Source organism: Aeromonas sp. TS_SC_11, assembly GCF_057318915.1.
On record NZ_CM170470.1, the window covers coordinates 1,097,501 to 1,154,671 of the forward strand.

Sequence of the window (57,171 nt, forward strand, 5' to 3'; positions counted from 1 at the left end):
TCCATGCAAACTCCGAATACCAGTAAGTAATATCCGGGAGACACACGGCGGGTGCTAACGTCCGTCGTGAAGAGGGAAACAACCCAGACCGCCGGCTAAGGTCCCAAAGTTCTGGTTAAGTGGGAAACGATGTGGGAAGGCTCAGACAGCTAGGATGTTGGCTTAGAAGCAGCCATCATTTAAAGAAAGCGTAATAGCTCACTAGTCGAGTCGGCCTGCGCGGAAGATGTAACGGGGCTCAAACCAGGCACCGAAGCCGCGGATTCATACTTATGTATGAGTGGTAGGGGAGCGTTCTGTAAGTCTGCGAAGGTGTATCGAGAGGTATGCTGGAGATATCAGAAGTGCGAATGCTGACGTAAGTAACGATAAAGGGGGTGAAAAGCCTCCTCGCCGGAAGACCAAGGGTTCCTGTCCAACGTTAATCGGGGCAGGGTGAGTCGACCCCTAAGGTGAGGCCGAAAGGCGTAATCGATGGGAAGCAGGTTAATATTCCTGCACGACTTGTAATTGCGATGGGGGGACGGAGAAGGCTAGGTGGGCCAGGCGACGGTTGTCCTGGTGAAAGTGCGTAGGTGGTGTTTCTAGGCAAATCCGGAGACACAACACTGAGACACGAGACGAAGCCACTACGGTGGTGAAGCCATTGATGCCCTGCTTCCAGGAAAAGCCTCTAAGCTTCAGATTACAAGTCATCGTACCCCAAACCGACACAGGTGGTCGGGTAGAGAATACCAAGGCGCTTGAGAGAACTCGGGTGAAGGAACTAGGCAAAATAGAACCGTAACTTCGGGAGAAGGTTCGCTCTTGACAGTGAAGTCCCTTGCGGATGGAGCAGTTGGGAGTCGCAGTGACCAGATGGCTGGGACTGTTTATCAAAAACACAGCACTCTGCAAACACGAAAGTGGACGTATAGGGTGTGACACCTGCCCGGTGCCGGAAGGTTAATTGATGGGGTTAGCGCAAGCGAAGCTCTTGATCGAAGCCCCGGTAAACGGCGGCCGTAACTATAACGGTCCTAAGGTAGCGAAATTCCTTGTCGGGTAAGTTCCGACCTGCACGAATGGTGTAACCATGGCCATGCTGTCTCCACCCGAGACTCAGTGAAATCGAATTCGCCGTGAAGATGCGGTGTACCCGCGGCTAGACGGAAAGACCCCGTGAACCTTTACTACAGCTTGGCACTGAACATTGAACCTACATGTGTAGGATAGGTGGGAGGCTTTGAAGGCGTGACGCCAGTTGCGCTGGAGCCGTCCTTGAAATACCACCCTTGTATGTTTGATGTTCTAACGCAGGGCCCTGAATCGGGCTCGCGGACAGTGCCTGGTGGGTAGTTTGACTGGGGCGGTCTCCTCCCAAAGAGTAACGGAGGAGCACGAAGGTTGGCTAATCCTGGTCGGACATCAGGAGGTTAGTGCAATGGCATAAGCCAGCTTAACTGCGAGACGGACAGGTCGAGCAGGTACGAAAGTAGGTCATAGTGATCCGGTGGTTCTGAATGGAAGGGCCATCGCTCAACGGATAAAAGGTACTCCGGGGATAACAGGCTGATACCGCCCAAGAGTTCATATCGACGGCGGTGTTTGGCACCTCGATGTCGGCTCATCACATCCTGGGGCTGAAGTCGGTCCCAAGGGTATGGCTGTTCGCCATTTAAAGTGGTACGCGAGCTGGGTTCAGAACGTCGTGAGACAGTTCGGTCCCTATCTGCCGTGGGCGTTGGATGATTGAAGGGAGTTGCTCCTAGTACGAGAGGACCGGAGTGAACGAACCTCTGGTGTTCGGGTTGTCACGCCAGTGGCACTGCCCGGTAGCTAAGTTCGGAATCGATAACCGCTGAAAGCATCTAAGCGGGAAGCGAGCCCTGAGATGAGTCATCCCTGACCCCTTGAGGGTCCTAAAGGGCCGTTGGAGACCACAACGTTGATAGGTGGGGTGTGTAAGCGCGGCGACGTGTTGAGCTAACCCATACTAATTACCCGTGAGGCTTAACCATACAACACCCAAGAAGTGTTCTAAGGCTTGTAGCAAATTGAAGAACTACTACCTAATTCAGTGATAGCGAAGCCAATAGGCAAATCGTTATTCACGTCAGCTTTCTGGATTGAAGAATTTGCCTGGCGGCCATAGCGCCGTGGAACCACCTGATCCCATGCCGAACTCAGAAGTGAAACGCGGTAGCGCCGATGGTAGTGTGGCATTCGCCATGCGAGAGTAGGACACTGCCAGGCTTCAATTAAGCAATCACAGCGATGTGGTTGGTCGTGTGACAACGTAAGGTTGTTGCGGACGAGAGATTTAGATAACGCACGCAGTGCGGTCTTTACCGGTTAGTGTGCTGATATGGCTCAGTTGGTAGAGCGCATCCTTGGTAAGGATGAGGTCCCCAGTTCGACTCTGGGTATCAGCACCAGTAAATATTAAAGCCTCCCAATCGGGAGGCTTTTTTGCATCTGCGTTTCTCAGTTTACTGAGATTTTTCTGGCATCCAGATAGAGACGGGTCTGATCCGAGGCCCCTATTTCGGTCAATCCTGCCTTCATTCCGGTCAATTCCTTTTATTGTTGCCGTTTGCCAATAGTGTCAGCTTCATATGTATTCAACGTGAATGCTGTTCTATTAAATTGATCCGAGCTAAGTTGTCGATTGGAAAGGTAATAGGTGTCAGAAAAAGGATGAAAAACATGCTGATAAAGAATGTGTGTCTGACTGACAGGGAGGGGTTGTGGCAAATCCTCTGTCAGGATGGGTTGATCCGGGCCATCGAGCCCATGAGCACTCATATTCTGTCTGCCCGGGAGCTGGATGGGGAAGCAGGCCTGGCTATTGCACCTTTTATCGAGCCTCATATTCACCTCGACACTACCCAGACTGCTGGGGAGCCGAGCTGGAATCTGTCCGGTACCCTGTTCGAGGGGATAGAGCGCTGGGCCGAGCGCAAGGCGCTGCTGACTCATGAAGATGTGAAGCAGCGGACCATCCAGACCCTGAAATGGCAGATCGCCAACGGCATCCAGTTTGTCCGCACCCATGTGGATGTCTCCGACCCCAATCTGGTGGCCCTGAAAGCCATACTGGAGGTGCGGGAGGAGATGAAGGAGTGGGTCGAGCTGCAGATCGTCGCCTTCCCGCAGGAGGGGATCCTCTCTTATCCCAACGGTAAGGCCTTGCTGGAAGAGGCGCTCAGGCTGGGAGCCGATGTGATTGGCGCCATACCCCATTTCGAGTTCACCCGGGAATACGGGGTCGAAAGTCTGCATTACATCTTCGATCTCGCCGAGAAGTATCAGGTTCTGGTGGATGTTCATTGTGACGAGATCGATGACGAGCAGTCCCGCTTTATCGAGACCCTGGCGACCCTGGCTTACGAGCGCGGCATGGGCCATAGGGTGACCGCCAGCCATACCACAGCCATGCACTCCTACAACGGGGCCTATGCTTCCCGCCTGTTCCGGCTGCTCAAGATGGCGGACATCAACTTCGTCGCGAATCCGTTGGTGAACATCCACCTGCAGGGACGGTTCGATACCTATCCCAAGCGTCGTGGCATTACCCGGGTGAAGGAGATGCTGGAGGCCAACATCAATGTCTGCTTCGGCCACGATGATGTGTTCGATCCCTGGTATCCCATGGGCACCGCCAACATGCTGCAGGTGCTGCACATGGGGCTGCATGTGTGCCAGATCATGGGTTATGAGCAGATCAACGACAGTTTGAAACTGATCAGCAGCCATAGCGCCCGTACCCTGAATGTGCAGGATCGCTACGGCATCGAGGTGGGCAAGCCGGCCAATCTGCTGATCCTGCCCGCCGAGAATGGCTTTGATGCAGTGCGCCGTCAGGTGCCGGTGCGCTACTCCATTCGCCATGGTCGGGTGATTGCCGAGACCAGGCCAGCCCAGACCTCACTCCATCTGGATCGGGTCGAGCCGGTCGATTTTCGCCGCTAAGACGGCACTGCTGTGTCGATTAATTGCCTGTCTGTCCTCTGCTGTGGATATTTTGCATAATGTCGGCCTGATATTACGGAGTCTGCCCCATGCAAACCTGGTTATTTGTTGCAGCCGGTGGTGCCATCGGTGCCTGCCTGCGCTTTGGTATATCCGAGCTGATGGCGTTATTGCTGGGTCGCCATTTCCCCTACGGCACCCTGGTGGTCAATGTGGTGGGCTCTTTCATCATGGGTATCGCCTTTGCCCTCATCAGTCACGGTCATGTGGTGGAACACCCTATGAAGCCATTGTTGATGGTGGGGATCCTCGGGGCCCTGACTACCTTCTCTTCCTTTGCCCTCGATACGGTGGTGCTGGCCCAACATGGGGCCTATCTGAAAGCGCTGCTCAATATCGGTCTCAATCTCTTCCTCTGTCTGGCCATGGTGTTGCTGGGGATGCAGTTGGTCGCCAGCCGGGTTTAAGGTGTCCGCACGCCATTGGCTCTGGTAAACTGGCGACCATTCTTTGCTCTATGGGTGTTTAAGGGATGTCAGAACAGACTACGACAACGCATTTTGGCTTTAAAACCGTGGCCGCGACCGAGAAGGAAACTCTGGTTGCCGGCGTCTTCCATTCGGTGGCAGCCAAGTATGATCTGATGAACGATCTGATGTCTTTCGGCATCCACCGCCTGTGGAAGCGCTTCACCATCGATTGTTCCGGTGTGCGCAAGGGCCAGAAGGTGCTGGATCTGGCCGGTGGTACCGGTGATCTGACCGCCAAGTTCTCCCGCATCGTCGGCGAGACAGGTCAGGTGGTGCTGGCAGATATCAATGACTCCATGCTCAAGGTTGGCCGCGACAAGCTGCGCAACTTGGGGGTGGCGAACAACGTCTCTTACGTGCAGGCCAACGCCGAGGCGCTGCCCTTCCCGGACAATCACTTCGATGTCATCACCATCGGCTTCGGCCTTCGCAATGTGACCGACAAGGACAAGGCGCTGGCCTCCATGCTCCGTGTGCTCAAGCCGGGTGGCCGTCTGCTGGTGCTGGAGTTTTCCAAGCCGGCCAGCGAGGTGATCGCCAAGCTCTACGATCTCTACTCCTTCAAGTTGTTGCCAAAAATGGGCGAACTTGTCGCGAATGACGGTGAAAGCTACAAGTATCTGGCGGAATCCATCCGCATGCACCCGGACCAGCAGACCCTGAAGGGGATGATGGAAAATGTCGGTTTCGAGCAGGTTGAGTTCTACAACCTGACCCAGGGTGTGGTTGCCCTGCACCGCGGTTACAAGTTTTAAGGTTGCCTATGCCGATGGATGCCATGGTCACTGCCGTGATCGAAACCAGCCTCAATCAGCTGCTGACGTTCGACAAGCAGAGCCTGGAGCGGTTGCGCAAGCTGACGGGCAAGGTGCTCAAGCTGGAATTGCGTGAGCTCAAACCGCTCTGGTTCGTCTTCTCCGATCGCCGGCTCGATGTGCTGGCTCAGCATGAGGGTGAGGCCGATGCCGTGCTCAGCCTGTCGCTGACCGCCCTCGGTCTGCTGAAAGACCCGTCCGCTCTTACCCGTTATATCCGCGAGGAGAAGCTCGACCTGAGCGGCGATCCCCAGCTGGTGCAGGCGTTCAGCGTCTTGCTTGGCGAGCTGGATATCGACTGGGAAGAGGAGCTGTCGCGCTATACCGGCGACGTGCTGGCTCACACCCTGTTCAGCGGTGCCCGTCAGGCGCGCCGCGTGCTGGGGCGCGAGCTGTGCCGCTCCCAGCGTCAGTTGGCCGAATACCTGACCGAAGAGATCCGCCTCGCTCCCGGTCCGCTGGAGGTGGCGAGCTTCAACGATGACGTCGAGGTCCTGGCCCAGCAGCTCAAGGCCGTCGAGCTGCGACTGGCACGCTTCGAACAGCAGGTGGCCTGATGACCCCGAAGGAGTTCAAGCGCCTCTATCGCATCATCACCATACTGCTGGAGCAGGGCATAGATGAACTTGTACCTGCCCGCTATCAACCCTGGCCGGGTCGTCTGGCTCGTCGCAGCCTGTTCTGGCTCAAGAAAAAGCAGCCCGATCTTAGCCGGGGCGCCCGCATTCGCCTCGCCTTCGAGGCTCTCGGCCCCATCTTCATCAAGTTCGGTCAGATGCTGTCGACCCGGCGCGATCTTCTGCCGCCGGATATCGCCGAAGAGCTGGCCATGTTGCAGGACAGGGTTCCCCCCTTCTGCGGTCAGGCGGCCCGTCTCAAGATCGAGGAGAGCCTGGGTTGCCCCGTCGAAACGCTGTTCGACGATTTCGACGAGACACCGCTGGCCTCGGCCTCCATCGCCCAGGTCCATACCGGTCGATTGAAGGAGAATGGCCGCGAGATCGTCATCAAGGTGATCCGCCCGGATATAGAGCCGGTCATCGAGGCCGACCTGCGTCTGATGCAGACCCTGGCTCGTCTGGTGGCCCGTTTCGTACCCCAGAGCACGCGCCTGCGCCCCATCGAGGTGGTGGAAGAGTATCGCAAGACCATACTCGACGAATTGAACCTGATGCGAGAAGCGGCCAATGCCATCCAGCTGCGCCGCAACTTCACCGGTTCCGATGCGCTCTACGTGCCCGAGGTGTTCACCGAACACTGCCGTGAGCATGTGCTGGTGATGGAGCGCATCTACGGTATACCGGTTTCCGACATTCCTGCATTGGAAGCCAACGGCACCAACATGAAGCTGTTGGCCGAGCGGGGTGTGGAAGTCTTCTTCACCCAGGTGTTCCGTGACAGTTTCTTCCACGCCGACATGCACCCGGGCAACATTTTCGTCTCCTATGAGCATCCCGACAATCCGCTCTGGATCGGCATAGACTGCGGCATCGTCGGCACCCTGAATCGGGAAGACAAGCGCTACCTGGCCGAGAACTTCCTCGCCTTCTTCAACCGTGACTATCGCCGGGTGGCGGAGCTGCATGTGGAGTCTGGCTGGGTACCACCCGATACCAAGGTGGATGAATTCGAATTTGCCATTCGCACCGTGCTGGAACCCATTTTCGAGAAGCCGCTGTCCGAGATTTCGTTCGGCCACGTGCTGCTCAACCTGTTCAATACAGCCCGTCGCTTCAACATGGCGGTGCAGCCGCAACTGGTGCTGCTGCAAAAGACCCTGCTTTATGTGGAGGGGCTGGGTCGTCAACTCTATCCCCAGCTGGACCTGTGGCAGACTGCCAAGCCTTATCTGGAAAACTGGATGCAGGAGCAGGTCGGGCCGAAAGCAGTGTGGAATGCCATCAAGGAGAAGGCGCCGTTTTGGGCGGAGAAGCTGCCGGAGCTGCCCGAGCTGGTCTACGAGACACTGCGCCAGACCCGTCACCAGCAGCGCCACTTCGACCAGATGTTTGCCGATTTTCGCCGCCACAGCCGGCGGCAGGGGCAAGCACGCTACCTCTTAGGGGTTGGAGCCAGCCTGCTGTTGGTGGGTGTATTCTTGCTGACCCAAAAACAACACATTGAATGGGGACAAATCAGCCTGGCTGGTGCCGGATTATGCTGGTTGCTGGGGTGGTTCAAGGCCCGTTCACACTAATTGCCTGCTTGCACACCTCAAGTGCCAGTTTGGAAAGATTGCGTGCTGGTATCAGTATCGTGCTCGTCAATAACACACTCGCGCCCCTTGGCGCCAATTTTGGAGAAATATCATGGGTGGTATCAGTATTTGGCAATTGTTGATCATCGCGGCCATCGTAGTCTTGCTGTTCGGCACCAAGAAATTGCGCGGGATCGGTGGTGATCTGGGCGCGGCCGTCAAAGGCTTTAAGAAAGCCATGTCTGATGAACCCGAGGCCAAGCCGGCCGAGAAGGATGCAGATTTCGATCCGAAACAGCTGAACGATGCGGCCACCAGAGCCGAGGCCGCCAAGCAGAAAGACAAAGATCAGGCTTAAGCCATGTTCGATATCGGTTTCTGGGAGCTGGTTGTCATCGGCATCGTCGCCCTAGTGGTGCTCGGTCCCGAGCGGCTGCCCGTGGCGATCCGTACCGCCAGCCACTGGATCAGACTGATCCGCAGCACTGCCAACTCGGTCAAGTCCGAGCTGGAGCAGGAGCTGAGGTTGCAAGAGCTGCACAACGACCTGAAGAAGGCCGAACAGTTGCAGATGAGCAACCTGAGCCCCGAGTTGCAGGAGTCTATCGAGCAGTTGAAGGCGGCGGCACAATCGGTGACCCGTCCCTATGAACAGCAAAATACCATCCATCCTGCCCCGGCTGCTGCCGAGGTGAAGGCTGAACCTGCACAACCTGCACAACCTGCCGCGGCCATGACTCATGATGAGGCGCCCATGGTGACAACCGTTCAGAGCACGGATGTCCTTGCTGACAAAAAAGAGGAGGTGAAGCCATGAGTCAGGCCGAACAACCTCTGATCAGTCATCTGATCGAACTGAGAACCCGGTTGCTGCATGCCATTTCGGCCATCCTGCTGGTGTTTGTCTGTCTGGTTTACTTTTCCAACAATATCTACGACTTCGTAGCCCAGCCGCTGCTCAGCCAGTTGCCGGCAGGCACCAGCATGATTGCGACGGATGTGGCGACCCCCTTCCTGACACCCATCAAGCTGACTCTGGTGGTCTCCTTCTTTGTGGCGATCCCCTATCTGCTTTACCAGGCCTGGGCCTTCATCGCCCCTGGTTTGTACAAGCATGAGCGGCGTCTCATCATGCCGCTGGTCGTCTCCACCGCAGTGCTGTTTTACAGCGGAATGGCGTTTGCCTACTACGTGGTGTTCCCGCTGGTGTTCGGCTTCTTCACCAGTACGGCGCCCGCCGGAGTGACGGTGGCGACCGACATCGCCAGCTATCTGGACTTCGTGCTGACCCTGTTCTTCGCGTTCGGGGTGGCGTTCGAGATACCTGTGGCTACCATACTGCTGTGCTGGACAGGAGTGACCACTCCCAAGAGCCTGCGGGAGAAGCGTCCTTACGTCATCGTCGGGGTATTTGTGGTCGGCATGTTGTTGACGCCACCCGATGTCTTCTCCCAGACCCTGCTCGCCATTCCCATGTGGGCCTTGTGGGAGATAGGTCTATTCTTCGCCCGTTTCTATGTGAAGAAAGAGGATGAGGAGCAACAGGAACAAACGGAAGAGGGGAGCTGAGGCTCCCTTCCTCTTTTCATGCCCCCGTTCGAGGCGTATGGTGATGCCCCATCGAGTAGATGGTTTTCAAATACCTGATATGTCTTCCTTTTGTTCGGAACATCTCATCCCATGATCGACATTGGTCTCAACCTCACCAGCAGCCAGTTTGCCGGTGAACAGCCTGAACTGGTGGAACGCGCCCGTGCCGCCGGGGTGGAGGCACTGATCCTGACCGGTACCGATCTGGCCGGTAGCCGCGAAAGCGCTGACCTGGCTGCGCTGTGGCCGGGTTACTGTTTCTCCACCGCCGGTGTGCATCCTCACGATGCCAAAAGCGTCGATAATGCGACCCTCCCCACCTTGCGCGAGCTGGCGACACTGCCGCAGGTGGTCGCCATCGGCGAGTGTGGCCTCGACTACAACCGCGATTTCTCCCCCCGTCCGGTGCAGGATGCGGTATTCGACGCCCAGCTGGCACTGGCGGCCGAGCTCGGGATGCCGGTGTTTCTGCACTGTCGCGATGCGCACACCCGTTTTATCGAGATCCTGCGTCCCTGGCTGCCCAGATTGCCGGGGGCCGTGCTGCACTGCTTCACCGGTTCCGACGAGGAGCTGGACGAGTGTCTGGCGCTGGGACTGCATATCGGGGTGACTGGCTGGCTCTGCGACGAGCGCCGTGGTCAGCTGCTGCGGGAACAGGTGGCGCGCATTCCGGCCGGCCGGCTGATGATAGAGACAGACGCCCCCTATCTGGTACCGCGGGATTTGAAACCCAGACCCAAACGCAACGAACCCGCTTATTTGCCGCATATCGCCAAGGTGGTGGCGGCCTGCCGTGGTGAAGCGCCCGAGGCCTTGCTGGCCCATACCCGGGCCACCTCCGCCGCGTTCTTCCAACTTCCTCTTCAGGAGTGATTCATGGCTACAACTCTTCCGGGCGCCTTTCCGGGTCGCCGCCTGCGCCGGGTGCGCAAACATGATTTCAGCCGTCGTCTGGTGCGCGAGAACGTACTGACCGCTAACGATCTCATCTATCCCGTGTTCGTGCTGGAGGGGGAGAACCGTCGTGAGGCCGTCACCTCCATGCCGGGGGTGGATCGTCTGTCCATCGACCTGCTGCTGGCGGAAGCCGAAGAGCTGGTCGCCCTCGGCGTGCCCGCCATTGCGCTCTTCCCGGTGACCCCGATGGAGAGCAAGAGCCTGTTGGCGGAAGAGGCCTACAGTCCGGACGGTCTGGCCCAGCGGGCGACCCGCGCCCTCAAGGCTCGTTTCCCCGAGCTGGGGGTCATCACCGACGTGGCACTCGACCCCTTCACCACCCATGGTCAGGACGGCATCATCGATGATGAAGGCTATGTGCTGAACGACATCACCACGGAAATTCTGGTGAAGCAGGCGCTCTCCCACGCGGCCGCTGGGGCCGATATCGTTGCGCCGTCCGACATGATGGATGGCCGCATCGGCGCGATTCGCGCCGCGCTGGAAGCGAACGGCTTCATCAATGTCCAGATCATGGCCTACTCCGCCAAGTATGCCTCCTGCTACTACGGCCCGTTCCGCGATGCGGTGGGCTCTGCCGGCAACCTCGGCAAGAGCAACAAGGCCACCTATCAGATGGATCCGGCCAACAGCAACGAAGCCCTGCACGAAGTGGCGCTGGATATTCAGGAAGGGGCTGACAGCGTCATGGTCAAGCCGGGCATGCCCTACTTGGACGTGATCCGTCAGGTGAAGGATCAGTTCGGCGTGCCGACTTTTGCTTATCAGGTGAGCGGCGAGTACGCCATGCACATGGCGGCGATCCAGAACGGCTGGCTGAAGGAGAAGGAGAGCATCATGGAGTCCCTGCTCTGCTTCAAGCGAGCCGGTGCCGATGGCATTCTCACCTACTTCGCCAAACGGGTTGCCCAGTGGCTGCAGGAAGACGCCAGACGCTGATGTCCGCCATCTCATTTCCCTCACAATGCCGGCCCCTGGGCCGGCATTGTCGTCTCTGACTGCCTGATCGCTGCTTTAATGAGCATGTTTTCGCGAAAAGTGGGCAACTTACCCGGTTCACGGCGGCAAAGGCTTGATTAATGAGGTTCCTGCCTACATCTTAGGTAGTCCAAGCAGGCTTCTGGACGGCAGGGGCTGTAAGAGAATTTAGAGGTACCGCAGGATGAACAACCCTTTGCTGACAATGGACTCGCTGCCCCCCTTCAGCCAGATCCAGCCCGAACAGGTGCAAGCTGCCGTGACGCAGGCCATCGCCGATTGCAAACAGAAGATCACCGATGTGCTGGCCCAGCGCGATTCCCATACCTGGGACAGCCTGATTGCCCCGCTGGAAGAGGTGAATGACCGCCTGGCACGAGTCTGGTCGCCGGTCAGCCATCTCAACTCCGTCCTCAACAGCGAAGCGCTGCGCGCGGCCCACGACGCCTGCCTGCCGCTGCTGTCCGAATTCCAGACCTATGTCGGTCAACATGAAGGCCTCTATCAGGCTTATCTGGCCCTCTTTGAGAGCGATGATTTCCCTCGCCTCGATGGTGCCCAGCGCAAGGAGATCCAGAATACCCTGCGCGATTTTCGTCTGTCCGGTATCGGTCTGCCCGCCGAGGCGCAGCAGCGCTACGGTGAAATCCAGGCCCGCCTCTCCGAGCTCGCCTCCCGCTTCAGCAACAACGTGCTGGATGCGACCCAGGGCTGGACCAAGCTGGTGAGTGACGAGGCCGAACTGGCCGGTCTGCCACAAAGCGTACTGGCTGCCGCCCGTCAGCTGGCGGAGCAGAAGGGTCAGCAGGGCTGGTTGTTCACCCTGGATATCCCCTCCTATCTGCCGGTAATGATGTATGCCGACAACCGCGAACTGCGTGCCGAGCTGTACGAGGCGTTCACCACTCGCGCCTCGGATCAGGGCCCGAACGCCGGCAAATGGGATAACTCCGCCATCATGACAGAGCTGCTCACCTTGCGTCGCGAGCTGGCCCAGTTGCTGGGTTTTGGCAACTATGCCGAGTTGTCGCTCGCCACCAAGATGGCGGAAAAGACCGAACAGGTAGTGGGTTTCCTCACTGATCTCGCAGCCAAATCCCTGCCGCAAGGCAAGGCCGAGCTGGAAGAGATCCGCACCTTTGCCGCCGAGCATCACGGTCAGCGCGAGCTGGCAGCCTGGGATCTTCCCTATTACGCCGAGAAGCTCAAGCAGCACAAGTTCTCCATCTCCGACGAGCAACTGCGCCCCTACTTCCCTGCCAACAAGGTAGTAAAAGGGCTGTTCGAGGTGGTGAAGCGGGTATTCGGCATCAAGGTGCGCGAGCGTCTCGGCATCGACACCTGGCATCCGGACGTGCGTTTCTACGACATCTTCGATGCCGAGGATGAGCTGCGCGGCAGCTTCTACCTCGACCTCTATGCCCGTGAGCACAAGCAGGGCGGCGCCTGGATGGATGTCTGCCTGGGTCGTCGCTACCGTCAGGATGGATCCTTGCAAAAGCCGGTTGCCTACCTGACCTGCAACTTCAACGGCCCTGTGGATGGCAAACCGGCCCTGTTTACCCACGACGAGGTGGTGACTCTGTTCCACGAGTTTGGCCACGGCATTCACCACATGCTGACCCAGATCGACGTGGCCGGTGTCGCCGGCATCAACGGCGTGGCCTGGGATGCGGTGGAGCTGCCGAGTCAATTCCTGGAGAACTGGTGCTGGGAATCCGAAGCGCTGGCCTTTATCTCCGGCCACCATGAGACCGGCGAGCCATTGCCTGCCGATCTGCTGGAGAAGATGCTGACCGCCCGCAACTTCCAGGCCGCCATGCAGATGTTGCGTCAGCTAGAATTCGCCTTGTTCGACTTCCGTCTGCACCAGGAGTTTGACCCGGCCAACCCTGATCAGATCCCGACTCTGCTGGCCGAGGTGCGCAGCCAGGTGGCCGTGATGACGCCCCCTGCGTTCAACCGTTTCCAGCACAGCTTCTCCCACATTTTTGCGGGCGGCTATGCGGCGGGTTACTACAGCTATAAATGGGCCGAAGTGTTGTCGGCAGATGCCTTCTCCCGCTTCGAGGAGGAGGGGATCTTCAATCCGGCCACAGGCCAATCCTTCCTGAAGAACATCTTGGAGAAGGGCGGTTCCAAGGAGCCGATGGAGCTGTTCCGGGCCTTCCGTGGCCGCGAGCCCCAAGTGGATGCTCTGCTGCGCCATAGCGGGATTGCCGCGTGAGACTCAGTGCCCCAGGCGGCCTTGAGCTTCAAGCAGGTACACTTTTGCGGCATAGTGGGATCTCCGCGTGATTTTTGAGATAAAAAGGGACCTTTTGGTCCCTTTTCTCAAGGCTTTTTAATATCTTGCGGAGTGCATGTTTGCACTGTCCCCGCCTCTTGAGTAGAGTCGGGTTCTACCTTCCAGGGAGAGAAAGAACCTTGCCATGAGGCGAGCACTCGAGTCTGTCTATCAAATCATCTCAAGTCTGTCTCATTCGAGTGGTCAGGGATATTTCGATACCTTTGTGAGTGAAATCGCAGCAGCGATCGGGGCCGACTTCGTCCTGATTTCAGGTAGGGATCAAGCGGGGCTGTTTTTCAAGGTCCACGCCGCCCATCCCGCATCTCTCGACACCACAAGCTTCACTTTTCCGGTCAGCGCCACCCCGGGGGAAATCACCCTGCAAGAGGGGGAGGCCTGGTTCAGCGACCGCGTCCAGCAGTTGTTCCCCCATGCTTCTGTGTTGCAGGCCTGGCACATCCAGGCCTATGCGGGGATCGCCCTCAAGAATGCCCAGGGCGAGACCATAGGCATCTGCAGCGTGCTGTTCAAACGGCCGCTCGCCAACATGGACAAGGTGATGGGGCTGTTGCGACTGCTGGCCCCACTGGCCGGCCGTGAGCTGGCGCTGATGTTTCAGCAGCAGCCGGTGCAGAGCCAGCCCGAGTATCACCACTTCCTGCACACCATGATGTCCCACGCCCCTGTGGGGATCGGCAAGCTGGATCTGGATGGCAAGATCCTCTGGACCAACCCGGCCATCGAAAAGATGCTGGGCTACAGCCAGAGCGAGCTGCTGCACCGTACCGCCGCCGAACTCAACCACCCTGAAGACTGGTTGCGCAGCGTCTCCTGTTACGCAGAGCTCAAGCGTGGCGAGCGCACCGCCTTCACCCAGGAGAAGCGTTACCTGCATAGAGATGGCCAGGTGCTGTGGGGGCGGGTGACCGTCACTCTGGTGCGGGATGAACATTTGCAGCCCGACTACCTGATGGTGGTGCTGGAAAATATCGATCCCCTCAAGCGCCATGCCGAGCAGCTCAAGCTCTCCCACCGGGTCTATGACAACCTCTCCGAAGCCATTCTGGTGTGTGATGCCGACAGTCGCATCATCTCGGTCAATCCGGCGTTCGAGCAGATCACCGGTTACAGCGGGGAGGAGGTGTGCGGCCAGCGTCCCAGCATGCTCAAATCCGGGCTGCACGATCAGGCCTTCTATGCCGACATGTACCATGCGCTGGAGCGGGTGGGCGTCTGGCGGGGGGAGGTGTGGAACAAGCGCAAGAATGGCAAGCTCTACCCCCAGCAGCTGATGATCAGCACCTTGCGGGAAGGGGGCAAGATCAGCCAGTACATAGGCATCTTCAGCGATCTCTCCCAGACCAAGCTGGCGGAACAGAAGATCGCCGCCCAGGCCAACTACGACAACCTCACCGGCCTGCCCAACCGCTGGCTGTTTGGTCGCTGCCTCACCCGTTTCTGCGAGCGGGGCGAGCGCTTCGCGCTCATGGTACTGGATCTCAACAACTTCAAGGCGGTCAACAACAGCATGGATCACCACGCTGGTGATGCCCTGCTGCGAGAGGTATCGGATCGGCTGGTGAGCCGGGTGCGCACCGAAGATCTGGTGGCCCGCATCGGCGGCGACGAGTTCGCATTTCTGGTGCCCGGCATCGTCAACCGCCGTCAGGCCGAGGTGTTTGCCAAACAGGTGATCGGCGGCTTTGCCCGCCCCTTCATGCTGGCCAACCAGCACCTCTATGTGACGGCCACCATAGGCATCACCCTCTGCCCGGAGGATGGTGTCGAGAGCGACGAGCTGCTGCGCAACGCGGAGCAGGCGCTGTTTGCCGCCAAGCGGCAGGGGCGGATGCTGGGCAGCTACTGCGCTTCCATGCGGGAAGAGGTGCGCCAGCGCCACCAGATGCAGCAGGATCTGGCGGAGGCCATCAAGCTGGAGCAGCTGACCATGGCCTATCAGCCCATCTGGGACAACCGCAGCGGCCGGGTGGCCAAGCTGGAGGCGCTGGTGCGCTGGTATCACCCGCACTGGGGTCAGGTCTCACCGGCGGACTTCATTCCGCTGGCGGAAGAGGCTGGGCTCATTCAGGGGCTGGGTGCGCTGGTGCTGTGGCAGTCATGCCGGGATCTGGCGCGCTTGCAGCAGTCCGGCTTCCCGAACCTGCAGATGTCGATCAACCGCTCCACCCTGGAGTTCCAGACCATAGATCCGGAAGCGAGCGAGTGGCTCAAGGTGATCCACCACTTCGGACTCGACCCTTGCGACATCGTCATCGAGATCACCGAATCTCTGCTGATGGAGACCAGCGATCAGCACAGGGTGCGGATCGATGCCCTGCGCGAGGCGGGCTGCAAGCTGGCCATCGACGACTTCGGCACCGGCTATTCGGCCCTCAACTATCTTCGCAACTTCCCTGTGGATCTGGTCAAGATTGACAGGGCCTTCGTGCGCCATATCCCGTTCAACGAACAGGACAAGCTGCTGCTCGACGGCATCATCAACATAGTGCACAACCTCGGCATGCAGGTGGTGATCGAGGGGGTGGAGACCCGCGAGCAGCTCAACTTCCTCTGCCAGAAGGGGTGTGCCTTCACTCAGGGTTTCCTGCTCAGCCGCCCGCTGGCCTATGACGATCTGGTCGAATATCTGCAACTCAACGACAAGAGCATGTTCCTGCAGATCAGCTAGCAGATGATCACTCTGCCGGTTTCAGCTTGTCCTGCCTGCCCTTCAGTGTCTGATAGTCTTCACCGAGATAACGCAGATAGATACGATCCAGTATCCCCTCTTCCAGCATCTGTTGCAGGGCCTTGTTGTACGTGGGCAGCAGTGCTGCCCTCTGCTCGCCAAAGCAGAGGTAGAGCGGAGTCGAGTCGATGAAGGGGGAGAGGGCGCGGATCTGGACATCTTGCTCCTTCGACAAGATGGGGGCAGAGAAGTAATCCAGGATGATCATGTCGACCCGGCTCTTTTCGAGCAGCAACAGCAGCTGCTTGTCCGAGTGAGCCCTGATTGGCACCCAGCCGGTATGGTTCTTGATTTTCTCCGTGTAGTCATAGCCCCTGACCATGCCGACCTTCATCCCTTTGGCCAAGTCCCATGAGAAACGTTGCAAGGGGCTGTCGGTGCGCACATAGGCGGCCAGGGGATAAAAAGCGGTAGCGAGATCCGAGTGATGACACTCTGACAGCGGGGCATTATCCAGAATGCCGTCGGCGAGCCGGGTTCTGACATATTGCTCGCAACGCCCCCAGGGCAACTCGATCAGGGTGAGATTCATCCCCAGACGTCGGGCAACCTCCCGATGGATCTCCACCGATATCCCCTCGGTCAGACGTCCCTGCTCCGCATAGGAAAAGGGGGGCCAGTCTACCCCGCATACCTTCAGGTCTGTGCTGCTCTGTGCTGCGAGCAGCAGGGCGATGAGCAGGTGCATGGGGTTTTCCTCCCTACAGCGATGGAAAGGGGCTGTGGTACACTCGGTTCACTGAACTTAGAACGCCTTCAAAGACCATGCAAATCCTCCTCGAAGACCCCACCAAGGCCGCGCAGGCACAAGTGCTGGCCAGCCAGCTGAACCAGACCGACTATCCCCAGTTTGCGCTGGTGTTTACTCCTGAGCGGCTGGAGCTGCGCAAGTTGGACGAACCCAAGCTGGGTGCCGTCTATGTGGACTTCGTGGAAGGGGCGGTGGCCCATCGCCGCAAGTTTGGCGGCGGGCGCGGTCAATCCATTGCCAAGGCGGTCGGGCTCAAGGCCGGTGCAATGCCTACCGTGGTGGATGCCACCGCCGGACTCGGCCGCGACGCCTTCGTGCTGGCCTCCCTCGGCTGCAAGGTGACCCTGATTGAGCGCAGCCCCGTGGTGGTGGCCCTGTTGCAGGATGGATTGATGCGGGCGGCACAGGATCCCGAGATAGGTCCCTGGGTCAGCGAGCGGATGCGTCTGCTGCAAGGGCCGGCGGTGGACAACCTGCTGGCGTTGCCGGAACGGCCCGATGTCATCTACCTCGATCCCATGTTCCCTCACAAGCAAAAGTCGGCGCTGGTGAAGAAAGAGATGCGGGTGTTCCAGTCGCTGGTGGGGCCGGATCTCGACGCCGATGCCCTGCTGCCGGCCGCGCTGCAGATGGCGGACAAGCGGGTGGTGGTGAAGCGCCCCGACTACGCAGGCTGGCTCAACGAGCACAAGCCCAGCATGGCCATCGAGACCAAGAGCAACCGCTTCGATGTCTACGTGATGGCAGCGCTGGCGGCGGGTTAACTGCCGGCCTGAGTCGCGGATGCAAAAAGGAGGGCCAACGTTATGTTGGCCCTCCTTTTTCGTACTGGATTCAGTTGGTTGGGGCGAAGCGGATCAGCTTCTCTTCCCCTTGCCAGCTCAGGCGCAGGGTCGCCAGATCCCCCAGGCTGAGTCGCTTGCCACTGTGCAGCAGCAGATACTCGACACCCTCGCTGGCTTCGATGGTGCGGATCTTGTCATCCCACTGGTGGCCATCGCGGCTGGCGAGAGTCACCGGCAATTGCCAGCTGGCGGCAATTTCAAGCCAGTCGTAGAGATCGCAGCTGATGGGTTGGTAATCCGGCATGATCGGCTCCCAAACGAGCAAGTTTCTGGGTCAGGCTTCCAGCAAGCTAGTAGGCCAGCCCATCTTCTGCTGGCGTTCCACTTCGAGACGCAATTCGCTGGCGCGCAGATAGTGCTCGTCCATCCACCCCTTGGGCAGGGTCAGGGTCAACGCCTCTTCCTCGGCCTGCAGGGTGAAGTTGGGTACTGTGCCCTGGGTACGGCGCATGCAGAGGATCAGCGAGATGCGCAGGATGCGGGCCAACCGGATCGCCTGACGACCCGTGACGGCACCCTGTTTCTCCAGGGTTTCCAGCTTGAATTCATCCCGCTGGTTGAACAGCAGGGCCGACAACAACTTCTTCTGTGCAGGGGTAAAACCCGGCATGTCGATGTTGTCTATGATGTAGGCCGCGTGTTGCGGGGCCTTCTTGTACTCGATACAGAGGCCAATCTCGTGCAGCAGGGCCGCATAACGCAGGATAGGCCGACCGTAGCGTTTGGAGAGGCGCCAGGCCGGTTGCAGCTGATTGAACGCTTCTATGGCGGTGTCACGTACCCGCTCGGCGTGCTCTTTATCCAGCTGATAGCGGCTGATGAGGCTGTCGGCGGTACGATCCCGGGCATCGCAGTCGTGATTGTTGCCAAGCAGACCGTAGATAAGCCCTTCGCGCAAGGCACCGCCCGCCAGCGTCATGCTCTCTATGTTCAGGGTTTCGAAGATGGCGATCAGGATGGCGAGACCGGAGGGGAACACGGTCAGCCGCTCGGCCGCCAGTCCTTCCAGCTGCAGCCGGTCCAGCCTGCCGCAGGCGATGGCCTGACCCATCAGCTCCTGCAACTTGGGCAGGGTGACCCGCTCGCTCTTCCCTTGCGCCAGCATGATCTCCTGCAGCGCCTGTACAGTGCCGGAGGCGCCGACACAGGTGCGCCAGCCAAGGACGCAGTAATCTTCCGCCACCTTCTCCAGCACCGCCTTGGCGGCGGCAATCGCCTGCGCAAAGCGGGCTTCACTCAGCTTGCCATCACCGAAGTGGTTGTTGAGCCAGGTAACGCAGCCCATGTGCAGGCTGTTGAGCAGTTTCGCTTCACTGTGTTCGCCAATCACCAGCTCTGTGCTGGCGCCGCCGATGTCGATCACCAGCCGGTTGCCTTCCCCGGCCGAGGTCCAGGAGACACCCTCGTAGATGGTCTTGGCCTCTTCCTCGCCAGAGATGATCTCTATGCTGTGGTTGAGCACCCGTTCCGCTTCGCTCAGGAACTCGTCGACGTTGGTGGCAAGGCGCAGAGTGGCCGTGCCCACCACCCGTATATTGTCGGCCGGAATGTCCTGCAGCTGCTCGGAGAACAGACGCAGGCAGTCCCAGCCCCGCTCCATGGCGGCACGGCTGAGACGAAATTCCGGATCGAGCCCGGCGGCGAGGCGAACCTTGCGCTTGACCTTGGTGACGGTGCGCAGGGCACCGGCGACCTCGCGCACCACCAGCATATGAAAGCTGTTGGAGCCGAGGTCAATGGCGGCATAGAGAGGCGAGTTGTGCAACTGGGCCTGTCCTTCAGCTCTTGCGTGGCGGACGACGACGGTTGTTGCTGTTGCCACCGCCCTGGCGATCCCGCATGTTGCGGTTCACCGGCTGACGGTTGCGAACGACCCGTTTCGGGGCAGTCACGTCATCCAGCAGCGCTTCACGGTCATATTTGCTGACCGGGATCGGGTGGTGGATGTACTCCTCGATGGCCGGCAGGTTGAAGGCATAGTCTTCACAGGCCAGGCTGATGGAGTGACCGCTCTTGCCGGCACGACCGGTACGACCGATACGGTGTACATAGTCTTCGGCATCGTCGGGCAGGTCGTAGTTGAAGACGTGGGTCACATCTGGAATGTGCAGACCACGGGCAGCCACGTCGGTAGCGACCAGTATGTCCAGGGTTCCCTTGGTGAAGTCTTCCAGGATCTTCATCCGCTTCTTCTGCGGCACGTCACCGGTCAGCAGACCGACGCGGTGACCGTCATTCTCCAGCCACGCATGCACGTCTTCACAGACATGCTTGGTGTTGGCGAAGACGATGGCTTTTTCCGGCCACTCTTCTTCCATCAGGGAGAGCAACAGCAGCATCTTGTCTTCGTTGGAGGGGTAGAACAGCTCCTCCTGAATACGGATGCCTGTCATCTGCTCCGGTTCTATCTGCACATGTTCCGGGTGGTTCATGTGTTCGTAGGCCAGCTCCTGCACCCGCAGGGAGAGGGTGGCGGAGAACAGCATGCTCAGACGCTCGGTCGGGGCAGGCATGCGGCGGAACAGGAAGCGGATGTCCTTGATGAACCCCAGATCGAACATGCGATCCGCTTCATCCAGCACCACGACCTGAATATTGCTCAGATCGATGACCTTGGACTTGAAGTAGTCGATGATGCGACCCGTGGTGCCGATCAGGATGTCGACGCCCTGCTCCAGCACGGCCAGCTGCTTGTCGTAACCTTCGCCACCGTAGGCGAGGCCGAGTTTCAGGCCGGTGGATGCAGAAATGGTGTCGGCATCGTTGTAGATCTGCACTGCCAGTTCCCGGGTGGGCGCCATTATGATGGCTCTGGGTTGGTTAACCAGACGGGGATTGCTCAGCGGGTGGGTCAGCAAATAGTTGAATGTCGCGGCCAGGAAGGCAATGGTCTTGCCGGTCCCGGTCTGGGCCTGACCAGCGAGGTCATGACCTTCTACCAGCAGTGGCAGAGACAGCGCCTGGATGGGCGTGCAATAGTGAAATCCCTTTGATTCCAGACCAGCCAGAACTTCGGGTTCGAGGCCCATTTGGGCGAATTTTTCGGTCGTTAAGTGTGTTTTGCTCATGGCGGTAGGTTATCAGGTTAGGCTTGCAATAATAAACAGGATCATTTCAAATAGGGCAACTATTGCCTTTGTTGATACGTCAATAAAGCCTTAATTACTGACTGGAGTTGGAGATGAGTGACAAGATTGTTCAGCTGAGCGATGCCAGCTTCGAGGCAGATGTAATCAAAGCCGATGGCGCCGTTCTGGTCGACTTCTGGGCCGAATGGTGTGGTCCGTGCAAGATGATTGCCCCGATCCTGAACGAAGTCGCCCAAGAGTATGCCGGTCGTGTGACAGTGGCGAAATTGAACATCGATCATAACGCCGATACGCCGCCCAAGTATGGCATTCGCGGTATTCCGACCCTCTTGCTGTTCAAGAATGGCGAAGTGGCTGCGACCAAGGTCGGCGCCCTGTCCAAGACGCAGCTGAAAGAGTTTCTGGACGTTAACCTGTAATAATCAAAAAGGAGCGCATTGCAATAATGCGCTCCTTGTGTTTTATCACCTAGACGCTCATCCCGATTGGTGCTAGCTTATCGTTCGTTTGCTAACCTTTTTGCCTGACTCTTTGCTTAGCAGCAGCCTGGCAAGTCAAATCCGATCAGCATCAATCCAGCAGACTGTCTCCTCATTTCAATCCTTGCTTACAGACTTTCACCACTATGAATCTGACTGAATTAAAGAACACTCCTGTGTCCGAGCTGGTAAAGCTTGGCGAATCCATGGGGTTAGAAAATCTGGCTCGGGCGCACAAGAAAGATATTATTTTCGCAATCCTCAAGGCGCACGCCAAGGGTGGCGAAGATATCTTTGGCGACGGTGTGCTGGAAATCCTGACCGACGGTTTTGGCTTCCTGCGTAGTGCAGATGGCTCCTATCTGGCTGGCCCGGACGATATTTATGTCTCCCCGAGCCAGATCCGCCGTTTCAACCTGCGAACCGGCGATACTGTTTCCGGCAAAATCCGGCCACCGAAAGAGGGCGAACGTTATTTCGCGCTGCTCAAGGTCAACGAGGTCAACTACGACCGTCCGGAAAACGTCCGCAACAAGATCCTGTTTGAAAACCTTACCCCCCTGCATGCCAACGAACGTCTGCGCATGGAACGGGGTAACGGTTCTACCGAAGATATCACAGCTCGTGTGCTGGACCTGGCTTCCCCCATCGGTAAAGGCCAGCGTGGCCTGATCGTGGCGCCGCCCAAGGCCGGTAAGACAATGCTGCTGCAGAACATCGCCCAGAGCATTGCCTACAACCACCCGGACTGTGAACTGATCGTCCTGCTGATCGATGAGCGTCCGGAAGAAGTGACCGAGATGCAGCGCATGGTGAAGGGTGAAGTGATCGCTTCCACCTTTGACGAGCCTGCTTCCCGTCACGTTCAGGTTGCCGATATGGTTATCGAGAAGGCCAAGCGTCTGGTCGAGCACAAGAAGGATGTGGTCATCCTGCTGGACTCCATCACCCGTCTGGCTCGCGCCTACAACACTGTCATTCCGTCATCCGGCAAGGTACTGACAGGTGGTGTGGATGCCAACGCCCTGCACAGACCCAAGCGCTTCTTTGGCGCCGCTCGCAATGTTGAGGAAGGCGGCAGCCTGACCATCATAGCCACCGCGCTGGTGGATACCGGCTCCAAGATGGACGAGGTTATCTACGAAGAGTTCAAGGGTACCGGCAACATGGAACTGCACCTCTCGCGCAAGATTGCCGAGAAGCGCATCTACCCGGCCATCGACATCACCCGTTCCGGCACCCGGAAGGAAGAGTTGCTGACCACCGGTGATGAGCTGCAGAAGATGTGGATCCTGCGCAAGATCATCCATCCCATGGGTGAGATCGACAGCATAGAGTTCCTGATCGACAAGTTGGCGGCCACCAAGACCAACGACGAATTCTTCGACTCCATGCGGCGTCAGCAGAAGTAATCTGGTCGGAAAATGAAAAACCGCGGCTCATGTCGCGGTTTTTGTTTATCTATTTTCCGGTCGCCTGAGTAGTATGAAACCTCGATGTCACAAGGATAGGGACGTCATGAAGCTTGTATTCTGGATATGGCTGGGCTGCTTGATGGCCTTGCCGGCACATGCCTCGCCTCCTTCCCCACCCAGGGCTGCGCTGGTGGCCGATGAAGGATTGCAGGGCCATCTCGATTTTCTGGCTGGCCGATTGCAGCAGGGGCAGTTTGCCGCCATCGATGCGCTGCTGGACTCCCTGGCCGTGGGCCAGCGGGAATATCTGCTGTGCCAGCTGCTGGCCACCCTCGACAAGACTTCCGGGGCCAGTACCCCGGAGCAGCTTGCCTGGGTGCGCGCCCAGGCGGTCAAGGCACCCCGATGGCTGGTAGAAAAAGAGGTGGATGGCTTTCTGGTCCAGCTGCCCGCCTACGATTTTGCCGCTGCGGCGCGGCTGGTGCTGAACCGCTGGCAACAGCAGGCCTGGCAGGGCAATTATCGCCAGTTGCTGGCGCAGGACAGCTTCCAGTTCAAGCTGATATACAACAGCCGCAACCCGGAACTGGCCTTGCAGCAAGAGGCGCTGCTGGCGGTGCTCGATCAGCAGCCTGCTTCTGTTTTGCAGCGTGAAGCCCATCGACTTGCCGCCATGAACATTTTCCTGCCCGATAACCAGCTGCTGCGACAACTGGTCGAACGCACCGGTGATAGCGCTCTCTATCTAAAGCTGTGGCGTCAACCTGTGGATCACGACAGCGTGGCCGCCCTGAAAAGCGTGGCTCGTTTTCACCAGGGTCAGGATGCAAGCAGCCTGCTGATCGCCGCCAGCCGCAACAGTCGCCTGAAACAGCCAGCCCTGCACCAGCTCAGCCAGCTCTCCCCCTTGCCCGAGGCGGCTCAGCAATTCCTGCTGGCCGAGCTTGGCAATCGCCATTACAGCGGTCAGGTCGCCAGCCTCTTGCTGCAGATGGATGAACCCAGGTTGCTTGCCCAGTTCGCCGATCGGCTCACACGACAGGAAAAGCGCCATTCGAGTTCAGTGATGCTGCCTGATACGGGTACACCCGCTGCCCAGCCAGGGTTATAATGCGGCACCTCCTGAACCCGGTAGGGTACCTGCATGAAATACAAGGATTTGCGTGATTTCATCGCGCAGCTGGAACAAAACGGACAACTAAAGCGCATCACTCGCGAGATAGATCCCTATCTGGAGATGACCGAAATCAGCGATCGCACCCTGCGTGCGGGTGGCCCGGCCCTGCTGTTCGAGAATCCCAAAGGCTACTCCATGCCGGTGCTGACCAACCTGTTCGGCACCCCGGATCGGGTCGCCATGGGAATGGGCCAGCCCAACGTCGGCGCCCTGCGCCAGGTGGGCACCTGGCTCTCCTACCTGAAGGAGCCCGAGCCGCCCCGTGGGCTCAAGGAGCTGATGGAGAAGCTGCCCATCTTCAAGCAGGTGCTCAACATGCCGACCAAGCGGCTCTCCTCCGCCCCTTGCCAGCAACTGGTGCTGGAAGGGGAGGCGGTCGATCTGGACCAGATCCCGATCCAGCACTGCTGGCCCGGTGATGTGGCGCCCCTGGTCACCTGGGGTCTCACCATTACTCGCGGCCCCTACAAGAAGCGCCAGAACCTCGGTATCTACCGCCAGCAGAAGATCGGCAAGAACAAGCTGATCATGCGCTGGCTCGATCATCGCGGTGGCGCCATCGATTTTCGCGAGTGGCAGGAAGCCCACCCGGGGGAGCGTTTCCCCGTGGTGGTAGCGCTTGGCGCCGATCCTGCAACCATACTCGGTGCTGTGACCCCTGTGCCCGACTCCCTCTCGGAGTATGCGTTTGCCGGTCTGCTGCGTGGCAGCCGTACCGAGGTGGTAAAGGCCCTTAGTTGCGATCTGGAAGTACCCGCTAGCGCCGAAATCGTGCTGGAAGGTTATCTGGAGCCGGGCGAGTTGGCGCCGGAAGGACCCTATGGGGATCACACCGGTTACTACAACGAGGTGGACGAGTTCCCGGTCTTTACCATCACCCACATGACAATGCGCCGTGATGCCATCTATCACAGCACCTACACTGGCCGTCCACCCGACGAGCCTGCCGTGCTGGGGGTGGCATTGAACGAAGTGTTCGTGCCGCTGCTGCAAAAGCAGTTCCCCGAAATCGTGGACTTCTACCTGCCGCCGGAGGGATGTTCCTACCGGATGGCGGTGGTGACCATCAAGAAGCGTTATCCCGGCCATGCTAAGCGGGTGATGCTGGGTGTCTGGTCCTTCCTGCGCCAGTTCATGTACACCAAGTTCGTTATCGTCTGTGACGACGACATCAACGCCCGTGACTGGAAGGACGTGATCTGGGCCATCACCACCCGGATGGACCCTGCCCGTGACACCACACTGATCGAACACACGCCGATCGACTATCTCGACTTCGCCTCGCCTGTGTCGGGTCTGGGTTCCAAAATGGGGCTGGATGCTACCAACAAGTGGCCGGGGGAGACCAACCGTGAATGGGGTCAGCCCATAGTCCAGGACGAAGCGGTGAAGCAGAAGGTGGATTCCATCTGGGCCGAGCTGAATATTCTCGGCTAAACACGGCTGCCATGGTGCAAAAGGTTGAGGATCTCCGGGCGGAATTGGGTATGCTCGGGGAACCTGACCAGATGCACTGGTCGTCAGTCCACAGTGAATCAATGAGCGAAAGCGGGCCGAGCGAGCCCGTCACAAGGATAAGAATGCAACGTATCAAGTGCCGCGTAGAGGAACTGCGCGAATATGTCGACACCATCTGGCACGTGGCCCTGACGCCGCTGCAAGAGATCAGCTTCAAACCCGGTCAGTATCTGCTGGTGGTGATGAGTGATTCGGACAAGCGTCCCTTCTCCATCGCCAACTCACCGACTCGCCCCGGTGTGCTGGAGCTGCAGATTGGTGCAACCCCGGAGAATGCCTACGCAGGCCAGGTGCTGGCCCGCATGCGCGAACAGGGGGAAATAGAGGTTGAACTGGCGGCAGGCAAGGCCTTCCTGCGGGAAGAGTCGCCGCGCCCACTGATCCTGATGGCGGGTGGCACCGGCTTCTCCTATGCCCGCTCCATCCTGGAGTATCTGATCGATACCGGCAGCAAGCGTCCTGTGTTCTTCTACTGGGGCGTGCGTCAGGCTCACTGGCTCTACGAGCTGGAGCAGATGCAGCAGTGGGCGAGCGATTATGTGCCGCTGACCTTCATCCCTGTGGTGCAAGAGCCGGAAAGCGACTGGACCGGCAAGAGCGGGCTGGTGCACAAGGCCATCATGGATGATTTCGTCAGTCTGCATGACTACGACATCTATGTAGCTGGCCGTTTCGAGATGGCGGGCGCGGCGCGCGAGGAGTTCAAGATCCTCGGTGCAGAGCCTGAGCGCATCTTCGGCGACGCCTACGAGTTCATCTGAGTTCAGAATGGGAATCGGCAGGTATCAAACCGGCGGCAGTCGTACATGTCGGCCGATTACGCTTCGCTAATCGACCCTGCCGGCTTCTCCTCGGCAAGCCAGAAACAACAAACCCCAGCCAGGCTGGGGTTTGCTTTATGTGCTGTGCGGGCCAGCGGCGACGGCCGGGTTATTCGCCCTTGGCGCCAAACTGCTGTTCCAGCTGCGCCAGCTTGGCCTCGAGGGCCGTCAGCTTCTCACGGGTGCGCAGCAGCACCTTGGTCTGTACGTCAAACTCTTCGCGACTGACCAGATCCAGCTTGTTGAGCTGAGACTGCAACACCTGACGGATCTTCTTTTCAACCTCTTCACCCATGCTGCGAATGCCGGGCGGCAGGGAGTTGTGCACCTGTTTGGCGATCTCTTCCAGTTTCTTCGGGTCGATCATGTGATTCTCCTTAAGCAATGGCGCCATTCTACCGACAATTCATCCCCTTTGCCGAGATCGGGGTGGCTTTTTGCCATCAGGAGCACAGGGCGTGCTGGTCGGGTCTGGTATCCGGAATGAAGCTGTTAACCTATCGAGTCCCGTTTCTATTCCAATTCCTTGATGTTGTACACAAAAAAAGCAGATCAGATGACCGACCAGACGCTTAACAATTGTTGCGTTGCTGTTAAGATGGTTCGGTCGGGTTTTCACCCTCCCCCGTCAGCACATCATGGATAACAACTAAAAAGAGATAAGGATATGAAAAAGAAGCTAATTTACGCCGCAGTTGTCAGTGCCCTGTTGGCTGGCTGTGGTGGCAGTGACGATAACAAAGGCGATACCTCAAGCTATCTCGACTATCTGTTGACCGGTTCCAATGCGGTGCGCCCCAGTGCCCTGGCGGCACGGGCCAGCGATGGCACCCTGAAGTTCTCTACCGAGACGGCAGATCTCTCCAATCCGGTCTCTGCCATGTCAACGCTGGATGGCTGGTCCACGACCCAGGCTATCCAGATCGTACCTGTCACCTCGTCCGGCATTCAGGTTCAGGCACCGACTGCGGCCGAGTTCAGTGCCTCTGTGGCACCGCTCTACCTGCTGGAGCTTGCCTTCGACAGCGCTGCGCTGCGCCCGAATGGCGTGAAGAAGGTACTGACCTACGGGGTGGACTTCGTGGTGGCCGCATCGGCTGGCAAGTTGAATCTGGTGCCGCTCAAGCCGCTCAATCCCTCTTCCTACTACATGATAGTGGCCACCGATTCGCTGAAAGACAGCACCGGCAGCCCGGTACGGGCAGGTAGCGACTACAGCAACTACAAGAACAACGCGGGCAGCAATGCGCAGGAGCAGACCATCAATGGTCTGATCGCGCTGCAGGAAGGGTTGTTCAAGGCGGCAACGGGTATCGCCACGGATCATGTGATCTTCTCCGACTGGTTCGGTACCCAATCAGGCGCCGATGTGCTGGTGGCCGTGAAAGGCGCCGCCGCATCTGTCGTGTTGCAGGGGCTGGATGCCGCCAAGGTATGGAAGCAGGATGCGTTGGGCAATACCAGCCTGCCCGGTACCTATACCCTGGCCGTGACCGGCAACGATGACTTCCTGACCCAGCTGGACAATGAGCAGTTCCTGCCGCAGGAGCAGAAGGATGCCATTGCCGCCGCCGTCGCCGCCAGCCCGACTCTGACCGGCATCGCCGGCATGACGAAGGTCTACACCGGTACGGTCAAACTGCCGTATTTCCTCTCCTCACCGGCGACCGCAGGTTCCTGGAGCAAGGCCAAGACCCAGTCCTGGCACGGCGCCATCCCCAGTCTGTACGCCATCGCCAACGCGCTGAAGGCATCTGACAGCGAAGTGATCGCCGGTCTGGTGGGCGCGGGTGTGGATCCGGCCCTGCTGGCAGAGTTGATGGCCGATCCGACTCGTCAGAGCGAGTTGCTGGCCGAGGCGAGCAAGCTGGTCGGGGTGACCCTCACCTCCGGCGGCAAACCGCTGGATGCCGAGCAGAACATTGGTCGCTTCAATCCGTTGCCGGCACTTGAAGAGGTGCAATCCGTGCCGATGCGCATCTTCGCCAAGGATGCACTGAACACCATCACGGACGTGATCATCTATCAGCACGGCGTCACCTCGGTGAAAGAGAACGCCTATGCACTGGCACTGGGTCAGATTGGCGCAGGTATGGCGGCGAGCAAGAAGGTGGCGCTGGTGGTGATCGATCATCCGCTGCACGGTGAACGTGGCTTCGCCTTGAGTGGCAGCATGGATACGGTGACCACCTCCGACAATCCGACGCCGTATCTGAACCTGAGCTACCTGACAGTGGCGCGGGACAACCTGAAACAGAGCGTGGCGGATCTGCTGGGTCTGCGCATGGCGGTGGGTCTGGCCAATGGCCAGAACGCCATCGGCAGTGCTGGCAACCTCAAGGTACATTTCCTGGGTCACTCCCTGGGCGCCATCGCAGGGGCCAACCTGCTGGCGGTTGCCAACCAGCCGATCGGCAACCCGACGGCGGATGCCCTGTTCAAGTTCGATACCGGTGGTCTGGCCATGCCGGGTGGCGGCATAGCACCGCTGTTGCTGAACTCGCCGACCTTCGGCCCGACCATCAAGATGGGCGTGCTGACCGGTGGCAGTGCCGAGCTGAAGGCGGCCTTCACCGCCTATGCGCCCAACTGCCAGACGGCAGTGCCAACCTGCTTCGTCAACGAGTTCCTGCCTAGCCTGGGTGCAACCACTCAGGCGGCCGCAGCCAGCACGCTGCAGAGCTACAGCTTTGCGGCCCAGTCGGTACTGGATTCGGCGGATCCGATCAACCTCGCCAGCGGCATCAAGGCGGACTTCCCGCTGTTTGCCACCGAGATAGTGGGTGACGGTGCCCTGAGTCTGTCGGATCAGGTGATCCCGAACAGCATAGCGTCCGCTCCGCTGGGGGGCACAGAGCCGCTGTTCAAGCTGCTGGCCCTGCAACCGCTGACCGCCACCGGCGCAGCCAACCACCATGCGGCTCGTTTCGTGGCTGGCGGCCACAGCTCCTTGCTGGCACCGGACGAGAACTTCGACCCGACCGGCGACGTCACGACCGAGATGCAGACCCAGTTCGGCAGCTTCTTTATGAGTGGCGGTACTGCGGTGCAGGTCACCGACAGTTCTCTGCTCAAGCAATAACGCTGCAGACCATAAAAAACGCCGCCCCTCGGGGCGGCGTTTTCGTTTCTGCGACCGGGGCGAGGCCCGGCCGTCAGGCAGGCTGGTGGTGTCTGTCCAGCCAGCCTTGCAGCAGACCTACCAGCAGGCCCACCAGAAGGGCCATGTTGGCGGTGCTGGTGCCAAGCATGTCGAAGAAGCCGAGCACCAGCCAGAACAGCATGAAACCCATCAGGGCCGGTGGCAGGGTGAGACCGCAGGCCGGCTGCAGTTTGCTGCGCAGCCAGCAGTAGCCCAGCAGGGCATAGACAACACCGGAGAGGCCGCCAAACAGCGGTCCGCTGACGAAGAACTCGGCGATATTGGGCAGGGCCGCCCCCACCAGCAACAGGACCAGCAGCTTGCCGCTGCCGAGGCGTTGCTCTATCTGGCCCCCCAGATACCACCACCAGAGCAGGTTGAACACCAGATGCAGTATCGAGAAGTGGATAAAGGCCGGGGTGAAGTAACGCCACGCCTGCCAGTCGGTGAACTGGGCCAGGGTCGGGTAGAACGCCAGCTCGTCGAAGATGGGCAGGCCGATGGCATCCAGGGCATAAATGGCCATACAGGCGATGATCACCACCAGGGTCAGGGGCCCCGCCTGATGGAGGAAATCGGTGACGGGATCCGTCATCCCCTTGCTGTAATCGATGCGGGCATCCGCCTGACCTGACTGCCAGGAGGCCTCCATGTAGCGGGGATGGGACGGATCGGCCAGGAATCGCTTTACCTCCAGCTGGGCCTGGGCGAGGCGTTGTTCATCCGCCAGCCAGACCGAGACGCCGAGCTCTGACTGGGTCAGCTCGCACGAGATGCCGAGGGTGGCGAGATAGTCCACCAGGGCTTGCGCCATGCGGGCGTTGTCGAGCACCAGCAGCTGGATCATGCGTCGCCTGCCTCGATGGGAAACTCCCGGCGCCACGCCTCGAAGCCGCCATCCAGGCTGTAGACTTCGTCATACCCCTGTTGCAGCAGGTACTGGGCAGCGCTCTGGCTGCTGTTGCCGTGATAGCAGATCACGATGACAGGGGTGTCGAAGTCCACCTCGTCCATGAAGCGCACCAGGGTGCCGTTGGTGAGGTGGAAGGCACCGACTGCATGGGCTGCCTCGAAGGATTGGGGATCGCGAATATCCACGAGGCGGGCTTCACCGGCAGCGAGCTTCTGGTGGGCATCATGGGCACTGATATGGGCAAACTGGTCCATTTGCATGTCCTGCGAATAGGTAACTGGAGGCCAGTTTACCGCAAGCCTGCGCTGGTGCTAAGCCCGCAATGTGTCCGGTCGTCCCGCCGGGAAGATCGCAATTTTCTTCAATATCAGAACCAGGCTCATGGGTAGGGTGAGATCTCGATATCTTCAACGAGCATTATCCATGGAAATGAGTCTGTTGTTATCCATGGCTGGGTTTGCCCTGGCCATGTCCATCTCTCCGGGGCCGGTCAATCTGGTCGCCCTCAGTGCGGGGGCGCAATATGGTTTTCGCGCCAGCCTGCGCCATGTGGTGGGGGCCACTCTGGGTTTCATCCTGTTGTTGCTGCTGATGGGGCTGGGTCTCGGCGCTGCTCTGTCGCACTGGCCAGTGGCGCTCGGTGGCATCCGCTGGGGAGGCATCCTCTTCCTGTGCTACATGGCCTGGCTGCTGATGATGGACAGCGGAGAGATAGAGAGTGAAGGCGGCACGCCACCCGCTTTTTTATACGGTGCCCTGATGCAATGGCTCAATCCCAAGGCCTGGCTGGCGGCCAGCATGGGGATGGGGGCCTATGGAGCCGTGGGCGATGTGGGCCAGATAGTGTGGTTTACCAGCCTCTATCTGGTGATCTGTCTGGTTTCTATCGCTTGTTGGGCCTATGTCGGCAGCTGTCTGCAGGCAGTTTTGCTCTCGCCTCACCGCTTGCGCTGGTTCAACCGGGCGATGGCCATGTTGCTGTTGCTCAGTGCCGGTTACCTTGTTCTGGAACCTTGAGGAAGGCTCTGCGACTGGTATTGACCCGGGGTCGCGGCGACCAGCCGCTTGAACTGGCGCTGGAAGTGGGCCTGATCGGAGAAGCCCGTCGCCAATGCCACCTCGACCAGGGGCCGTCCCTGAGCGAGCAAGGTTCGTGCCTGGCGTATCCGCTGGTTGAGCAGGTAAGCGTGCGGGGTCATGCCGAAATGGCGGCTGAATACTCGCACCAAGTGGGACGGGGTCAGCCCGGCGACTGTGCTCAGGTGCTGCAAGGTGAGGGGCGTTGCATACTCGTCCATTATCCGTTCGGCGGCGCGTCTCAGATGCAGGGGCGGTGGCTCGCTCCATCTGGCGGGCGTAAGCCTTGCCAGCAGCTGGTGGCTGAACTGGTGACAGACGACCTCCTTGGCGAGGGGATCTTGCTGGTCATCTTGCAAAGTACGATAGAGGCGCAGCAAACCAGCATACAGCACGGGATCCCGACTGGCCGTCATGTCGAAGGGGCGAAAATGGGCCCCCAGCCCGGCTTCCTCCTGCTGGCCGCGCAGCCAGTCGGTATCGAGGTAGAACATCAGATAGGACCAGGGGTGATCGGCGATGGGGTTGCAGGCATGCACCTCTTCCGGGTTCATCAGTACCAGGGTGCCTGCGTTGACCTCCTGTTTTGTCTGCTGGTTGAGATAGTGGCTGTGACCGCCCGTGATGGCGCCAATGGAGAAATGGGCGTGGCTGTGTTTTTCATAGCAGACGCGGCGGCCATCCTGCACCGCTCGCGCCTCTATGAACGGCAGGGCAGGGTCACGCCAGAAGCTGTGGTGATCCGCCTCCGCCCTGGCCCTGCTCATGGGTTAACCACCCAGGTAGGCCTGCCGAACGGCCGGGTTGGCCAGCAGGGCAGCCCCCGAGTCTTGCAGCACCACATGGCCGTTTTCCAGCACATAGCCCCGGTCGGCCAGCTTGAGCGCCTGGTTGGCGTTCTGCTCCACCAGAAAGATGGTCATCCCTTTCCGGCGCAGCTGCTCTATGGTGTCGAAGATCTGCTGGATGACGATGGGGGCCAGCCCCAGCGAGGGTTCGTCCAGCAGCAGCAGGCGCGGCTTGCTCATCAGAGCGCGGCCTATGGCCAGCATCTGCTGCTCGCCGCCAGACATGGTGCCGGCCCTTTGCTGCAGTCGCTCGTGCAGGCGGGGGAACAGGGTGAACACCTGATCCAGCAGGCCGTGCTGCTCTTCCTTGTCGACGAAGAAGGCGCCCATCAACAGGTTCTCCTCCACCGTCAGGCGGGCGAAGATGCGGCGCCCCTCCGGCACCACGGCTATGTCCTTGCGCATGATGCGGGCCGTGCTGAGGGAGCTTATCTGCTCCCCCTCGAACCAGATGCTGCCGCTGCTGGGTTTGGGCTCGCCGCACAGCGTCATCAACAAGGTGGTCTTGCCGGCACCGTTGGCGCCGATCAGGGTGACGATTTCCCCCTCTTTTACCTCGACGCTGACGTCGTGCAGCGCCTGGATCTTGCCGTAGTGGGTCGATACGTTGCGAAGTTCTAACATCTTGTGTTCCTTACGACTCGCCCAGATAGGCCTTGATCACAGCCGGATTGTTGCGGATCTCATCCGGCTTGCCGTGGGCCAGCGGTGTCCCCTGATTGACCACGAAGATGCGGTTGGAGATGCCCATCACCAGCTTCATGTCGTGCTCAATAAGCAGCACGGAGACGCCGAACTCGTCCCGCAAGCTGATGATGAGATCGTTCAGATCATCGGTTTCGTTCGGGTTGAGGCCGGCGGCCGGTTCGTCCAGCATCAGCAGGTCGGGCCGGGTCGCCATGCAGCGGGCTATCTCGAGGCGGCGCTGCTGACCATAAGCCAGGTTGCCGGCGGCCCGATTGGCGAGATCCTTGAGCCCTACCTTCTCCAGCCAGAAGGCGGCCTGTTCCAGCCCCTCCTGCTCGGCACGGCGAAAGGCCGCTGTCTTGAACAGACCGGCGATAAAGCCGGTGTTGAGGTGCCTGTGCTGGGCGACCAGCAGGTTCTCCACCGCCGTCATCTCCTTGAACAACCGTACATGCTGGAAGGTGCGCACAATTCCCTTGCGCGCTATGAGATGGCCAGGCAGCCCCTGGATCTCCTCACCCTTGTAGCGGATGGTGCCGCCGCTCGGGTGGTAGAAGCCGGTCAGGCAGTTGAAGACGGTGGTCTTGCCCGCGCCGTTCGGTCCTATGATGGAGATGACCTCCCCTCTGTCGACATCCAGCTTGACGCCGTTGACTGCGAGCAGTCCACCAAAGCGCATCGACAGATCAGAGACTTCCAACAACTTCTTCTGATTCGCGCTCATTTTTGTAGCTCCAGGTGAGGTCTGGTCATCGGCAGCAGTCCTTGTGGCCGCCAGATCATCATGAACACCATCAAGAGGCCGAACATCAGCATGCGGTACTCGTTGAATTCACGGGCAAGCTCCGGCAGCACAGTCATGACGATGGCCGCCAGTACCACCCCTATCTGGGAGCCCATGCCGCCCAGCACGACGATGGCGAGCACTATGGCCGACTCGATGAAGACGAAGGATTCAGGGCTGATAAACCCCTGACGGGAGGCGAAGAAACTGCCGGCGAACCCCGCAAAGGTGGCGCCTATGGTGAAGGCGGTCAGCTTGATGATGGTGGGGTTCAGCCCCAGGGACTTGCAGGCGATTTCGTCTTCCCGCAGCGCTTCCCAGGCTCGGCCCAACGGCATGCGCAGCAGGCGATTGATGACGAACAGGGTGGCGACAACCAGCACCAGTGCCATCAGATAGAGGAAGATGACCTTGTGGTTGGCGTTGTAGGCGATGCCAAAGAAGTCGTGGAAGGTACCAAAGCCCCCATCTTTGACGGTACGGTTGAATTCCAGTCCAGCCAGGGTCGGCTTGGGAATGCCGGAGATGCCGTTCGGGCCGCCGGTGAGGCTGGTCATGTTGTTGAGCAGGATGCGGATGATCTCGCCAAACCCCAGGGTGACGATGGCCAGATAGTCCCCCCGTAGCCGCAATACCGGAAAGCCGAGCAAAAAGCCGAAGGTGGCGGCCATCAGCCCCGCTATGGGCAGGCACTCCCAGAAGCTCAGGCCGAAATAGGTGTTGAGCAAGGCATAGCTGTAAGCGCCGACGGCGTAAAAGCCCACATAGCCCAGATCCAGCAGGCCAGCCAGACCGACCACCACGTTGAGGCCCAGCCCCAGCATGATGTAAATCAGCGCCAGGGTTGCCAGATCGATGGCACCGCGAGAGGCCATGAAGGGCCAGCTCACCGCAAACAACAGCACCAGAATGGCGGTGACATTGTAGAGCCGTGGCGCCTCTTCCGGGCTTGGCAGCACCAGCTTGGTGAAACCGGTGGAGAAGCCGCTGATGGAGGCCTGAAACAATCTGCCGATCTGGCCACGCAACAGCTGGAACCAGAACACCAGTGCCGCGCCACCCACCAGCCAGGCCAGCGATATGTCGAGGCGGCTCACGACCAGCAACTGGCTGCCTTCCGTCTCGAGCCGAAAACCAAGCAACCAGAAGGAGAGCACCATCAGCACCAGGCTGGCGATGCAGGCATGAATAAATTGATGTTTCATACTTTTTCGACCTCCGGACGACCCAGAATGCCGGTGGGCATGAACAGCAAGACACCGATCAGCAGGACGAAGGCCATCACATCCTTGTATTCGGTGCTGAGATAGCCTGCGGTGAGGGCTTCAACCACCCCCAGCAGCAGGCCGCCGAGCACGGCGCCGGGTATGCTGCCGATGCCGCCCAAGACAGCCGCGGTAAAGGCTTTCAGCCCGGCCATAAAGCCGAGATAGGGATTGATGACGCCGTAGTACATGCCGAGCAGCACGCCGGCGACGGCTGCCAGGGTAGCCCCCAGCACGAAGGTGATGGAGATGACCACATGGGTATCAATCCCCAGCAGGTTGGCCATCTTGATATCTTCCGAGCAGGCCCGGCAGGCCCGTCCCATGCGGGATCGGCCGATGAACTGGGTGAGTGCCAGCATGGTGATGAAGGTCACCACGAAGATGATGAGTTGCATGTAGGAGAGGCTGGCCTGAAAGCCGTCTTCTCCACCCAGGGTCCAGCCCCCGGAGATCAGAGTGGGCATGGCGATATCCCGCGAGCCCTGCGCCATTCGCATCATGTTTTGCAAGAAGATCGACATGCCGATGGCGGAGATGAGGGGGATGAGGCGATTGCCGCCCCGCAGCGGGCGATAGGCGACCCGCTCTATGGTCCAGCCATAGGTTCCCGTAATGATGATGCTGACCAGGAAGGCGCCTCCCAGCAGCAGGAAGGTGCTGTCGATGCCCATCATCATGAGCCCGGCCATCACCATGAAGGCGACATAGGAGCCGATCATGTAAACCTCGCCGTGGGCGAAGTTGATCATGCCGATGATGCCATAGACCATGGTGTAGCCGATGGCGATCAACGCATAGGTGCTACCTATGGTTAACCCGTTCAGCAGTTGCTGAACCAGGTAAAGGAGGTGTTCGGACATACTACGTTCCCTGTGCTTGCCCGCAAGAAGGGAGGGGTGACTCACGTCACCCCGACCGGCAGATTATTTGACTTGAGTGGAGGTACCGTCGGCGTGCCACTGGAACACACCGAATTCAAAGCCTTTCAGGTCGCCACTCGGTGCCCAGCTCAGGGTGCCCATGACGGTCTCGATCGGTGTGGCCTTGATGGCGGCAGCGACGGCAGCCGGGTCATCTTCACCCGCCTTGGCGATACCGGCCGCCAGGGTTTGCACCGCGGCGTAGGTGGTCCAGACGAAGGGACCGGAAGAGTCCTGGCCCTTGGCCTTGAACGCGGCGACCAGCGGGGCGTTGGCCGGCACCAGATCGTATTTGTTCGGCAGGGTGACCAGCAGGCCTTCTGAAGCCGGGCCACCGATGGCGGAGATGTCCTTGTTACCTACCCCTTCTGGACCCATGAACTTGGCCTTGAGCCCTTTCTCGGCCGCCTGGCGCAGGATCAGACCCAGCTCGGGGTGATAGCCGCCGTAGTAGATGAAGTCGACGTTCTCTTTCTGCAGTTTGGCGATCAGGGCGGAGAAGTCCTTGTCACCGGCTGTGATGCCTTCGAATGCCACCACTTTCACGCCGGCTTTATCCAGCGAGGCTTTCACGCTGGAGGCGATGCCTTCACCGTACTGCTTCTTGTCGTGGATGACGGCCACGCGCTGGGGCTTGACCTGCTCGATGATGTACTTGGCGGCAGTCGGGCCCTGATCGCTGTCCAGACCAATGGTGCGCAGGGTCAGCTGGTAGCCACGTTCGGTGATCTTGGGGTTGGTGGAAGCGGGGGTGATCATCAGCACGCCTTCATCTTCATAGATGTCGGAGGCTGGCAGCGTATTGTCGGAGCAGAGGTGGCCGACCACGAACTTGACCCCGTCGTTGATCACCTTGTTGGCGATCGCCACAGCCTGCTTGGGATCGCAGGCATCGTCATAGATGACGGCTTCGATCTGCTTGCCTGCGATACCGCCAGCCTTGTTGATCTGTTCGACCGCCATCTTGCCACCGGTGAACTGCATGTCACCGTATTGGGCGACCGGGCCGGTCACAGGGCCGGCGATGCCGATCTTGATGGTGTCTGCCGCATGGGCCAGCGATACCGATCCGAACAGAGCCATAGAAACCGCTGTCCTGACTGCAATTTTGCTCAACTTATTCATCGATTCGTCCCTTAATCAGTGGATTGTTTCATTTTCCGTGTGTCATTCCGAACCAGGATCCCGCCAGTCCGGCAATAGGTATGGTTCTATCATTCCTCGCTGGGCAATAACAAGCTGTTAAAGATACTAACCAGAGAGGGGGGAATAGGGCTTTTTTGAAACAAATAACTGATATTGTTAGTTTGAGTGGGTGTTGCTGCTGATTTATCAAGTTAACATCTTCACAACAAGGTGTGCTGGTGGCAAATAGTAGAGGAAAAAACTGACGATATTTTACTCTGACGCTGCTCCCAATTTGACCAAAATCCGTTTGCGCAAATGGAGGTGACCTCCTAGATTAGCCAGCATTGACAAATCATTGGCAGTGCCCGTTAAAACCAAGCCTTTATTCGGGAAATCTGCTAATGTTCCGCCTTTGATATTCAGGAGACAGAGATGGCCACTATCAAGGATGTCGCCTCGCGCGCAGGCGTATCCATCTCCACCGTCTCACATGTACTCAATCACACCCGTCGGGTTAGCGAAGATGCAACCCAAAAAGTGCTTGAGGCGGTGGCAGAACTCAACTACGCGCCCAACTCGGTAGCGCGCAGCCTCAAGATAAACTCAACCAAGACCATAGGCATGCTGGTGACCACCAGTGCCAACCCCTTCTTTGCGGAAGTGGTGCAAGGGGTCGAAGCTTACTGCTTCGAGCAGGGCTACAGCCTGATCCTGTGCAACACCGAAAACCAGCCGCCCCGCCAGCAGCATTACCTGAGAATGCTGATGGAGAAGCGGGTCGATGGCCTGCTGGTGCTGGGGACCGACATCGACACCCCGCTGCGCGACATGCTGCGCATCCACAAGAATGTGCCACAGGTGGTGCTGGATTGGGGAACCGAGTGCGATTTCGCCAACGTGATCAATGACAACGCCCGCATAGGTGCGCGTCTGGCCGTGCGCCATCTGCTGGAGCAGGGTCACACGGACATCGTCTGTATCACGGGCCAAATCTCCAAGCCGACCACCCAGCAGCGACTGGCCGGGGTACGCGATGCCCTGGGCGAGCAGGGTTTGACTCTGAAAGAGGAGCAGATCTTCGAAGGGGATTACGAGAGCCAGAGCGGTTTCGATGCCATGCAGCGCATCCTGGCCCTCACGCCTCGCCCGACGGCTGTGTTTGCCTTCGATGATCCCATGGCCATAGGTGCTATCTGCGCAGCCTGGGAAGCCGGGGTCAAGGTGCCGGATGATATCTCCATGATCGGCTATGACGACGTGGAAATGGCGCGCTTCTCCAGCCCGCCGCTCACCACCATACGCCACCCCAAGGCCGAGCTCGGCCTGCTGGCGGTGAAGCATCTGGTGAGCCGTATCCGCAACAAGGCGCTGGAAGTCGAGTCCATGACGGTAGAGCCCGAGCTTATCGTCCGTCGCTCGGTCAAATCCCTGCGCTGACCGCCACGCCGTATTGCACGGCATCGTCGGCACAACGAAAAACCCCCTCTTTACCGAGGGGGTTTTTGTTTATGGGCGGTTTATTGCAGCGGCGGCCAGAAATCCTTGTTGGCGGCCACCAGGTCATCCAGGATGGCCTTCGCCACAGAGGCACTCGGCACCGTCTTGGACAAGGTGATCGCCTGCCACAGCTTCTGGTAAGAGCGTTCGACCCAGGCTTCCACCACCAGCTTCTCGACGGCCACCTGCTGGCCCATCAAGCCTTGCTGGAACAGAGGGATATCGCCGACCTGCAAGGGCTCGGGCCCGCTGCTGCCCACCAGGCAGGGGATTTCGACCATGGCCTCGGGGTCGAAGTTGTTGATGGCACCCCGGTTGGGGACTATCAGCAGCATCCGCTCCTGGGTGTTGAAGGCGATGGCGGTGGCCAGATCCACTATATAAGAGGCGTGCTCGTCGATCTCCAGCTTGCCCGCTTCTGAGTGACCCGCCTTGACGATGGCGCGGCAGGCGCTGAACACCTGTTTCTCGCGGTGCTCCATCACCTCGTTGGCGCGGGTATGTTCCGGGTTGGCGTGGGCCACCACATAGTCCGGAAAGAGATAGTACTTGAGATAGGTGTTGGGCAGGGTATCCGGATCGAGTGCCCACACATCCCTGGCCTTGGCGAAGGTATCGTTCCAGCTTGCCTCGGCATGGCTGGCGTGATCGGGCACATAGCCGTGGCGGGCGACGTGCTCCTTGATCTTGGGCATCAGGTCGTTGCCTGCCAGATCCTCGATGCGGGTCCACCAGCCGAAGTGGTTGAGGCCGTAGTAGCGCACCCGCATCTCTTTACGGGATTTAAGGCCGGCGATCTGGGCCATGCGGCCCTCGATCCCGATAGGCATGTCACAAATGTTCAGGATCTTGGCGTTGGGGCGCAGGCGACGGGTTGCCTCCGCCACTATGGCGGCCGGGTTGGAGTAGTTCAGCATCCAGGCGTTGGGGGAGTACTGCTCCATGTAATCGACCAGCTCCAGCACGCCACCGATGGAGCGCATGCCGTAGGCGATGCCGCCCGGGCCGCAGGTCTCCTGACCGACCACGCCGTGACGCAGGGGAATCTTCTCGTCCAGCTCGCGCATCGGGTATTTGCCGACCCGGATGTGGGCCATGACGAAATCCACCTCGCTGAATGCGGCCTTGGGATCGGTACCGTAGCTGAAGGCAATCTCGGGTGCCTTCTCTTTCAGCAGTATCCTGCATGCCTCGGCGATGACTTCCTGGCGGGCACCATCGTTGTCGTAGAACTTGATCTCCTTGAGCGGGAAACGATGCTGGTTCTCCAGCAACATCAGAACGATACCAGGAGTAAAAGTGCTGCCACCACCGGCGATGACTACAGAGAATTTTTTCATGTTTATGACTCCGTTACGAAAGAAGAGGGTTGAGTGGGGTTGTTCATTATCGATTCCATATTTTCACGTACCTGAGGCACATGCAGACCTATGATTATTTGAATGCTGTCGCCATGACGGACTACTCCATGGGCGCCCAGTTGTTTGAAAATGTCATCTGCCGCAGCCTGGCTGGCATGTATCAGCGATATTCTTAATCGGGTAGCGCAATTATTCAGGCTTCTTATGTTCTTGCTGCCGCCGAGTGCTTCGATAATTTGAGTCGCAATATCACCACCCCGCTGTTGTTTGGCTGCCTGATAATCTGCCTTTGAATAAAGCTTTATTTCACTGTCTTCCCGTCCCGGGGTTTTTAAATTGAATCTCAGAATGAGGCTTCTGAATATCAGGAACCAGAGTCCGGTGAACGCCAGGCCTATGGCTATCTGGGTAAACATCATGCCGGCATGGTTGTGGAACATGGGGATCCAGTTCTGCGGCAGGAACTGGTCGAGCAGGCCGCCGCCCATGTTGCCGACGATACCGAACAGGTACATGACTGTGGCCATGGTGGCAGCCAGCAGGGCATGGATGGCAAACAGCAGTGGCGAGATGAAGAGGAAGGTGAACTCCAGCGGCTCCGTGATGCCCACCAGCATGGCGGTCAGGGTCGCCGGGATCAGCAGACCGGCCACCTTGGCCTTGTTTTCACGGGCGGCAGTGGCGTAGATAGCCAGGGCAATCCCCATGGCACCGAAGATCTTGGAGTTGCCGTGCAGTGCGAAGCCACCCTGGGGGAACAGCTCGATGAGCGGACGCGTGCTCTGGCTGAACTCCTGCAGATGCTGGGCCCAGTAGAGCTGGATGCCGCCTTCTACCGCGGCCGGGCCGAAGATGAAGGGGCCATAGATGAAGTGATGCAGGCCGGTCGGGATCAGGATGCGCTCGAGGAAGGTGTAGACCCAGACACCGAGCGGGCCCGAGATCAGCATGAACTCCTGCAGGGAAGCGATACCCATCTGTACCTTGGGCCACCCCAGCAGGGTCAGCCAGGCACAGGGGATCATGACGAAGAAGGCGATGATGGTGACAAACGAGCTGCCCTGAAAGATGCCGAGAAAGACGGGAAGCTGTCGATCAAACAGGCGGTTGTGCAGGGCAGTGACGATACCCGAGATGACGATGGCCCCTATGATGCTGGTATCCAGCGTCTTGATCCCCGCTACCATGGCCAGGCCGCTTTCGCCGCCGACCGCCTGATTGAAATCGACCCCGAAATAATCGCCCCAGGTCATCCCCATAGCATTGATGAAATAATTCCAGGTCATGAAGCTGACCAATACGGAGATACAGGCTCGGGCTTGTGCCTTATTTGCCAGCCCAATCGGCAAACCAATGGCAAATATAAGTGGCATGTTTCTGAATACGGTCCAGCCACCTTCTTCAATAATATGGACTATTTGAAAAAACAACCCTTGCGGGTTTGCCAGCGCCTCTCCCACGAACATGGGATTTTTCAGCATGATTGCAATGCCCACTACCATACCTGCAAATGGAAACAGTAGTACAGGAGTAAACATTGCTCCGCCAAAGCGTTGAATTTGACTGAGCATATATTGTCCCTTTATTAAAAGAGTTTTTGATGGGGTGTTGTCTGTGTTGCTGAATTGAACCTAACAACAATGGGTCAAGCCCTCATGAAACATGTGGTGGTTATGTGATCCGGCGCATGCTCTTATTTAGACAAAGAGATCTAAATTTTGAGATATTGTTGTACATCTTGTTTTTGTGACGTTCTTGTCGTTTTATTTGAATTTAAAATTGTTTATTTTCAATTGGTTGAGCCTGGAGCCCCTGAATGAGGGGGCCGGAGGTACAGGCCGGGAGAGGTCTAGCAGTGATCTATAAATCGGTGGCAGATCGGCTGCGTATCCGGGTCAATGGCGCGGATTGCCGGGTGGGAGACGTATTGCCGAGCGAGAAGATGCTGGCGAGCCAGTTCGGCGTGTCGCGCATGACGGTGCGCAAGGCGGTAGACATGCTGATCGAATGGGGGCTGGTGGCGCGGCGCCACGGCAGCGGCACCTATGTGACCAAGAAGGATGTTCAGCATGAGACCAAGGGGCTGAGCGGCTTTACCGAGCTGATGCGCGATCAGGGTCGTCTGCTCACCAGCAAGGTGCTGGAGTTTCGTACCATGCCGGCCCCACCGGCGATTGCCAGCCAGCTCAGGGTCAAGGTAAACGAGCCCGTCTACTACTCCAGCCGGGTGCGTTCTGTGGATGGTCGGGCCCTGCTGGTGGAGGAGAGCTACATGCCGGTGCGGCTGTTTCGCACCCTGTCGGTGGCCCATCTGGAGGGCTCCAAGTTTGCCTATATCGAGAACGAGTGCCAGCTCCCCATCGCCGGCAACTACGAGAGTTTCAGCGCTGTGCTGGCCGACCGGCAGATGGCCGAGCTGCTGCATATCGAGCAGGGGGCGCCCATCCTGCGGTTGACCTCGCTCTCTTATGGCGAGAACGGGGAATTTCTCAACTACTCCATCATGTTTCGCAACGCCAACGACTATCACGTCGACTACCACCTGCGCCGTGCCCGCGACTGAGTCCGCCGCCGATGGATCATGCTGCGGCCCCGGTCATGGCACCGGCACCACGAAAAACCCCCTCGTCACCGAGGGGGTTTTTGTTTGTGGGGGTTAAGTCATTGCATCAGGCCTTGAGGCCGAGCCGTCTGGCGAGCCGGTGCAGGTTGCCGCCGTCCAGCTCAAGCGCCCGGGCAGTGGCGGCCCAGTTGCCCTGCTGGGCCGCCAGGGTCTGCTCGATCAGCCGGAGCTGGAAGGCATCGGTGGCCGTGCGCAGTCCAATGCCGGCCGTCATCTGCTGCGCTGCCTGTTCCACAGGAATGCGGCTGGATGAGGGGGCGCTGCCGGTGGCAAGGTTGAAGTGGTGGCAATCCAGTGCCGGGGCCTGACTGCCCTGCTCGGCCCGCGCCAGCACGGCGGCTCTGTGGATGGCGTGCTCCAGCTCCCGCACGTTGCCCGGCCAGTCATAGCTGCCGAGCAGTTGCAGCGCCCTGGGCTCGATGCGCAGCCGCTCCAGCCCCAGGCTGACCCGGCAGCGTTCGCAAAAATAACCGGCCAGCAGGGGGATGTCGTCCGGCCGCTCCCGCAGGGCGGGGGCGTGGATCGGGAAGACGCTCAGGCGGTGGTAGAGATCGCTTCGAAATTGCCCCTCGACCACCGCCTGTTTCAGATCCCGGTTGGTGGCGGCCAGGATGCGTACGTTCACCTTGAGGGGAGTGTCGTCACCGATGCGCTGCAGATCGCCGTACTGCAGCACCCGCAGCAGCTTGGCCTGCAGCGACAGGGAGAGCTCGCCGATCTCGTCCAGGAACAGGGTGCCCTTGTCGGCCAGCTCGAACTTGCCCGCCCGGTTGTGAATGGCGCCGGTGAAAGCCCCCTTCACGTGGCCGAACAGCTCGCTCTCCGCCACCGATTCCGGCAGGGCGGCGCAGTTGAGATAGACCAGTGGCGCGCTGGCACGGGGTGAGCCCTGATGCACCGCCTTGGCGATCAGCTCCTTGCCGACTCCCGTCTCCCCCAGGATCAGCACGTTCAGCTCGGAGCTCGCCACCACGTTTATCTCGTGGCGCAACCGGTCCATGGCCGGGGAGCGGCCAATCATCTCGGGCTGGCCCGGCCCATTCTGGGTGGAGGGGGCGAGGGGTTCGCTGCTCTGGCGGGCGAGCCGTTCCAGCAACAGGGCGTTGCTGAGGGCGGCGGCGGCAAGGGCGCCCACCAGTCGCAGCTCTTCGTCGCTGATGCCGTCGAACTGGGTCGGGTTCATGCCATCTATGGTCAGGGCGCCGATGAGCGTCTGATCCGAAAACAGTGGCAGGCCGACACAGGCGTGCACCTTGAAGTCGTCGTGATCCGGGATCAGGCCGTCATAGGGGTCGGGCAGGTTGCTGTCGGCGGGGAAGCGCACCACGTCACCGGCACGGGCGATGGCCTCCATGCGCGGATGGTCCGCCAGTGCGAAGCGGCGGCCCAGCACGTCCTGCATCAGGCCGTCGATGGCCAGCGGTATGAACTGGCCCCCCTCGTAGCGCAGCAGGGCCGAGGCGTCCGAGTGCAGCAGGCTGCGCACGCTCTGGATCAGGCGGTGGAACCTGTCCTGATGGGAGATGCCGAGTTGCAGGTCGAGGGCGATGCGCGCCAGGCTGTCGGTTGAAATCACGAGAATTGTCCAAATGACAGTGTCTTTGTGTTTTTGACTATGAGTGGTAGTTGTCTAAATGACAATGACTGAAATACATTTTCTATAAAAACAATGAGTTATGAGTTGGCACGTCAACTGCAATAGTCCGTTCAGTCGCACATTCGCTATTGCATTCTGAGGAACAACTTGATGACCATTCACGTCAAAAACAACATTCACTGGGTCGGCCAACGGGACTGGGAGGTGCGCGACTTTCACGGCACCGAGTACAAGACCCACAAGGGCACCAGCTACAACAGCTATCTCATCCGCGAAGGCAAGAATGTGCTGATCGATACGGTCGATCACAAGTTCAGCCGCGAGTTCGTGCAGAATCTGGCGGCCGAGATCGATCTCGCCTCCATCGACGTTATCGTGATCAACCACGCCGAGGAGGATCATGCCGGTGCTCTGACCGAGCTGATGGCCCGCATCCCGGGTACCCCCATCTACTGCACCCACAACGCCATCGACTCCATCACGGGTCACCATCATCATCCAGAGTGGAATTTCCACCCGGTGAAAACCGGCGACAACCTGGATATCGGCAACGGCAAGCAACTGGTGTTTATCGAGACCCCCATGCTGCACTGGCCCGACAGTATGATGACCTACATGACGGAGGATGCTGTGCTCTTCTCCAATGACGCCTTCGGTCAGCACTACTGCGACGAGCACCTGTTTAACGATGAGGTGGATCAGGTTGAGCTGATGGAGCAGTGCCAGCGCTACTACGCCAACATACTCACCCCCTTCAGCCCGCTGGTGACCGCCAAGATCAAGGAAGTGTTGGGCTTTAACCTGCCGGTGAGCATGGTGGCTACCTCCCACGGCATCGTCTGGCGTGACGATCCCACCCAGATCATCCTGAAATACCTGGAGTGGGCCGACCACTACCAGGAGGATCGCATCACCCTCTTCTACGACTCCATGTCCAATAATACCCGCATGATGGCCGATGCCATCGCCCAGGGCATCCACGAGGTGGACCCCGGGGTGGCGGTGAAGATCTACAACGTGGCGCGCCATGACAAGAACGAAATCCTGACCCAGGTGTTCCGCTCCAAGGGGGTGCTGGTGGGCTCTTCCACCATGAACAACGTCATGATGCCCAAGGTGGCGGGCATGCTCGAAGAGATCGCCGGCCTGCGCTTTCGCAACAAGCGGGCTTCGGCCTTCGGCAGCTACGGCTGGACCGGCGGTGCCGTTGACCGGATCCAGACCCGGCTGATGGATGCGGGTTTCGACATCAGCATCTCCCTCAAGGCCAAGTGGCGCCCCGACGGATCGGCGCTGGCCCTGTGCCGCGAGCATGGTCGCCAGCTCGCCCGCCAGTGGGCACTGCACCCGCTCGAGGCGCCCCGTCCGATCACCACAACTAGCGCCGCAGCGGCTCCGGTAGTTGAGGCAGGAGTTGTGGTTGAGATGAGTGTCCCAGCTTCTGCTGGTGTGGTTGAGGTGGGTGTCCCCGCTTTTTCTGGTGCGATGGAGCTCCCGGTATCTCGCGGCGTGGCCCCGATCACCTGCGAGCAGGACGATGACCAGCCCATGCTCTGCACCGTCTGCCAGTGGATCTATGACCCGGCCCTCGGTGAGCCGGATCAGCTGGTGGCTCCGGGTACCCCCTGGGCCCGAGTCCCAGACAGCTTCCTCTGCCCCGGCTGCGGCATCGGCAAGGAGGTATTCGAGCCCTGCGCGGTGGAGGCCTGTGTATGAAGGCTGCGACTCTGAGTGAGGCCGGTGTCAGCCGGGAGATATTGGTGATCGGCAGCGGCTTCGCTGCCCAGCAACTGGTCAAAAGCCTGCGCAAGCTGGATGCCGAGCAGCCCATTCGTCTCATCACAGCCGACAGCGGCGACGAGTACAACAAGCCGGATCTCAGCCACGTGGTGAGCCGAGGTTGTACCGCAGCGGCCATGACCCGGCTGAGCGGCAGCGACTTTGCCGAGCAGCAGCGCATCGCGTTGGTGCCCCATTGTCCCGTGCTTGGCATCGATCCCGCTCGTCGTATTGTGATGACCGGGCAGAGGGAGTTTGCCTATGGTCAGCTGGTGCTGGCCACCGGCGCCAGTGCGGCCCGCCCCGACCTGCCTGGCAGTGAGCAGCTGGTGACCCTCAACAGCCAGCAGGAGTACGCCGCTGCCGAGGGGCTAATCCAGCAGGCCCGCCGCATCATGGTGCTGGGGGCAGGACTGATTGGCTGCGAGCTGGCGATGGACATGGCGAGCGATGGTCGCGAGGTCACTCTGGTGGATCTGGCCGACAGCCCGCTCAGCGCCCTGTTGCCGGCAGTGCTGAGTCAGCCACTGCAGCAGGCACTGCGCAGCCAGGGGGTCAGCCTGCAGTTCGGGCTGGGCATCGCTAGGATAGATGCCCAGCCCGGCGACGGCTGGCGGGTGACCCTGACCGATGGCCGCACCAGCGAGCAGGATCTGGTGATCGCCGCCATCGGCCTGAAGCCGAATCTGGTACTGGCACAAGCCGCCGGGCTCGCGGTCGAGCGCGGCATCCTGGTCGACGACAGCTTGCAGACCAGCGATCCCCATATCTTCGCACTGGGTGATTGCGCCCAGTGGCGGGGACAGCTGCTCCCCTTCCTGCAACCAATCGTGCTGGGGGCCAATGCGCTGGCGCGCACCCTGCTTGGCACGCCGACCCCACTGACCCTGCCGCCCATGCTGGTGAAGGTGAAGACGCCGCGTTATCCCTTGCAGCTGGCGGGCCGCACCAAGGGCGTGGATCTCACCTGGCAGTGCCGCTGGAACAGCCAGGGCATGGTGGCCCAGGCACACGGCGAGGATGGCGAGCTTTGCGGCTTTGTGGTGGGAGGTGATCAGATGGGTGCCGCCTTCCCGCTGCTGCGCCAGTTGCCCCGTTGATTCATTGATAACGTCAGGCCGGGTTGACCCGGCTACTTGAGGAGAATTGATATGTCCATGCAACTTATTCCGTCTCACTGGGTGGTGCGTCGTTCCACCCCCTTCTTCACCCGCGAGAATGTGCCCCAGGCCCTGCTCAGCCACCACAATACGGCGGCCGGGGTGTTCGGCCAGCTCTGCGTGATGGAGGGAACCGTCACCTATCACGGCTTTGCCGACGAGCAGGCCGAGGAGCCCGAAGTCAGCCTGGTGATCCGGGCCGGGGAGTTTGCCACCAGCCCGCCCCGGTACTGGCACAGGGTCGAGCTGTCGGAGGATGCCCGCTTCAACATCCACTTCTGGGCCGAGCAGGCAGAATCCGATCAGCCCCTGTTCAACAGCCGCAAAGGGTGAGAACGGGTGGGGGCCAATCCGGGTGAATGGCCCCCTCTGCTCATGCAGATCAAAATAATCAACTCAGATGTTGGTTATTCTGTGCCCCTGAGTCGAATGAGTGCTGTGGGGGAAGAATGAGTGTGTTCGAAGCCGTGACCCTGGCCTGTGGCCTGGTCTATCTGGTCCTGTTGCAATGGCAGGCCGGGCCCGGCTGGTCATGGCGCCTCTCCATCGGCTTGCTGCTCGTCGGCTGGCTGGTGGCGGCGGACCTCACCCTCTGGCTCGCACTGGGGCTGGTGGTTGGTACCCTCAGCCTGTTTCATCGCTACAAGCCGCTACCGATGCCAAGCGAGATCAACAGCCAGCCGCTGCGGGAGTGGACCCGTCATCTGCTGCTGCTCTGCTGGGGGTTGGTGACTGTGCAGTATGGCCTTCATATCTGGCAGCTGGGGCAGGGGATACCTCCCTGGCTGATGCGCCCGGACGTGGTGGACGGTTTCCTGCCCATCGCCGGCGGGCTCGGGCTGCGGGCCTGGCTCAGTCAGGGCATAGTGGATCCCCATCATCCGGCGGCCACTATCACAGTGCTGGTGCTCTGCCTGTCGGCCCTGCTGCTGGGGCGGGCCTTCTGCGCCTGGTTCTGCCCGATCGGGCTGGTGGGTGAGTGGCTGCATCGTCTGCGCAGTCGATTGATGGCGGGGGAGTGGACGCCGCCGAGCTGGCTCGATGCCGTGCTGCGTTCCCAGAAATTCCTGATACTCGGCTTTTTGCTCTTCATCATTCTGCTGGCGGTGCCCGCTGCCGCCCTGCCCGGTTATCTCGCCAGCCCCTACCATCAGGCCGCGGACATGAAGATGGGCGCCTTCTTCTTCAATTTGAACCTCATTTCCGGCCTCTGTCTGGGCTGGGTGTTGTTGCTCACTGTCGCGTTCCGACAGGGCTTCTGCCGCTATCTCTGCCCCTACGGCGCCTGGCTCGCCCTGCTGGGCCTGCTGACACCGCTGCGCATTCGCCGTGACCCGGCCCGCTGCCTGCGCAGTGCTGGCCATGACTGCGACAAGTGCAGCCGGGCCTGCCCTTCCCGCATCCAGGTGCACCAGCTCATTGCGGTGCACAGTCTGGAGTGCAGCAGCTGCATGAGCTGTGTCGCCGCCTGCCCCAAAAGCGCCGATGCGCTGCACCTTGGCAGCAAAACGAGCCGGCTCACTCCTCGCTGGCTGCTGGGTATGCTCTGCCTGCTGTTGTTGATACTGCCGCTGCTCTGCTACGGCCTGCTGGATATCTGGGTCAGCCAGACACCGCTGGCGGATCGCGTCCAGCTGCTGCAACTGCTGCCCCAACTGGCTCATTGAGCACCGATGAGTCAGTGGCAGGTGCTCCTCTGAGGGGCGCCGGGCTGTCTGAGGATGCATCCGCATTTGATACCTGAGGGGTAGCAGGGTAAAGTCCCTTCCCCGACATGATGGCCCTGCTGCCATGTCGTGCCGGCAGCTAGCCCTGGTCACACCTTGCTTCGCTTTCGAAGCAGCAAGCACTGGGCGCCGGCAGCAAGATGAGCGCGATCTACCATGACAACCGGCGTAGCAAATGCAACGGTCCGCGGTCGCGATCAGATCCACAATCGTCTTTGGAGAAGTAAATGGGACAGAAACCATCTTTGGTGGGCGGGGCATGCATCATTGCCGGCGTCTGTGTGGGGGCTGGCATGCTGGGTTTGCCGAGTGCCGGGGCGGGCGCCTGGACCATCTGGTCCATCCTTGCCATTACCCTGACCATGATAGTGATGACGGTCTCCGGCTGGATGCTGCTGGAGTCCTATCAGGGCTATCCGCTGCGCGTGTCGTTCGATACCGTGACCCGGGAGTTGCTGGGAGAGAAGGTCAACGCCCTCAACAACATCACCGTCTACTTCGTCGGTGGCATACTGCTTTACGCCTACATCACCTCGGCCGGTCTCATCATAGACGGCATGACCGGCATTGGCAGCCAGTGGGCCTCCATACTGTTCACCCTCTGCTTCTCGCTGCTGGTATGGCATTCAACCCGTGCTGTGGATCGCATCTCGGTCGTGCTGGTCATCGCCATGGGGCTGAGCTTCGTGTTCGGCATCTCGGGTCTCTCCCTCAACATCAAGCCGACCCTGTTGTTCGATACCCTGAGCGAGCACGCCAGCTATGCACCCTATGCACTTGCCATGCTGCCGGTGGCACTGACCTCGTTCGGTTATCACCACTCTGTCTCCTCCATGCGCGCCTATTACGGTGAGGAGCGCCGCGCCCGTTACGCCATTCTCGGTGGTACCGCCATAGCGCTGCTCTTCTACCTCATCTGGCTGGTGAGCGTGTTCGGCAACTTGCCGCGCAGCGAGTTCGGGCCCGTGGTGGCGCAGGGCGGCAACGTCGACGTGCTGCTCAAGGCCTTGGCTTCGGTGATAGAGTCGGAGGCCGTCTCCAGTGCCCTCAACCTCTTCTCCATGGCCGCCATCCTCTCCTCCTTTATTGGTGTGGGTCTGGGTGTGTTCGACTATCTGGCGGATCTGTTCAAGTTCGACAACAGTCCCAAGGGCCGCGCCAAGTCATGGGGCGTGACCTTCCTGCCACCACTGCTGCTCTCCCTGCTGTTTCCGTTCGGCTTCCTGATGGCCATCGGCTACGCAGGCGCCGTGGCGACCCTCTGGACCTGCATCATACCGGCCCTGCTGGCCTGGAAGGTGCGCGCCGGCAAGAGCGAGCAAGGCGGTAAAGGCGATGGCTTCCGCGCGCCGGGCGGCCTGCCGATGATAGTAGGGGTTGTGCTGTTCGGTGTGCTGACCGCCCTCTTCCACCTGCTCAATATGGCGGGTCTGCTGCCTGTCTATACCGGCTGATCAAGCCTGGCCAGTCCCACCTGCACTTGTGGGGGGATCAACAAAACGGCGCCTTCGGGCGCTGTTTTGGTATAAGGCCAGTCCCCAGTCTTCCTTTGCATCCTGCCCATGCGCCCAACAAGGGCACACTTCGCTCGCCATCGAAGCGTTGCCGCTGCATCCCCCTTAATCTGCTGATTCTTATCGCAAAGGAGAGGCAAGGATGTACGATATTCACGTGATGTTGCCCGATAACCCGGGCTCGCTGGGGCAGTTTGGTCTCTTGATGGGACGTACAGGCGTCAGCCTGGAAGGGGGTGGCATGTTTACTGCGGGTGGCGCAGGTCATGCCCATTTTCTGGTTGAGAATGGTGCCAGGGCGGCCCAGGCTGCAGAGCAGGCTGGTTTGGCGGTAGTTGCGGTGCGTGAAGTGCTGGTGCGCCGTCTGAAACAGGAAGTGCCGGGTCAGCTTGGCGCCATTTGCAGCGCCTTGGGGGATGCATCGGTCAACATCATCATCCTGTACAGTGACCATGCCAACCAGCTGATACTGGTGACGGATGATATCGACAAGGCCCGCACTGTCACGGCCGAGTGGCAATAGCAACGACGAGCAGAGCGTAGCGATATGAGCGAACAGGACACCCTTGAACAAGGTCTGGCACAGGTGGCGGCCGCCATTGCCGACAGTAGTCGCGCCCGCATGCTGTGCGCCCTGATGGATGGCCGTGCCTGGACGGCCACCGAGCTGAGCACTGTGGCCGAGGTGTCGGCATCCACTGCCAGCAGTCATCTTGCCATGCTCCAGCAGCAGGGGCTGACGGCCTGTGTCCGGCAGGGCAAGTATCGCTACTACCGCATCGCGAATCATGAGGTGGCGAGGGTGGTGGAGCAGTTGATGGGGCTGGTAGAGCAAGGTTCACTTCGTAGCAAGACCCCGGAACGACTGCGCTTTGCCCGCACCTGTTATGACCATCTGGCGGGCGAGCTGGGGGTGAGACTCCATGACAGCCTGATTGCCCGGGGTTGGCTGGACGCCAGCAGTTATGCCCTGACTCCTGAGGGGGAGCACCATTTCGCGCAGCTTGGGGTCGATTGCCAGCCGAGTGGCAAGCGCCACTTTGCGTGCCACTGTCTCGACTGGAGCGAGAGGCGCATGCATCTGGGAGGCGAGCTGGGAGCCCGGCTGCTTGTCCATCTTTTGGACAAGGGGTGGCTGGTGCGAGGACTGGGCAGTCGTGAGCTGATCCTGACCGCCCGAGGCCAGCGGTTGCTGCAACAGCAGTTCGGGGTCGTGCCACTGTAATCTGCCATTCAGCTGGTTTGGACTATAGTTTGGTTCTCTTTGGAGCCTGACTATGGAGATGGCTATGGCATGGACTATCGATGATTCTCAACCCCGGATCCTCTACAACAAGGACAAGCATGTTGCTGTGACCCCGTCGGCCATGAGCAAGTATCACGAATGGCGGCGGGAGATCGAGCGCGGCTCGGATCCCAAGAGTGCCGCCGGCAAGGTCGGCGATATGCACTACGAGCAGCTGAGCGGCAACAACAAGGGGGTCTACACGATCCGGCTCAGTCAGGAGCACAGGGTCGCCTTTACCATCAATGGCACCCTGCAACAGGTCAAGGTGATCAGCATTGGTGGCCACTTCCCACCGAGTTAGTGTGAGGGGGGGGCTGCAACAAGAAAAACGGCGCCCTTTGGCGCCTTTTTTGATGATGAAAACCAGCCTGCTGGGGGCCATCTGACGTCGAACTCAGCGATAGCGGGCTGCGGTGATGAATTGGCCGAAGGTTTCACACCAGACGATCACGCTGCTGTAGCGGGCTGGATCGATGCTGGCGGGCAGTGGCACGATAAAGTTGTCGAAGGTTTTGACCGGCCCCACGTGCACCATCTGCGCTTTCAGGCGGGAAAAATCCGCCTCGGTTTCGACAAATTCCGGTGATAGATAGAGCTGGTAATCGGGCCCAGGTGCCAGCTTGCCCATCAGGCTGATGGCATCGGGCCCAATGCTCACCTTGCCTTCCCCCCAGTGCAGCCGGTCGCTGTCTTTCAGATCCCGGCGAAAGGTGCCGCTGAAACTGGCCTGCTGCTGGCTGGCCGCTATCGCGTCACTGCTCGGTGCAGGTGGCGCGATCAGTATGGGAAGGGTATAGATGCCGGCTGCAAACCCCAATCCCCCGATCAGCAGATGAGTCGCCAGCAGCAGGGCCAGGGTCTTGCGTTGCATCATGTCTCTCTCCTTGATAAATGGATGACAATGCCGCTAGCAGCGGCATCCCCACAGACGGGTCACGCTGCTCGCCATCATGCTCCCGGGTAAGGTGAGCGATGGGGTGGATTATGATGATCGATAGTGGGGCCGATTGCCTGGCTCACCTCTCCCGCTTTACAGAAGGGCATCGAAGTCCACGGGGGGCAGTATTTCGAAACCGGGTTTGGCAAACAGATAACCTTGCATCAGGTCTATCCCCATCTCCTGCAGACATGCCATTTCATCCCGGGTTTCGATCCCTTCCGCCAGGGGGGTGATGTTCAACTCCTCAAAGAGGGCGAGACAGTGACGCACAATGGCCTGGCGGACCTTGTCTTTATCGATCCCCCTCAACAGATGCATATCCAGCTTGATGATGTCTGGCAGAAAATCTGCCAGCAGATTGAGACTGGAATATCCGGCGCCAAAGTCATCCATCGCCGTCTTGAAACCGAGTGCCTGGTAGTGATCCACTATGTGGCGAATATGCTGGTTATCCGCCACGCGCTCCACTTCGGTGAACTCGAACATGATCTGCTCGATGGGAAACTGGTGCTCCCGCGCGGCTTGCAAGGTGGTGCGGATGCAGCGCTCCGGACGATAAACCGCATTGGGCAGGAAATTGATGCTCAGCATTCCCTGCATCTTGAGTTTGGCCGCCAGTGCAATGGCTTTGATCCGGCAAAGCTGATCAAAGCGGTAGCGATTGTCATCGTTGACCCGTGAAATCACTGAGTGGGCGGGTTCGTTATTGATCCCCCTGACCAGCGCTTCATAGCCAAATATGGTACGGGTACGACAGCGGACTATGGGTTGAAAGGCCATGGTGAAATCAAAGCCGAGATCCCCGCTTTCCTGGCACTGCTGGCACGATAGTTGGGGGGGAGCAGAAGGTATGTCCATGCTTTCCTCATACAGGGGGACTGGTGAGCCGGAGCGCGATATCAAGCCTATATCCAGCCTCAAATGATAACAAGCCTGGATGGCGCCCGGAAAACGGTCTGCCAACAGGTGAATTTGCTGCCATTGAACACTAAACGCTATCCGCCGGAAAGAGGCCAGGCCGGTTGCCAGGGTGTGCTCTCTTGTAGTGCTTGTTGTTGATAACGGGCTATGGCGCCTTCCTGTTTCATCTGGCGGATAACGAGCGCCAGCTGGGCCACCAGGTTTTTATGTCTCTCGTGCAGATAAACATATGAGTCAAGGGTATCCATGATGCCTGCGGAGTAGATCCTGGTGCCGGCTTCAGACCTGATGATCAGCGCGGCTATGGCCTGTCTGGCTACCATGGTTTGCTCAATATAGAGATCGCTGCGCCCCTTGAGCAGTTTGCCCATTCCTTGATCCACAGTGCTGATATCAAACAGCTGGGCGGGCGCCACCACCCTGGACAGTGCCAACTCTGGCAACTTGGCCCCGCGGCGGTACTCTACCCGATAAGAGGTGCCGAGCAGGCTGCTCCACCCCTTGAGCTGAATACCCGGAATGGCGGCATACGCCTCATAGGAGAGGGTGAAGTGGGATTCGGGGACTTTCAGCAGGTGGCGGGTTTGCAGTTGATATTCGGTGGCACGATGTATCTCGCCATCGACCTCGCCACTTTCGGCCATGTGGGGGGCTCGCCCGCCCGGGTAACCGGCATAGATGAAGTCGTAGCCAAGGCGTGCAAAGGCATCCTGATAAATCAGCTTCAGCCAGCGGCCGTACATGGACTCTTTGGTATCCAGCGAGCTCACCAGGGTGATGGTGCCTTTGGTCGGTGCGCCCACTACCAATGAGCCGTGCAGCAGGAGCAGCATGGCAGAAAAGAAGAGGCAGAAGCTGGGTCTCTGCAGCATGAATTTCCCTGATGGTCAGCGGCTATTAACAGGAGGTTGTTTTCATCATCCTAGCCCACGGCCGTCGCCGATTCAGATTTTTCGGGGGTGAACCGTGCCTGAAAAAGTGACGAGTGGGCCAGCTATGTTACGCCCGGTCACGGCTCGGCGCGACTGGTGCGATCAGGCTCGGCAGGACATGGGGGGGAGTAAGTTATCAAAGGCTGGAACTAGGTGGGTGTCCCAGTGTTGGTCAGCTTTGTGTCGTGATGCTCGGGCGAGCGTGCCGGCACACCGGCGCTGGACTCAGGGCCTCCATCGCGGGGAAAATGCCGGCAAGCCTTTTCATCACAAGGGAACACGATGCTGATCATCTTCAGTGGTTTGCCGGGCAGCGGAAAGAGCACGATTGCGCGTGCCTTGGCCCTGCGATTGGGAGCTGTCTATCTGCGCATTGATACCATAGAGCAGGCCATTCGTGACGCTGAACGGACGGGTGAAGAGATGGGGCCCGCCGGGTATTTCGTTGCCTATGAGCTGGCCAGAGAGAACCTGAAACTCGGCTCGACCGTCATCACGGATTCCGTTAACCCCATACAGATCACCCGGGATGCTTACCACGACATCGCCCTCTCGGTCGGGGTGCCCTGTCTCGATATCGAGGTCGTCTGCACCAATCCGAGCCTGCACCGCGAACGTGTCGAGAGCAGGACGGCCGATATTGCGGGGTTTGCGTTGCCGGACTGGCAGGCGGTGCTCGACCGTGACTATGAACCCTGGGACAGGGAGCGGCTGATACTGGATAGCGCCACCCTGTCGGTAGCCCAGAGCGTGGAAAAGATTGTCGCCGCGTTGAGGTAGAAGTAAGTTCGATTGCACTTCGCCAATCGAACGTCAGGGCTATTCTAGTTTGCCTAAAATAGCCTTATATAAAGATCTATAACTCACGCATCATTAGATGGCATGACACCGCTGGTGTGAACTATGCCAGTACCGCTTGTAGTTCTAATCACCTGTTGTTTCGGATGTTGTGCAATTTTCCATACTCCAGTTTGATGTGTGTCACATCGTGATTATTTCAGAGACTTAAATTTGAAATGCCACTGGTGAGATGAAGACTCGTATGGTCAAATCCTTGGCCGTCAGGGATAGCATTTCTTGATAATTAAAAATAACTTTCAGGCTGAATTTTGTACGGAGAATCCTTCATGATTTTAAAAAAACTGGCACTGGTTTCATCTGTGCTGGGAGCCTTTCTGCTCGCTGGCTGCGCCAGTGTTCCAATGGAAAATGCTCAGGAAAATGCCAAACTCAAGGCATTCCCAGTGCCGGAAAATAATATGGCGGGTCTTTATATCTACCGAGACAGCTTTGTTGGGAAGGCACTGAAGAAAGATGTTTATGTCGACTCCGCATGTCTGGGTGAGACTGCCGATCGCACTTTCCTCTATAAGCAAGTTACCGGCGGAAAAAAACACGATATTTCCACCGAATCCGAGTTCTCCGATAACAAGATTTCTATTATCCCTGAGCCTGGGAAAAACTACTTCTTCCGTCAATATATCAAGATGGGCGTTTTTGTTGGTGGTGCCAACCTTGAAGCGGTTTCCGAAAGTGAAGGTAAGCGTGTAGTTTCCAAGGAAAGCGTGCAACTAGCTAAATCAGGTATTTGCAGTAGTTAATACACTCCAGAGTTAAATATTTAATTGAGAGGCGCCACTGGTGCCTTTTTGTGAGGAACTTGCTTCCCGGTATTGATAATAAAAAGCGGCGCCTCGCGGCGCCGTTTTTTATATCACTTACTCAACCAAGATCACTGCAGCAGGGAGATATCCGCGACTTGCAGGAACAGGTTACGCAGGTTGTTCAGCAGCGCCAGACGGTTGGCCTTGAGGGCCTCGTCGTCTGCCATCACCATCACTTCGTTGAAGAAGGTGTCGACCGGCTCGCGCAGGGCGGCCAGACGGGTGAGGGCGGCCTGATAGTCACCGGCAGCGAACAGCGGCGCCAGTTCGGCTTGCAGTTCAGCAACCTGGGTGGCCAGCGCCTTCTCGGCAGCATCGCTCAGCAGTTCCGGTTTGACGGCAGTTGGCAGTTCGCCTTCGACCTTGGCCAGAATGTTGCTGACGCGCTTGTTGGCAGCAGCCAGTGCCAGTGCGGCATCCAGGCTGCGGAAGTGGCTGACGGCCTTGACGCGGCGATCGAAGTCCAGCGGACGGGTCGGGCGGCGGGCCAGTACGGCCAGCACCACATCGGCACCTATGCCTTCGTCCTGATAGGCGGCGCGGAAGCGGCCCAGCATAAAGTCGACCACGTCGGTGACGACGGTTTTGTTGGTCAGCTTGTCGCCGTAGACGCGTACCGCTTCTTCAACCAGTTCAACCAGATCCAGATCCAGCTGCTTCTCGGTCATGATGCGCAGGGCACCGATGGCGGCGCGGCGCAGGGCGAAGGGGTCTTTATCGCCTTTGGGCAGCATGCCGATGCCGAAGATACCGGCCAGGGTGTCGAGCTTGTCGGCCAGCGCAACGGCGCAGGCTTCCAGAGCGGACGGCAGGGCATCACCGGCGAAGCGCGGCATGTACTGCTCGTTGAGGGCCACGGCCACCACTTCGTCTTCGCCATCGTGACGGGCGTAGTGCATCCCCATGACACCCTGGGTGCTGGCGAACTCGCCGACCATGTTGGTCATCAGATCACACTTGGAGAGCAGACCGGCACGCTTGGCCTGAGCCACGTTGGCACCGATACGCTCGGCGATGAAGCCGGCGACGGTCTCGATGCGCTCGACCTTGGCCTTGACTGTGCCGAGCTGTTGCTGGAACAGCACGGTTTCAAGGCGCGGCAGGCGGGAGGCCAGAGTCTGCTTGAGGTCGGTCTTGAAGAAGAACTCGGCGTCAGACAGACGGGGGCGAACCACCTTCTCGTTGCCGCTGATGATCTGGCTCGGGTCTTTCGACTCTATGTTGGTGACGAAGATGAACTTCG

General features: G+C 59.3%; 52 protein-coding genes, 1 tRNA gene and 2 rRNA genes (2 of these 55 only partly in view). 35 read left to right on the forward strand and 20 right to left on the reverse strand.

Annotated features, from left to right (window positions below):
* The 15 genes from AC1P02_RS05185 to AC1P02_RS05255 all read left to right on the forward strand — a co-directional run.
* Positions 1–2,000, forward strand: a 23S ribosomal RNA gene (locus AC1P02_RS05185); it begins 890 nt to the left of the window's first position.
* Positions 2,001–2,120: 120 nt separating this feature from the next.
* A 5S ribosomal RNA gene (gene rrf / locus AC1P02_RS05190) occupies positions 2,121–2,235 on the forward strand.
* A gap of 106 nt (positions 2,236–2,341) precedes the next feature.
* Positions 2,342–2,417: transfer RNA gene (locus AC1P02_RS05195), tRNA-Thr, on the forward strand.
* A 271-nt stretch (positions 2,418–2,688) separates the two neighbouring features.
* Positions 2,689–3,954 (forward strand): cytosine deaminase, encoded by a 1,266-nt coding sequence (locus tag AC1P02_RS05200; protein WP_485184375.1) that lies wholly within the window; start codon positions 2,689–2,691, stop codon positions 3,952–3,954.
* Between the two features lie 89 nt (positions 3,955–4,043).
* Positions 4,044–4,421 (forward strand): fluoride efflux transporter CrcB, encoded by a 378-nt coding sequence (crcB, locus tag AC1P02_RS05205; RefSeq protein WP_058395818.1) that lies wholly within the window; start codon positions 4,044–4,046, stop codon positions 4,419–4,421.
* A gap of 65 nt (positions 4,422–4,486) precedes the next feature.
* Entirely contained in the window at positions 4,487–5,239 is a 753-nt protein-coding gene (gene ubiE / locus AC1P02_RS05210) for a bifunctional demethylmenaquinone methyltransferase/2-methoxy-6-polyprenyl-1,4-benzoquinol methylase UbiE (RefSeq protein ID WP_485184376.1), read from the forward strand.
* 8 nt (positions 5,240–5,247) lie between these two features.
* Positions 5,248–5,856: a ubiquinone biosynthesis accessory factor UbiJ gene (locus tag AC1P02_RS05215; protein ID WP_282789434.1), complete on the forward strand. Its 609-nt coding sequence runs from the start codon at positions 5,248–5,250 to the stop codon at positions 5,854–5,856.
* Positions 5,856–7,496 carry a ubiquinone biosynthesis regulatory protein kinase UbiB gene (ubiB, locus tag AC1P02_RS05220; protein WP_275908099.1) on the forward strand — a complete coding sequence of 547 codons (1,641 nt, stop codon included), beginning with the start codon at positions 5,856–5,858 and terminating at the stop codon, positions 7,494–7,496. The genes AC1P02_RS05215 and ubiB overlap by 1 nt, the downstream gene beginning before the upstream one ends.
* Positions 7,497–7,608: 112 nt before the next feature.
* Positions 7,609–7,854 carry a Sec-independent protein translocase subunit TatA gene (tatA, locus tag AC1P02_RS05225; protein WP_005320705.1) on the forward strand — a complete coding sequence of 82 codons (246 nt, stop codon included), beginning with the start codon at positions 7,609–7,611 and terminating at the stop codon, positions 7,852–7,854.
* A gap of 3 nt (positions 7,855–7,857) precedes the next feature.
* Positions 7,858–8,313 carry a Sec-independent protein translocase protein TatB gene (gene tatB / locus AC1P02_RS05230; protein WP_448764916.1) on the forward strand — a complete coding sequence of 152 codons (456 nt, stop codon included), beginning with the start codon at positions 7,858–7,860 and terminating at the stop codon, positions 8,311–8,313.
* Positions 8,310–9,065, forward strand: a complete 756-nt coding sequence (gene tatC / locus AC1P02_RS05235; protein ID WP_005320700.1) for a twin-arginine translocase subunit TatC — start codon at positions 8,310–8,312, stop codon at positions 9,063–9,065. Before tatB ends, tatC begins: the two co-directional genes overlap by 4 nt.
* A gap of 111 nt (positions 9,066–9,176) precedes the next feature.
* Positions 9,177–9,962, forward strand: coding sequence for a TatD family hydrolase (locus AC1P02_RS05240; RefSeq protein ID WP_485184380.1), 786 nt, complete (start codon positions 9,177–9,179; stop codon positions 9,960–9,962).
* A gap of 3 nt (positions 9,963–9,965) precedes the next feature.
* Positions 9,966–10,985, forward strand: a complete 1,020-nt coding sequence (gene hemB / locus AC1P02_RS05245) for a porphobilinogen synthase (protein ID WP_485184382.1) — start codon at positions 9,966–9,968, stop codon at positions 10,983–10,985.
* A 223-nt stretch (positions 10,986–11,208) separates the two neighbouring features.
* The gene (prlC, locus tag AC1P02_RS05250; RefSeq protein WP_265453300.1) at positions 11,209–13,251 is read left to right on the forward strand and encodes an oligopeptidase A; all 2,043 of its coding nucleotides are present in this window, start codon (positions 11,209–11,211) and stop codon (positions 13,249–13,251) included.
* 205 nt (positions 13,252–13,456) lie between these two features.
* Positions 13,457–16,003, forward strand: a complete 2,547-nt coding sequence (locus tag AC1P02_RS05255) for a sensor domain-containing phosphodiesterase (protein WP_485184384.1) — start codon at positions 13,457–13,459, stop codon at positions 16,001–16,003.
* Between the two features lie 7 nt (positions 16,004–16,010).
* On the opposite strand, the gene AC1P02_RS05260 is transcribed toward AC1P02_RS05255, so the two are convergent.
* Entirely contained in the window at positions 16,011–16,751 is a 741-nt protein-coding gene (locus AC1P02_RS05260; RefSeq protein WP_485184386.1) for a substrate-binding periplasmic protein, read from the reverse strand.
* 77 nt (positions 16,752–16,828) lie between these two features.
* Between AC1P02_RS05260 and AC1P02_RS05265 the strand changes: the two genes are divergently transcribed.
* Entirely contained in the window at positions 16,829–17,578 is a 750-nt protein-coding gene (locus AC1P02_RS05265) for a class I SAM-dependent methyltransferase (protein ID WP_485184388.1), read from the forward strand.
* 70 nt (positions 17,579–17,648) lie between these two features.
* Here the strand turns inward: AC1P02_RS05265 and AC1P02_RS05270 are convergent, their stop codons facing one another.
* The 3 genes from AC1P02_RS05270 to rhlB are packed head-to-tail and all read right to left on the reverse strand — an operon-like array spanning position 17,649 to position 20,727.
* On the reverse strand, positions 17,649–17,903 hold the full coding sequence (locus AC1P02_RS05270) for a Rho-binding antiterminator (RefSeq protein WP_265453175.1): 255 nt from the start codon (positions 17,901–17,903) through the stop codon (positions 17,649–17,651).
* A 30-nt stretch (positions 17,904–17,933) separates the two neighbouring features.
* Complete coding sequence (gene gppA / locus AC1P02_RS05275) at positions 17,934–19,424, reverse strand: guanosine-5'-triphosphate,3'-diphosphate diphosphatase (protein WP_485184389.1); 1,491 nt, start codon at positions 19,422–19,424, stop codon at positions 17,934–17,936.
* 13 nt (positions 19,425–19,437) lie between these two features.
* Positions 19,438–20,727 carry an ATP-dependent RNA helicase RhlB gene (gene rhlB / locus AC1P02_RS05280; RefSeq protein ID WP_011899248.1) on the reverse strand — a complete coding sequence of 430 codons (1,290 nt, stop codon included), beginning with the start codon at positions 20,725–20,727 and terminating at the stop codon, positions 19,438–19,440.
* Positions 20,728–20,840: 113 nt separating this feature from the next.
* Here rhlB and trxA point away from each other — a divergent pair, with 113 nt between their 5' ends.
* The 5 genes from trxA to fre all read left to right on the forward strand — a co-directional run bounded on the left by trxA (position 20,841) and on the right by fre (position 26,098).
* Positions 20,841–21,167, forward strand: coding sequence for a thioredoxin TrxA (gene trxA / locus AC1P02_RS05285; protein WP_005320671.1), 327 nt, complete (start codon positions 20,841–20,843; stop codon positions 21,165–21,167).
* Positions 21,168–21,373: 206 nt separating this feature from the next.
* Positions 21,374–22,639: a transcription termination factor Rho gene (gene rho / locus AC1P02_RS05290; RefSeq protein ID WP_005320670.1), complete on the forward strand. Its 1,266-nt coding sequence runs from the start codon at positions 21,374–21,376 to the stop codon at positions 22,637–22,639.
* A gap of 106 nt (positions 22,640–22,745) precedes the next feature.
* Entirely contained in the window at positions 22,746–23,753 is a 1,008-nt protein-coding gene (locus AC1P02_RS05295; RefSeq protein WP_339022142.1) for a hypothetical protein, read from the forward strand.
* Between the two features lie 33 nt (positions 23,754–23,786).
* Positions 23,787–25,256 carry a 4-hydroxy-3-polyprenylbenzoate decarboxylase gene (gene ubiD / locus AC1P02_RS05300; protein WP_005320666.1) on the forward strand — a complete coding sequence of 490 codons (1,470 nt, stop codon included), beginning with the start codon at positions 23,787–23,789 and terminating at the stop codon, positions 25,254–25,256.
* A gap of 143 nt (positions 25,257–25,399) precedes the next feature.
* On the forward strand, positions 25,400–26,098 hold the full coding sequence (gene fre, locus AC1P02_RS05305) for an NAD(P)H-flavin reductase (protein ID WP_021139518.1): 699 nt from the start codon (positions 25,400–25,402) through the stop codon (positions 26,096–26,098).
* A 169-nt stretch (positions 26,099–26,267) separates the two neighbouring features.
* Here the strand turns inward: fre and ubiK are convergent, their stop codons facing one another.
* On the reverse strand, positions 26,268–26,525 hold the full coding sequence (gene ubiK, locus AC1P02_RS05310) for a ubiquinone biosynthesis accessory factor UbiK (RefSeq protein WP_005320662.1): 258 nt from the start codon (positions 26,523–26,525) through the stop codon (positions 26,268–26,270).
* Between the two features lie 300 nt (positions 26,526–26,825).
* Here ubiK and AC1P02_RS05315 point away from each other — a divergent pair, with 300 nt between their 5' ends.
* Entirely contained in the window at positions 26,826–29,240 is a 2,415-nt protein-coding gene (locus AC1P02_RS05315; RefSeq protein ID WP_485184393.1) for a VolA/Pla-1 family phospholipase, read from the forward strand.
* A gap of 73 nt (positions 29,241–29,313) precedes the next feature.
* Here the strand turns inward: AC1P02_RS05315 and glpG are convergent, their stop codons facing one another.
* Positions 29,314–30,147, reverse strand: a complete 834-nt coding sequence (gene glpG, locus AC1P02_RS05320) for a rhomboid family intramembrane serine protease GlpG (RefSeq protein ID WP_408136415.1) — start codon at positions 30,145–30,147, stop codon at positions 29,314–29,316.
* Complete coding sequence (gene glpE / locus AC1P02_RS05325; protein WP_021139521.1) at positions 30,144–30,467, reverse strand: thiosulfate sulfurtransferase GlpE; 324 nt, start codon at positions 30,465–30,467, stop codon at positions 30,144–30,146. The genes glpG and glpE overlap by 4 nt, the downstream gene beginning before the upstream one ends.
* Before the next feature lie 169 nt (positions 30,468–30,636).
* Between glpE and AC1P02_RS05330 the strand changes: the two genes are divergently transcribed.
* A complete protein-coding gene (locus AC1P02_RS05330) occupies positions 30,637–31,230 on the forward strand; it encodes a LysE family translocator (protein ID WP_096117912.1) in 594 nt (197 codons plus the stop codon).
* Here the strand turns inward: AC1P02_RS05330 and AC1P02_RS05335 are convergent.
* The 6 genes from AC1P02_RS05335 to AC1P02_RS05360 all read right to left on the reverse strand — a co-directional run bounded on the left by AC1P02_RS05335 (position 31,209) and on the right by AC1P02_RS05360 (position 36,922).
* Positions 31,209–32,057, reverse strand: coding sequence for a helix-turn-helix domain-containing protein (locus AC1P02_RS05335; RefSeq protein ID WP_485184396.1), 849 nt, complete (start codon positions 32,055–32,057; stop codon positions 31,209–31,211). The genes AC1P02_RS05330 and AC1P02_RS05335 overlap by 22 nt on opposite strands.
* 3 nt (positions 32,058–32,060) lie before the next feature.
* A complete protein-coding gene (locus AC1P02_RS05340; protein ID WP_059169301.1) occupies positions 32,061–32,762 on the reverse strand; it encodes an ABC transporter ATP-binding protein in 702 nt (233 codons plus the stop codon).
* Between the two features lie 10 nt (positions 32,763–32,772).
* Positions 32,773–33,549 (reverse strand): high-affinity branched-chain amino acid ABC transporter ATP-binding protein LivG, encoded by a 777-nt coding sequence (livG, locus tag AC1P02_RS05345; RefSeq protein WP_485184399.1) that lies wholly within the window; start codon positions 33,547–33,549, stop codon positions 32,773–32,775.
* Positions 33,546–34,814, reverse strand: a complete 1,269-nt coding sequence (locus AC1P02_RS05350) for a high-affinity branched-chain amino acid ABC transporter permease LivM (RefSeq protein ID WP_005320647.1) — start codon at positions 34,812–34,814, stop codon at positions 33,546–33,548. The genes livG and AC1P02_RS05350 overlap by 4 nt, the downstream gene beginning before the upstream one ends.
* Positions 34,811–35,737: a high-affinity branched-chain amino acid ABC transporter permease LivH gene (livH, locus tag AC1P02_RS05355; RefSeq protein WP_005320646.1), complete on the reverse strand. Its 927-nt coding sequence runs from the start codon at positions 35,735–35,737 to the stop codon at positions 34,811–34,813. The genes AC1P02_RS05350 and livH overlap by 4 nt, the downstream gene beginning before the upstream one ends.
* 63 nt (positions 35,738–35,800) lie before the next feature.
* Positions 35,801–36,922: a branched-chain amino acid ABC transporter substrate-binding protein gene (locus AC1P02_RS05360; protein ID WP_017411787.1), complete on the reverse strand. Its 1,122-nt coding sequence runs from the start codon at positions 36,920–36,922 to the stop codon at positions 35,801–35,803.
* A gap of 435 nt (positions 36,923–37,357) precedes the next feature.
* Between AC1P02_RS05360 and AC1P02_RS05365 the strand changes: the two genes are divergently transcribed.
* Positions 37,358–38,362, forward strand: a complete 1,005-nt coding sequence (locus tag AC1P02_RS05365) for a substrate-binding domain-containing protein (protein ID WP_005320642.1) — start codon at positions 37,358–37,360, stop codon at positions 38,360–38,362.
* A gap of 80 nt (positions 38,363–38,442) precedes the next feature.
* Here the strand turns inward: AC1P02_RS05365 and AC1P02_RS05370 are convergent, their stop codons facing one another.
* The gene (locus AC1P02_RS05370) at positions 38,443–39,768 is read right to left on the reverse strand and encodes a 6-phospho-alpha-glucosidase (RefSeq protein WP_290045740.1); all 1,326 of its coding nucleotides are present in this window, start codon (positions 39,766–39,768) and stop codon (positions 38,443–38,445) included.
* Positions 39,765–41,354 (reverse strand): alpha-glucoside-specific PTS transporter subunit IIBC, encoded by a 1,590-nt coding sequence (locus AC1P02_RS05375; protein ID WP_485184403.1) that lies wholly within the window; start codon positions 41,352–41,354, stop codon positions 39,765–39,767. Before AC1P02_RS05375 ends, AC1P02_RS05370 begins: the two co-directional genes overlap by 4 nt.
* Before the next feature lie 284 nt (positions 41,355–41,638).
* On the opposite strand from AC1P02_RS05375, the gene AC1P02_RS05380 reads away from it, so the two are divergent.
* A complete protein-coding gene (locus AC1P02_RS05380; protein WP_219614817.1) occupies positions 41,639–42,346 on the forward strand; it encodes a GntR family transcriptional regulator in 708 nt (235 codons plus the stop codon).
* A gap of 106 nt (positions 42,347–42,452) precedes the next feature.
* Here AC1P02_RS05380 and norR read toward each other — a convergent pair whose 3' ends face one another.
* Positions 42,453–43,982, reverse strand: a complete 1,530-nt coding sequence (gene norR / locus AC1P02_RS05385) for a nitric oxide reductase transcriptional regulator NorR (protein WP_485184406.1) — start codon at positions 43,980–43,982, stop codon at positions 42,453–42,455.
* A gap of 171 nt (positions 43,983–44,153) precedes the next feature.
* On the opposite strand from norR, the gene norV reads away from it, so the two are divergent.
* The 8 genes from norV to AC1P02_RS05425 all read left to right on the forward strand — a co-directional run bounded on the left by norV (position 44,154) and on the right by AC1P02_RS05425 (position 51,772).
* The gene (gene norV, locus AC1P02_RS05390) at positions 44,154–45,719 is read left to right on the forward strand and encodes an anaerobic nitric oxide reductase flavorubredoxin (RefSeq protein ID WP_485184408.1); all 1,566 of its coding nucleotides are present in this window, start codon (positions 44,154–44,156) and stop codon (positions 45,717–45,719) included.
* Positions 45,716–46,882 (forward strand): NADH:flavorubredoxin reductase NorW, encoded by a 1,167-nt coding sequence (norW, locus tag AC1P02_RS05395; protein WP_485184410.1) that lies wholly within the window; start codon positions 45,716–45,718, stop codon positions 46,880–46,882. The genes norV and norW overlap by 4 nt, the downstream gene beginning before the upstream one ends.
* A gap of 51 nt (positions 46,883–46,933) precedes the next feature.
* On the forward strand, positions 46,934–47,275 hold the full coding sequence (locus tag AC1P02_RS05400; RefSeq protein ID WP_059169306.1) for a TehB family protein: 342 nt from the start codon (positions 46,934–46,936) through the stop codon (positions 47,273–47,275).
* 116 nt (positions 47,276–47,391) lie between these two features.
* Positions 47,392–48,609 carry a 4Fe-4S binding protein gene (locus AC1P02_RS05405; RefSeq protein ID WP_485184412.1) on the forward strand — a complete coding sequence of 406 codons (1,218 nt, stop codon included), beginning with the start codon at positions 47,392–47,394 and terminating at the stop codon, positions 48,607–48,609.
* Between the two features lie 287 nt (positions 48,610–48,896).
* Positions 48,897–50,123 (forward strand): aromatic amino acid transporter, encoded by a 1,227-nt coding sequence (locus AC1P02_RS05410; protein WP_485184414.1) that lies wholly within the window; start codon positions 48,897–48,899, stop codon positions 50,121–50,123.
* A gap of 202 nt (positions 50,124–50,325) precedes the next feature.
* Complete coding sequence (locus AC1P02_RS05415) at positions 50,326–50,706, forward strand: amino acid-binding protein (protein WP_096117904.1); 381 nt, start codon at positions 50,326–50,328, stop codon at positions 50,704–50,706.
* Between the two features lie 24 nt (positions 50,707–50,730).
* The gene (locus AC1P02_RS05420; RefSeq protein WP_485184417.1) at positions 50,731–51,408 is read left to right on the forward strand and encodes an ArsR/SmtB family transcription factor; all 678 of its coding nucleotides are present in this window, start codon (positions 50,731–50,733) and stop codon (positions 51,406–51,408) included.
* 64 nt (positions 51,409–51,472) lie between these two features.
* The gene (locus AC1P02_RS05425; protein WP_021139539.1) at positions 51,473–51,772 is read left to right on the forward strand and encodes a toxin; all 300 of its coding nucleotides are present in this window, start codon (positions 51,473–51,475) and stop codon (positions 51,770–51,772) included.
* Between the two features lie 93 nt (positions 51,773–51,865).
* On the opposite strand, the gene AC1P02_RS05430 is transcribed toward AC1P02_RS05425, so the two are convergent.
* From AC1P02_RS05430 to AC1P02_RS05440, 3 genes are all read right to left on the reverse strand, one after another.
* Positions 51,866–52,342 (reverse strand): DM13 domain-containing protein, encoded by a 477-nt coding sequence (locus AC1P02_RS05430; RefSeq protein ID WP_282790774.1) that lies wholly within the window; start codon positions 52,340–52,342, stop codon positions 51,866–51,868.
* 159 nt (positions 52,343–52,501) lie between these two features.
* Positions 52,502–53,191: an EAL domain-containing protein gene (locus AC1P02_RS05435; protein ID WP_485184419.1), complete on the reverse strand. Its 690-nt coding sequence runs from the start codon at positions 53,189–53,191 to the stop codon at positions 52,502–52,504.
* Positions 53,192–53,406: 215 nt separating this feature from the next.
* The gene (locus AC1P02_RS05440) at positions 53,407–54,204 is read right to left on the reverse strand and encodes a hypothetical protein (RefSeq protein WP_485184421.1); all 798 of its coding nucleotides are present in this window, start codon (positions 54,202–54,204) and stop codon (positions 53,407–53,409) included.
* Between the two features lie 342 nt (positions 54,205–54,546).
* Here AC1P02_RS05440 and AC1P02_RS05445 point away from each other — a divergent pair, with 342 nt between their 5' ends.
* Entirely contained in the window at positions 54,547–55,044 is a 498-nt protein-coding gene (locus AC1P02_RS05445; protein ID WP_485184423.1) for a P-loop nucleotide/nucleoside kinase family protein, read from the forward strand.
* A 347-nt stretch (positions 55,045–55,391) separates the two neighbouring features.
* Complete coding sequence (locus tag AC1P02_RS05450; RefSeq protein ID WP_309265876.1) at positions 55,392–55,865, forward strand: DUF2846 domain-containing protein; 474 nt, start codon at positions 55,392–55,394, stop codon at positions 55,863–55,865.
* 131 nt (positions 55,866–55,996) lie between these two features.
* On the opposite strand, the gene glyS is transcribed toward AC1P02_RS05450, so the two are convergent.
* Positions 55,997–57,171 carry the 3' portion of a glycine--tRNA ligase subunit beta gene (gene glyS, locus AC1P02_RS05455; protein WP_485184425.1) on the reverse strand. It continues 895 nt past the right edge of the window, so 1,175 of the gene's 2,070 nt are visible here — the last part of the coding sequence; the start codon falls outside the window, past its right edge — the gene reads right to left on this strand; its stop codon occupies positions 55,997–55,999.

Coding starts and splice junctions, on each gene's coding strand:
- AC1P02_RS05200 (WP_485184375.1), top strand. CDS start 2,689: ATGCTGATAAAGAATGTGTGTCTGACTGACAGGGAGGGGTTGTGGCAA.
- crcB (WP_058395818.1), top strand. CDS start 4,044: ATGCAAACCTGGTTATTTGTTGCAGCCGGTGGTGCCATCGGTGCCTGC.
- ubiE (WP_485184376.1), top strand. CDS start 4,487: ATGTCAGAACAGACTACGACAACGCATTTTGGCTTTAAAACCGTGGCC.
- AC1P02_RS05215 (WP_282789434.1), top strand. CDS start 5,248: ATGCCGATGGATGCCATGGTCACTGCCGTGATCGAAACCAGCCTCAAT.
- ubiB (WP_275908099.1), top strand. CDS start 5,856: ATGACCCCGAAGGAGTTCAAGCGCCTCTATCGCATCATCACCATACTG.
- tatA (WP_005320705.1), top strand. CDS start 7,609: ATGGGTGGTATCAGTATTTGGCAATTGTTGATCATCGCGGCCATCGTA.
- tatB (WP_448764916.1), top strand. CDS start 7,858: ATGTTCGATATCGGTTTCTGGGAGCTGGTTGTCATCGGCATCGTCGCC.
- tatC (WP_005320700.1), top strand. CDS start 8,310: ATGAGTCAGGCCGAACAACCTCTGATCAGTCATCTGATCGAACTGAGA.
- AC1P02_RS05240 (WP_485184380.1), top strand. CDS start 9,177: ATGATCGACATTGGTCTCAACCTCACCAGCAGCCAGTTTGCCGGTGAA.
- hemB (WP_485184382.1), top strand. CDS start 9,966: ATGGCTACAACTCTTCCGGGCGCCTTTCCGGGTCGCCGCCTGCGCCGG.
- prlC (WP_265453300.1), top strand. CDS start 11,209: ATGAACAACCCTTTGCTGACAATGGACTCGCTGCCCCCCTTCAGCCAG.
- AC1P02_RS05255 (WP_485184384.1), top strand. CDS start 13,457: ATGAGGCGAGCACTCGAGTCTGTCTATCAAATCATCTCAAGTCTGTCT.
- AC1P02_RS05260 (WP_485184386.1), bottom strand. CDS start 16,751: ATGCACCTGCTCATCGCCCTGCTGCTCGCAGCACAGAGCAGCACAGAC.
- AC1P02_RS05265 (WP_485184388.1), top strand. CDS start 16,829: ATGCAAATCCTCCTCGAAGACCCCACCAAGGCCGCGCAGGCACAAGTG.
- AC1P02_RS05270 (WP_265453175.1), bottom strand. CDS start 17,903: ATGCCGGATTACCAACCCATCAGCTGCGATCTCTACGACTGGCTTGAA.
- rhlB (WP_011899248.1), bottom strand. CDS start 20,727: ATGAGCAAAACACACTTAACGACCGAAAAATTCGCCCAAATGGGCCTC.
- trxA (WP_005320671.1), top strand. CDS start 20,841: ATGAGTGACAAGATTGTTCAGCTGAGCGATGCCAGCTTCGAGGCAGAT.
- rho (WP_005320670.1), top strand. CDS start 21,374: ATGAATCTGACTGAATTAAAGAACACTCCTGTGTCCGAGCTGGTAAAG.
- AC1P02_RS05295 (WP_339022142.1), top strand. CDS start 22,746: ATGAAGCTTGTATTCTGGATATGGCTGGGCTGCTTGATGGCCTTGCCG.
- ubiD (WP_005320666.1), top strand. CDS start 23,787: ATGAAATACAAGGATTTGCGTGATTTCATCGCGCAGCTGGAACAAAAC.
- fre (WP_021139518.1), top strand. CDS start 25,400: ATGCAACGTATCAAGTGCCGCGTAGAGGAACTGCGCGAATATGTCGAC.
- ubiK (WP_005320662.1), bottom strand. CDS start 26,525: ATGATCGACCCGAAGAAACTGGAAGAGATCGCCAAACAGGTGCACAAC.
- AC1P02_RS05315 (WP_485184393.1), top strand. CDS start 26,826: ATGAAAAAGAAGCTAATTTACGCCGCAGTTGTCAGTGCCCTGTTGGCT.
- glpG (WP_408136415.1), bottom strand. CDS start 30,147: ATGATCCAGCTGCTGGTGCTCGACAACGCCCGCATGGCGCAAGCCCTG.
- glpE (WP_021139521.1), bottom strand. CDS start 30,467: ATGGACCAGTTTGCCCATATCAGTGCCCATGATGCCCACCAGAAGCTC.
- AC1P02_RS05330 (WP_096117912.1), top strand. CDS start 30,637: ATGGAAATGAGTCTGTTGTTATCCATGGCTGGGTTTGCCCTGGCCATG.
- AC1P02_RS05335 (WP_485184396.1), bottom strand. CDS start 32,057: ATGAGCAGGGCCAGGGCGGAGGCGGATCACCACAGCTTCTGGCGTGAC.
- AC1P02_RS05340 (WP_059169301.1), bottom strand. CDS start 32,762: ATGTTAGAACTTCGCAACGTATCGACCCACTACGGCAAGATCCAGGCG.
- livG (WP_485184399.1), bottom strand. CDS start 33,549: ATGAGCGCGAATCAGAAGAAGTTGTTGGAAGTCTCTGATCTGTCGATG.
- AC1P02_RS05350 (WP_005320647.1), bottom strand. CDS start 34,814: ATGAAACATCAATTTATTCATGCCTGCATCGCCAGCCTGGTGCTGATG.
- livH (WP_005320646.1), bottom strand. CDS start 35,737: ATGTCCGAACACCTCCTTTACCTGGTTCAGCAACTGCTGAACGGGTTA.
- AC1P02_RS05360 (WP_017411787.1), bottom strand. CDS start 36,922: ATGAATAAGTTGAGCAAAATTGCAGTCAGGACAGCGGTTTCTATGGCT.
- AC1P02_RS05365 (WP_005320642.1), top strand. CDS start 37,358: ATGGCCACTATCAAGGATGTCGCCTCGCGCGCAGGCGTATCCATCTCC.
- AC1P02_RS05375 (WP_485184403.1), bottom strand. CDS start 41,354: ATGCTCAGTCAAATTCAACGCTTTGGCGGAGCAATGTTTACTCCTGTA.
- norV (WP_485184408.1), top strand. CDS start 44,154: ATGACCATTCACGTCAAAAACAACATTCACTGGGTCGGCCAACGGGAC.
- norW (WP_485184410.1), top strand. CDS start 45,716: ATGAAGGCTGCGACTCTGAGTGAGGCCGGTGTCAGCCGGGAGATATTG.
- AC1P02_RS05400 (WP_059169306.1), top strand. CDS start 46,934: ATGTCCATGCAACTTATTCCGTCTCACTGGGTGGTGCGTCGTTCCACC.
- AC1P02_RS05405 (WP_485184412.1), top strand. CDS start 47,392: ATGAGTGTGTTCGAAGCCGTGACCCTGGCCTGTGGCCTGGTCTATCTG.
- AC1P02_RS05410 (WP_485184414.1), top strand. CDS start 48,897: ATGGGACAGAAACCATCTTTGGTGGGCGGGGCATGCATCATTGCCGGC.
- AC1P02_RS05415 (WP_096117904.1), top strand. CDS start 50,326: ATGTACGATATTCACGTGATGTTGCCCGATAACCCGGGCTCGCTGGGG.
- AC1P02_RS05420 (WP_485184417.1), top strand. CDS start 50,731: ATGAGCGAACAGGACACCCTTGAACAAGGTCTGGCACAGGTGGCGGCC.
- AC1P02_RS05425 (WP_021139539.1), top strand. CDS start 51,473: ATGGCATGGACTATCGATGATTCTCAACCCCGGATCCTCTACAACAAG.
- AC1P02_RS05430 (WP_282790774.1), bottom strand. CDS start 52,342: ATGCAACGCAAGACCCTGGCCCTGCTGCTGGCGACTCATCTGCTGATC.
- AC1P02_RS05435 (WP_485184419.1), bottom strand. CDS start 53,191: ATGGCCTTTCAACCCATAGTCCGCTGTCGTACCCGTACCATATTTGGC.
- AC1P02_RS05440 (WP_485184421.1), bottom strand. CDS start 54,204: ATGCTGCAGAGACCCAGCTTCTGCCTCTTCTTTTCTGCCATGCTGCTC.
- AC1P02_RS05445 (WP_485184423.1), top strand. CDS start 54,547: ATGCTGATCATCTTCAGTGGTTTGCCGGGCAGCGGAAAGAGCACGATT.
- AC1P02_RS05450 (WP_309265876.1), top strand. CDS start 55,392: ATGATTTTAAAAAAACTGGCACTGGTTTCATCTGTGCTGGGAGCCTTT.